A 57,671-nucleotide genomic window follows, 5' to 3' on the forward strand; every position below is an offset into this window, starting at 1 on the left:
CCTAGGCGAGGTGCCGAGTGGTGGGGCAAGAGCGTTTTGGTTACTTTTGCGCTTTTCAAAAGTGACCCGCTGTAAGAGCGGAACCCTAAGCCGCCGTTACCGAAGCAACGGATATACACACAGAAACCCGGCTAGAGCCTAGCCCCCCAGTTCCCTGTAAACTGCCCCTCTTTAAGCCGCCCCCAGAGGACCCGGAATGTCCGCATCGATCTTGTATATCCACGGTTTCAACAGCGCGCCCGCCTCCAACAAGGCCAGCCAACTGATCACCGTGATGGACAGCCTCGGTCTGGCCGACCAACTGCGCGTGCCGGCCCTGCATCACCATCCCCGCCAGGCGATCCCCCAGTTGGAGGCGGCGATCCGTGACCTCGGAAGGCCACTGCTGGTAGGCAGCTCACTCGGCGGCTACTATGCAACCCATCTTGCCGAACGCCATGGCCTCAACGCCTTGCTGGTCAACCCGGCGGTCAGCCCTCATCGGATGTTCGACGGTTACCTGGGCACCCAGAAGAACCTCTACACCGATGAGACCTGGGAATTGACCCACGACCACGTCGCGGCCCTGGCCGAGCTGGAAGTGCCGGCGCCCCAGGACGCCCAGCGTTATCAGGTGTGGTTGCAGACCGGTGACGAAACACTGGATTATCGGCTCGCCCAGCAGTATTACCGGGCCTGTGCCTTGCGCATCCAGGCCGGTGGCGACCATGGTTACCAGGGGTTCGCCCAACAGTTACCGGCGCTGTTGAGTTTTGCCGGCATTGGCGCAGATCAGTACCAATCCTTCGATTTCGCAGCATTGTGAAACCGCAGGTTACTTTTTAATCGAACGACTCACGACGAGACCCCATGGCCACTCCCAGCGCTAGCTCTTATAACGCCGACGCCATCGAAGTCCTCTCGGGCCTCGACCCGGTGCGCAAACGCCCCGGCATGTACACCGACACCAGTCGGCCGAACCACCTTGCCCAGGAAGTCATCGACAACAGCGTCGACGAAGCCTTGGCCGGGCACGCCAAGTCGGTACAAGTCATCCTTCACGCCGACCATTCCCTGGAAGTGTCCGACGACGGTCGCGGCATGCCGGTGGACATTCACCCGGAAGAGGGTGTGTCGGGCGTCGAGCTGATCCTCACCAAGCTGCACGCCGGCGGCAAGTTCTCCAACAAGAACTACCAGTTCTCCGGTGGCTTGCACGGTGTGGGTATTTCCGTGGTCAACGCCTTGTCGAACCACGTGCGGGTCAAGGTCAAGCGTGACGGCAACGAGTACCAGATGACCTTCGCCGATGGCTACAAGGCCACCGACCTGGAAGTGATCGGCACCGTCGGCAAGCGCAACACCGGTACCAGCGTGTATTTCGCGCCGGACCCGAAATATTTCGATTCACCCAAATTCTCCATCAGCCGCCTCAAGCACGTGCTCAAGGCCAAGGCTGTGCTGTGCCCAGGCCTGCTGGTCAGTTTTGAAGACAAAGGCACCGGCGAGAAGGTCGAGTGGCACTACGAAGACGGCCTGCGCTCCTACCTGGAAGACTCCGTCAGCGAATTCGAGCGCCTGCCCAACGATCCTTTCTGCGGCAGCCTGGCCGGGAATAAAGAAGCTGTGGACTGGGCCTTGCTGTGGTTGCCGGAAGGCGGCGACAGCGTTCAGGAAAGCTACGTCAACCTGATCCCGACCGCCCAGGGCGGCACCCACGTCAACGGTTTGCGCCAGGGCTTGCTGGATGCCATGCGCGAGTTCTGCGAATACCGCAGCCTGCTGCCGCGCGGCGTGAAGCTGGCGCCGGAAGACGTCTGGGAACGCATTGCTTTCGTCCTGTCGATGAAGATGCAGGAGCCGCAATTCTCCGGCCAGACCAAGGAGCGCCTGTCGTCCCGCGAGGCCGCTGCGTTTGTCTCCGGTGTGGTCAAGGATGCCTTCAGCCTGTGGCTCAACGAGCACCCTGAGTTGGGCCTGGCCCTGGCAGAGCTGGCAATCAATAACGCCGGCCGCCGCCTGAAGGCCAGCAAGAAAGTCGAGCGCAAGCGCATCACCCAGGGCCCGGCGCTGCCGGGCAAGCTGGCGGACTGCGCCGGGCAAGACCCGATGCGTTCCGAGCTGTTCCTGGTGGAAGGTGATTCCGCCGGCGGTTCCGCCAAGCAAGCGCGGGACAAGGAGTTCCAGGCGATCCTGCCGCTGCGCGGCAAGATCCTCAACACCTGGGAAGTCGACGGCAGCGAAGTGCTGGCGAGCCAGGAAGTGCACAACATTGCCGTGGCCATCGGTGTCGACCCGGGCGCGGCCGACATGAGCCAGCTGCGCTACGGCAAGATCTGCATCCTCGCCGACGCCGACTCCGACGGCTTGCACATTGCGACCTTGCTCTGCGCACTGTTCGTCCAGCACTTCCGCCCGTTGGTGGATGCCGGTCACGTCTACGTCGCCATGCCGCCGCTGTACCGTATCGACCTCGGCAAAGAGATTTTCTACGCCCTGGACGAAGCCGAGCGCGATGGCATTCTCGACCGCCTGGTGGCCGAGAAGAAACGCGGCAAGCCTCAGGTCACCCGATTCAAAGGCCTGGGTGAGATGAATCCGCCGCAGCTGCGGGAAACCACCATGGACCCGAACACCCGGCGCCTGGTGCAGTTGACCCTGGAAGATTTCGCCGCCACGTCGGAAATGATGGACATGTTGCTGGCGAAGAAGCGTGCGCCGGACCGCAAGAACTGGCTGGAGTCCAAGGGCAACCTGGCCGAGGTTCTGGGCTGATGCGCAGCGGTTTCGCCCTGGCGATTCTGTTGTTGAGCGGGTTGGCGGCCACCTCGGTGGTCGCGGCGCCTGCGGCTGAACTCAAATTGATCTCCGAACACCCGGTTGACGGCATGCGTGGCGGCAACCTGTCGGGCCTGGCCCTGTGTGGCAAGGAGTTGTGGGCGGTTTCCGATCGCGACGACGACCAGATCTATCGGCTCGATATCAGTGCCGATACCTGGCAGGCCGAAACGGTGAAGATCAATGTGCCGCCGGTGCCGGAGTCCGGGTTGCCCTTTGGTTTGCGTTCGCGCACCAAGGCGGCTTCGTTGATTCGGGGTGGTGACCTGGATTTTGAAGGCATCAGCTGCGACGCGGCGGGCAACCGCTACATCGTCAGTGAAGCCCACGCGGCGGTGCTGCAGGTGCCGGTGACCGGTGAGCCCGAGTGGTTGAAGATCGCCCCGGGCATGGTTCGTGAAGCCCGGGCCAGTGGCCTGCTGCTGCATTTCAATGCGTTGTTTGAAGGTTTGGCGGTGAACCCCGAGGGCAATCAGATCTGGCTGGCCGCCGAGCGTGAGCGGCGTGGGTTGATTTCCATCAAGCGCCCGCAAACCCTCTGGGATTGCGACGGTCCTTGTGTGTTGTTGAGCGAGGCGGGCACCGAGATGCAGCCGGCACAGATGCCCAAGGCCAAGGCGGTTTCGCGCAATTTCTCTGACGTCGCGCTGTTCGAGGGCAAGCTGTTTACCCTCGAAAGCAGCCAGTTTCAGTTGTGCCGTCGTGACCCCGTGACGGCGAAGGCCGAGCAATGCTGGTCCTACGCCGATGAAATGCTCGCGCCGCAACGCCAATACAACCAGCCCTACGGCCTGGCCGAAGCGTTGGTGGTGGACGCCGATGGTGCGTGGATCGGCCTGGACAATAACTTCGGCGCCCGCGCCGATGGCGAAAAACGGCCGATAGTCTATCGTTTCGCCGCCCCCGCGGGCGGCTGGAGTGCCAAGCCATGAGCAGCCAGGCACCCGGCAAGCGCGCCGGGCGTGTGTTGATGTTCGTGGCCTGGGGCGCCGGATTGTTTTTGGCAACACGGTTTTTCGGGCAGTGGGAAAAGCATCAGGAAAATCCCAATGCCGTGGTGACCTCGGAACAGCGCGAGGGTTATATCGAAGTAAAACTGCTGGGCAACGGCCAAGGGCATTTTGTAGCCACTGGCCAGATCAACGGTCAGCCGGTGGAGTTCATGCTCGACACCGGGGCCACCGACGTGGCGGTTCCGGCCGAATTGGCCGACCGCCTCGGGCTTAAACGCGGCATGCCGGTTGGCGTGAGTACGGCCAACGGGCGAACCCAGGGCTTTCGGACCGAACTGGGCCGCCTGCAACTGGGCGATATAGTCCTGCAGGACGTGCGTGCCCTGGTGGTGCCGGGGCTGGGCGATGACCAGGTATTGCTGGGCATGAGTGCATTGAAACAACTTGAATTTACCCAGCGCAGCGGCACCTTGCTGCTGCGCCAGACCAAACAATGATGAGGCCCGCATGAGTGACATCCTTGCAGACAGCTTAGACGGCGTTGAACGCCGGTCGCTGGCTGACTTCACCGAAAATGCCTACCTCAACTACTCCATGTACGTGATCATGGACCGTGCCTTGCCGCATATCGGCGACGGCCTGAAGCCCGTGCAGCGGCGCATTATCTATGCGATGAGTGAGTTGGGCCTGGACGCTGACTCCAAGCACAAGAAGTCGGCGCGTACCGTCGGTGACGTGCTCGGCAAGTTCCACCCCCACGGCGACTCTGCGTGCTACGAAGCGATGGTGCTGATGGCCCAGCCGTTCAGCTACCGCTACACGCTGGTGGACGGCCAGGGTAACTGGGGTGCGCCGGATGATCCCAAGTCCTTCGCCGCCATGCGTTACACCGAAGCGCGCCTGTCGCGGTATTCGGAAGTACTGCTCAGTGAGCTGGGCCAGGGCACGGCTAACTGGGGGCCGAACTTCGACGGCACCCTCGACGAACCGCTGGTGTTGCCAGCACGTTTGCCGAACATCCTGCTCAATGGCACCACCGGCATCGCCGTGGGCATGGCCACTGACGTACCACCCCACAACCTGCGGGAAGTGGCCACTGCGTGCGTACGTTTGCTGGACGAGCCGAAGGCGACGGTCGAGCAGCTGTGCGAGCATATCCAGGGCCCGGATTACCCGACCGAAGCGGAAATCATCACGCCTCGTGCCGACCTGCTGAAAATCTACCAGACCGGTAAAGGCTCGGTGCGCATGCGCGCCGTGTATCACATCGAAGACGGCGACATCATCGTCACCGCGCTGCCGCACCAGGTGTCCGGTGCCAAGGTGCTGGAGCAGATTGCCGCGCTGATGCAGGCCAAGCCGTCGAAGCTGCCGCAAGTGGCCGACCTGCGTGACGAGTCCGACCACGAGAACCCGTGCCGGATCGTGATCATTCCGTCCAACAGCCGGGTCGACCATGAAGTGCTGATGCAGCATTTGTTCGCCAGCACCGAGCTGGAATCCAGCTATCGGGTCAACATCAACATCATTGGCCTGGACGGCAAGCCGCAGTTGAAGAACCTGCGGGCATTGCTGGTGGAATGGCTGGAGTTCCGGGTGCAGACCGTGCGCCGCCGCCTGCAATTCCGCCTGGACAAGGTCGAGCGCCGCCTGCACCTGTTGGACGGTTTGCTGATTGCCTACCTCAACCTGGATGAAGTGATCCATATCATCCGTACCGCCGAGCACCCGAAGGCCGAGCTGATCGCGCGCTTTGAGCTCAGCGAAATCCAGGCTGACTACATCCTCGACACCCGTCTGCGTCAGTTGGCGCGACTGGAAGAAATGAAGCTGCGCGACGAACAGGACGCGCTGCTGAAAGAGCAAGCCAAGCTCCAGGCCCTGCTGGGCAGCGAGGCCAAGCTGAAGAAGCTGGTGCGCACCGAGCTGATCAAGGACGCCGAAACCTATGGCGACGACCGCCGCTCGCCCATTGTCGAGCGCGCCGAAGCCAAGGCCCTGACCGAAACCGAGCTGCTGCCCAACGAGAAAATTACCGTCGTTCTGTCGGAAAAGGGTTGGGTTCGCTCAGCCAAAGGGCATGATATTGACGCCACTGGCTTGTCGTACAAGGCCGGCGATGGTTTCAAAACCTCCGCGGCCGGGCGCTCCAACCAGTTTGCAGTGTTTATCGACTCCACCGGTCGCAGCTATTCGGTGCCTGCGCATACGTTGCCGTCGGCGCGGGGGCAGGGCGAGCCGTTGACCGGGCGCCTGACACCGCCACCGGGGGCGAATTTTGAATGCGTGCTGCTGCCGGACGATGATTCGCTGTACGTCATCGCCTCCGATGCCGGCTACGGGTTCGTGGTCAAGGGTGAAGACCTGCAGGCCAAGAACAAGGCGGGCAAGGCGTTGCTGAGCCTGCCGAACAACGCCAAGGTGATCCTGCCGCGTACGGTGGAAGACCGTGAAGGCAATTGGCTTGCATCGGTGACCACTGAAGGTCGCCTGTTGGTGTTCAAGATCAGTGACTTGCCTCAGTTGGGCAAAGGCAAGGGCAACAAGATTATTGGTATTCCCGGGGAGCGGGTGGCCAGTCGCGAAGAGTACGTGACCGACATCGCAGTGATCCCGGAAGGCTCGACCCTGGTGCTGCAGGCCGGCAAGCGCACGTTGTCGCTGCGCCCTGACGACCTCGAGCACTACAAGGGTGAGCGGGGTCGTCGCGGTAACAAACTGCCGCGCGGCTTCCAGCGAGTGGACGCATTACTGGTGGAAACGCCCGTTTAACGCGATATAGAGCGCCCGATCTACGATTTAACCCGTAGATCGACGCTTTCGCGCTGGAGTCACGGCGCATATTCACGGATGATATGGCCTTTCCAGCGCCGGCGTGGCTGAGCGCGTACAGGTTATTTTTGAGTATTACATTGTGGTTCGCCTTGTGGCAGCCACCTGGATGGGATGATGACTGCTCCGCGCCTTCCTTTATTTTTGTTGCTCGCTGGCCTTTTGGGCCTGGCGGGTTGCAGCACACATCAACCTGTGTCGCTGTATCAGCTGGACAGTGGAAGTCCGGCTCAGCCTGCACAAAGTGCCGGCATGGCCGTATTGCTTGGCCCGGTGGTGGTGGCCGACTACCTGCAACGCGAAACCCTGTTGCAACGTCAGAACGATGGCAGCCTGCAAGGTTCCACCGATGGTCGCTGGGCCGGTAGCCTGTCGTCCGACATCAATCAGTTGATGTTGCGCCAGGTGGCGGGCCATCTGGACAGCCAGCGGGTGGTACTGGCGCCGGCACCGACGGGGTTCACCCCGGACGTGCAGGTGTTGCTGACCATCACGCGGCTGGATTCCGGTGTTTCCCAGCCGGCGATCCTGGATGCCCAGTGGCGCCTGATCGACCGTCGCGGCCAGGTGCGGGATAACCGCATCGTGCATTTGCAGGAACAACACTCCGGTACCACGGCGTCCCAGGTTCAGGCCCAGGGCGTCTTGTTGCAGAACCTGGCACAACAGTTGTCCGTGGCCCTCAAGCCATTGGCCAATCAGCCGGCGGTTGCTGAGGCTCCACGTAAACAGGCTCCGGCCGCTGCCAAGCCGGCCGCACCGGAGAAGCCGAAGATGCCGATGGCCGTGCCGATTCGTACCGACATGGAAGTGTTCAGGTTCTGACCTGAATACAGCCCCACAAAAAAGGCCCGCTGATGAGCGGGCCTTTTGTTTGTGCGGGATTTGAGTCGTTGCCTAGATCAAATGTGGGAGCGGGGCAGCGTTGTTCTTTAGTTCTTTGCCCGCGTCTCATGCATCCGCGCGAGTTGGCGCTCCAGCATCGACGGATAAGGCTCCATCAACCGCTCTACACAGCACGCACCTTCAGGGCTGGCAATCGGGCGGATCCGCGCACGTTGGCGAATCAGCACGTCGTCACTGATCTTGCGTTCCACCAGCAGCAGGTTGCGGCTGTGTTGCGACAAGGCGAGGGCGTCCTGGGCAATCTCGGTCAGCAGCAGATCAATCTGGCTCATGCCATACAGATCGTCGCCCACCGTCAGGCCCAGTTGCAGTTGCAGCGTGATGCCACTGTCAGCCACTTCGATCTGCAGCGCATGGCCCAGGGCCCGCAGCAACTCACCGCAGCAGATGGCGTTGGTCAGGTAGTCTTCGCCGCTGTCTTCGCTGTGGAACAGCATCAACGTGCTGCCATCGTTCAGGGTGTGCAGTTCGCTCTGATAAAGCGAGGCCGCCTGGTCCAGGCAATCACGATAACGTTCCAGCAACTCGGTCAGGCGTGCGCGCGGCAAGCGGCGCAACTGATCCTGTGCGCCCAGCTGCACAGCCAATACGGCGCTGTGCTGGGGCTGGGTATTTCGCACTGGAGCCGGCTGCGGCGCAGCGGTAGCAGTTGGCGCGGAGTTGTCGCGAAGGTCGGCGAACGGGTCTTCTTCGTCCAGTTCGTCTTCTTCTGCCTTGATCACCTGCCGGGTGGCCGGCTTGAGACCTGCCACCGGCGCAGACTCATCGAAGCTCGGGTCGCGCAGGTTGCGCACTTCGAACTCGGGTTCGTCGTCTTCGTACTCGGTGTCGTCGAACTCGGGCTCGGGTTCAACCTCGGGCACCACGGGCTCCGGAGCGAAGCTGGTGTGCAACTGGCGGGCGAGGTCGCCGATCTCATCCTGGCGGTCGGTGGCCGGGGTGTGTTCGTCGATATCCCGCAGCCAGATGCGCAGTTGCATCAGTGGCGTGGAGATATGCCGACCCAGGCGCAGGCTCAAGGCCAGCGACAGCGCCAGCAGGATCGCACTCAGGATGCCCATGCTTTGCAGGCTGATGGTCATCGGCTGCTGGAACTGTTGCATGTCCAGGCTGATGCGCAGTTGGCCGGCTTTCACGTCCTGGAACGTGATATTGCTCTGGTACAGACCCTCGGCTTCACCCAGCAGGCCGTTTTTCGGGCGTTGCCCGGCTTCGGCCATGATCCGGTTGTCCACGCTATAGATAGCGGCGTGGGCCACCAGCGGGTTCTTGGTCAGGTTGTTGAGCAGCACGTTGAGGCTGAGGATGTCGTTGGACACCAACAACTCAGTCGCCGAGGTGGCGGTCTGGGTGGTCAGGCTCTCGCCCAGGGCGTCGGCTTGCTCGTGCATGGCCTGTTTGAACTGCAAACCCATCACGCAGGCATAGATGACCAGGGCCAGAGCGACCAGGATCACGTTATGGCTGGCGATGCGTAATGCGATCGGTACACGGCGGTGGCGCAGTGCCCGGAAGATCAGCAGGAAGAAGTTATCGGTTTTTACTGGCGTGGGCCGGTTCACTTAAGCTCGGCTCTTTAGTCCGTGAAGTTGACGCGCAGTATAGCGACAGGCCCAAGACCGGCAAAGCGCTGGCTGTGCCCGATGGTCACTGAAAGTGGGTAGAATGCGGTTTTTTTCCAGCTCGGGGGTGCGCTTTGCGCGAAATTGTCCTGATTAACATCACCGGTGAGGACCGTCCGGGCCTTACCGCAGCCATTACCGGTGTTCTGGCCCAGGGTGGTGTGAACATTCTCGACATCGGCCAGGCGGTGATTCACGACACGCTGTCGTTCGGCATCCTGGTGGAAATTCCAAGCACCGAGCAAGCCTCGTCCGTGCTCAAGGACATCCTGTTTACGGCGTATAAGCTGGATCAGCAGGTGCGTTTCACACCGGTGTCCGAAGAGGATTACCAGAGCTGGGTCGCCGGCCAGGGCAAAAAACGCCACATCGTGACGCTGTTGACCCGCAAGGTGACGGCGGAACAATTGCAGCGTGTCAGTTCGATTACCGCCCAGTACGGTTTGAATATCGACCATATTGACCGTCTGTCGGGTCGTATGCCGCTGGACACCCCGGCGGACAAGGGCAAGGGCTGCATCGAGTTCTCCGTGCGCGGTGAGCCAGCTGATCCCCAGGCGTTGCGCGCCGAATTCCTGAGCGTTGCCCAAGAGCTGAACGTCGATATCGCCTTCCAGGAAGATTCGCTGTTCCGCCGTAATCGCCGCCTGGCAGTGTTCGACATGGACTCGACGCTGATCGAGGCCGAAGTCATCGACGAATTGGCCAAGGCTGCCGGCGTAGGTGAGCAAGTCTCGGAAATCACCGAGCGGGCCATGGCGGGCGAGCTGGATTTCCGTGCGAGCTTCAAGGAGCGCCTGGCCTTGCTCAAAGGCCTGGATGTGAGCGTGCTGGACTCCATCGGCGCCTCGTTGCGCCTGACCGAAGGCGCCGAAACCCTGTTCGCCGAACTCAAGCGCCTGGGCTACAAAACCGCGATTCTGTCGGGTGGCTTCACCTACTTCGCCAAGCAATTGCAGGCCAAGCTGGGTATCGACTATGTGTTCGCCAATGAGCTGGAAGTGGTGGACGGCAAGGTGACGGGCGTGGCCGTGGAGCCGATTGTCGATGCGCAGCGTAAAGCTGATTTGCTGCGGGAATTGGCGCACAAGGAAGGGTTGCGTCTGGAGCAGACCATTGCGGTCGGCGACGGGGCGAATGACTTGCCGATGCTGGCGATTGCCGGGTTGGGTGTGGCGTTTCGCGCCAAGCCTCTGGTCAAGCAATCGGCCAAACAGGCGATTTCGACCCTGGGGCTGGATGGGGTGTTGTACCTGTTGGGCTTCCGCGACCGCGACGGTCAGCTCTAGTACACACACTTTGTAGGAGCCGGCTTGCCGGCGATGGCGTCCTCAGTCGCATCGCCGGCAAGCCGGCTCCTACAGAGGTCGACGTCAGGCTTTCGGTAAACCCATGCCCTGGCCCATCTGTACCGGCGTGCCCGCCAGCAGTTCTTCCGACCATTTCACCTGGTCCGGCCCAAACAGCACGATTGCCGTCGAACCCAGCTTGAAGCGCCCCAGCTCCGCGCCTTTTTCCAGGTGGATCGGACCACGGGCGGCTTCGTCGTAGCGGAAGGTTTTCAGCTCGCGCTTCGGCGGCGTTACCAGGCCAGCCCATACGGTCTCGATCGACGCCACGATCATCGCGCCCACCAATACCACGGCCATCGGACCGCGTTCGGTGTCGAAAATGCAGGCAACACGTTCGTTACGTGCAAACAGCTCCGGCACGTTTTCGGCTGTGGTCTGGTTCACCGAGAAAATGCGGCCCGGAATGTAGACCATTTCCCGCAGGGTACCGGCCAGTGGCATGTGCACCCGGTGGTAGTCCTTTGGCGACAGGTAGATGGTGGCGAAATCACCGCCCATGAACGGCGCAGCCACCGCCGAATCACCGCCGAGCAATTCCAGTACGCTGAAGCTGTGACCCTTGGCCTGGAACACCCGGCCGTGCTCAATCGGGCCCAATTGGCTGACGGCGCCATCGGCCGGGCTCAACACTGCACCCGGGGTCTGGTCCAGCGGTCGGGCACCGTCTTTCAGGGCACGGGTGAAGAAGGCGTTGAAGTGCTCGTAAGCCGTCACGTCTTCAACCAGGGCCTGGGACATGTCCACTTGATAACGCTTGGCGAACCAGGTGGTGAAGGCGTTCTTGAACCAGCGCACGCGGCATTCGGCAATGCAGCCGGCCAACCGCGACAGCAGGTGGTGGGGCAGCAAGTACTGGCTGAGGATGAACAACTGCTTTTTCATTAACTGTCCTTAAACCTTAAATCTCGACGGGGGTGTCGGGGTGGTTGCCCCATTCGCCCCAGGAACCGGCATAACCTTTGACTCGCGGATAACCGAGCGCCTTGGCCACCAGGTAGGTGAAGCCAGAACGGTGGTGAGTCTGGCAGTGGGTGATGATTTCTTTGTCGCGGGTCAGCCCCAGGTCTTCGAGGATCTTCGGCATGTCGCGGCGAATACGCAGTTGCCGTGCCTTGTCCATGCCGGCAGTCCATTCGAAGTTCACCGCGCCGGGGATGTGTCCACCCTTGGCCGCGAGGACTTTCTCCCCGGAGTATTCCAGCGGGCCGCGGGCGTCCCAGATACCCAGGTCGGCAGCGCGGAGGCGGCTTTGCAGGTACTCGCGGGTCGCGGTGGGTTCTTCATGCAGCGTCAGGCTGACCGGGCCGCCGGCGCTGGCCGGGACCTCGGTGGACACCGGGTGTTGTTCTTCCAGCCACGCCAGCAGGCCGCCGTCGAGGTAGTGGTATTTCTTGTGGCCGATCACATCAAGCATCCAGATGAATCGACCGGCCCAGCCACCGCCTTCGTCGTCGTACACCACGTAGGTGGCGTCCGGGGTGTGGCCCAGTTCGCCGAACAGCTTTTCAAGATCGGCTTTGTTCGGCAGCAGGCCCGGTGCCGGCGCCTGCCCCAGTTGGGTGCGCTTGGGGTCGACGAAACGTGCACCGGGGATATGCCCTTCGGCGTAACGCGCGGCGCTGGTGAGGTCCACCAGAATCAGATGTTCGGCATCGAGGCGACCGAGCAGGTCACTGGCCTCGATGACCAGCGGCAAGCCAGAGAAGTCAGGCATGTGAGGTCTCCTGGGCATAAAAGTTGGGCGCTAAAGGAGGGCGATTGTAGCGCAAGCATCAGGCGCTGCGGTTGGTAAAGCTGTGCAGGGCTTTTTCGATGCATTGAGCGGTTTTGCCGAAGGCCTGCACGGTGGTTTCCGAGAACGGCCCGCCGCCCTGGTCGGCCACCATCAGCATCACCACCCGGCCATTGCAACTCAGGGAGCGCAGAAGCAGGTGTTCGCCCTTGAACAGGCGGCGCAGTTCCGGTGGCAACAATGCCGAGAACTGGGCGTGGTTGTCGGGCGTGAGGCGTACCTGGGCAGACTTGGTCAGCAGGCGTTGCAGCAGCGTACTTTGCGTGGCGTCGAGGCTCAGGTGGTCGGCGTCCTTGGGCAGGCCGTCAACTTGATGCACGCGCAAGGTGCTCAGGGTTTTGTCCGCCATCAGCAACATCACCCGCTGCATGCCGCAGGCCACCAGGGCCTCCTTGGCGCAGGTGGTCAGGTGCATGGCGTTGGCAAAGCGGCTGGGCTCCACCAGCAATTCGGTGCAGCGCTTGCGCCAGATCGCCAGGGCTTCGGCGGTGGGCGGTGGTGCCGGCAGCAAGCCGTGATGCACCCGTTGTACGTCCCAGGGCCAGATCAGCGACAACGCCGGGTGCCACAGGTCACGCATCAGGGTATTGCGGGCGCTGATCGCCGCGTGTTGGTGAGACTGTTGTTGCACCTCGGCCAGCGGTTGTTGCAGGTAAAGCGCTGTCAGGTACTGCCAGCGCTGGGTGTGGGGGCAGGTCCAGGACTCCTGCGCCGCCAGTGCCAGGCCGTTGGCCAGCAACACGGTATTGGCCGGCTGGTTCAGCCAGCGGCGCAGGTTCGGGTCGGCATCCAGCAACTGCTGTTGGCGCAAGGGCTCGTCTTCACGGGCAATGCGCAGTGCCTTGACCAGCAAACGCTGCTCTGTCAGCAGCAAGGTATAACCCTGGGATACCCAGATCGGCAGGCGCCAGGCCTCGGTCAATCCCAGGCACAGGTCCAGCAGGCGCACACCGAACACTTCCTGCTCGACCGTATGCGCTGATTCGCCCTTGTGAATCACCCGCAGTTCCCATTCTTCCAGCAGCTTGGGATAGGCAATCGCCATCGGCCACAGCGGCGAGAGGAATAGCAGGCTGCCCCAGTGAATGTCCTGCCACAGCCGCGCCAGGCGGCTGGCGAACAGCCCGCTGGCCTGTTGCGACGCGTGCTGGCTGATCATCTGCAATTGGCGCAGGGCCACGGGGATTTCATTCAGTGGCACTGAAGGCAGGCGCGCCAGTAATTCCTCGGTGCGCTTGAGGCCGAGGCGATTGATCGCCACTTCGAGGTTTTCCGCGGGCTCTGCGAGGCTGCCGTGGGCCTGGTCGTTGGCCTCGCGCATCACGCTCAGCACCAATGCCGGGCTGTTCTGCATCAACTCTGCAATATCCCGCAACGAACTGCGGTTGTCGCTGATGGCCTTGCAGACCCGGTCGTGGCTCGCCTGTGGAACGGGCAATAGCACGTCGTCCAGACGCTTTATCCAGGCGGCCAGTGTGGTCGGTTTTTGAGTTGGGACTGTCGTTTCATTTGCCATGATTGGGGCGCGATCATCACTTGCGGTCAACACGCCCGGGACGGGCCGAACTGGTTTTTCGCCATAACGGGCTATAGTCTGGCGCAGATTTGCCGATAAGTAGAACAAGAGTTTTCAACTCTTGCGAATATGACCCTGAACCCGACGGCGCAAGTACCCATCCCCTATGGCTAAAATTATCGGCATCATCGTCGTCATCGCGAGCGTGCTCGGCGGATACGTCTTGTCCCACGGCAAGATTGCAGCGCTGATCCAGCCCTTCGAAGTGCTGATTATCGGCGGTGCGGCGTTCGGCGCATTCCTGCAAGCCAACCCTGGCTACATGACCATGCACGTGATCAAGAAGTCGCTGGGCATGTTCAGCTCGCGCTTCTCCCACACCTTCTATCTGGAAGTGCTGGGGCTGATCTACGAGATCCTCAACAAGAGCCGTCGCGAAGGCATGATGGCCATTGAAGGTGATATCGAGGACGCCGCGGCGAGCCCGATTTTCGCCAAGTACCCGGCGGTGCTCAAAGACGAACGCATGACCGCCTACATCTGCGATTACCTGCGCATCATGTCGTCCGGCAACATGGCACCCCATGAGCTGGAAGGCCTGTTCGACATGGAACTGTTCAGCCTCAAGGAAGAGCTGGAACACCCTTCTCACGCCGTGACCGGCATCGCCGACGGCATGCCCGGTTTCGGTATTGTGGCTGCGGTTCTCGGGATCGTGGTCACCATGGCTTCCCTCGGTGAAGGCGACCAAAAAGCCATCGGCATGCACGTAGGTGCGGCACTGGTAGGTACCTTCTTCGGTATTCTCGCGGCCTACGGTTTCTTTGGTCCGCTGGCCACCTCCCTGGCCCACGACGCCAAGGAAGAAGTGAATTTGTACGAAGCCATCAAGGCCTGCCTGGTGGCTTCGGCTTCCGGTATGCCGCCATCGCTGGCGGTGGAGTTCGGGCGCAAGGTTCTGTATCCGAAGCACCGTCCAAGCTTCGCTGAGCTGGAACAAGCGGTTCGCGGTCGCTAAGCCATGGAAAACAACCAGCCGATCATCATCAAGCGCGTCAAGCGCTTCGCTGCGGGGCACCATGGCGGCGCCTGGAAAATCGCCTTCGCCGACTTTGCGACGGCGATGATGGCGTTCTTCCTGGTGCTGTGGCTGATGTCCACCGCTACGCCGGAACAGAAGATCGCCATTGCCGGTTACTTCAAGGACCCCATCGGGTTTTCCGAGAGCGGTACGCCTTTTGTGATCGACCTCGGTGGTTCGCCGCAACTGGCGCCAGAGCGCACCATCAACCCGGAAATCAAGACCGACTCGCCCCAGGAAAAAATTCCGATCGAGCGCGATACCGTCGAGGCCATGGCTGAGCAGGTCGAGCAGGAGCGCCTGGAACTGTTGCTGCAGGAACTGCAAACCAAGGTTGAGGAAAACCCGCAACTGCTGAAGTTCAAGGATCAGATTTCCTTCGAGATCACCCCGGATGGCCTGCGCATTCAGATCACGGACGCGGCCAACCGGCCGATGTTCGACTCGGGCAGTGCGCGGTTGAAGCCATACTTTGAAGACATCCTGCTGGCCATGGCCGACACCATCAAGGCAGTGCCGAACAAGATCAGCATCAGCGGCCACACCGACGCCAAGCCGTATGCGGGCCAGGGCGATTTCGGCAACTGGGAACTCTCGGCCAACCGGGCCAATGCCGCGCGTCGTGCACTGGTCGCCGGCAGCTACCCGGACCCGCAAGTGGCGCGGGTGGTGGGGTTTGCTTCATCACAGCTGTTTGATCCCAAGGATCCGTTCAACCCGATCAACCGGCGTATCGATATTGTCGTGCTGACCAAAAAGGCCCAGCGTGCGATCGAAGGTGACCCGCCCGCAACGCCACCGGTACCAACCCAGGGTGAGGGCGCGCCGGGTGAAGTGCCGGCGGACCCGAATGCACTGCCGCCGGGGCAGGAGCCGTTGCCGGCTCACGAGCTACGGCAGAAGCTGAACTTGTTTGACGATGGCGGGGTGAAGGACCCGACTCAGCCCGCGACTGGCTCGTAAGTCAGGCAGACTCAAGCCGTTGCTTGGACGATTAAAAAATGCCCCGAACTCTCGGGGCATTTTTTTTGATTGATGTATCAGAGGGGGAGATAGGCTTTCACGCCATCAATCACGCCCCGCATATCCTCTGTGCCCAGGCGCGGCACGAAATACTCTCGCCCTGTGGTCCTGGTCTTTCTGTGCAGTTTATCCAGTCGCTCGAAACTGACGGTGTAGATCATGTCGCATTTCACCCATAGCGCTTTATAGCCATCGGTGTGCAGTGGGTTGGTCCGCAATAAATGGTGCCAATCGTGCTGAATATCAGGGGCAGTGGAGGAGATCGGGACCACTGTGCACAGTTTTCGATTGTGTGTGGCATTAGGTGATATGACGACGACTTTGCGGATCTTCAACATTTCAGGTGCCACAAAGCCCCGCGTGAAGTCGCATAGAAGTACATCGCCTTGTTTGGGATGGTAGTAGAGAGGCAATCGTCGATTCCCCGGAAAAAGCAAAGCCGCCCGAAGGCGGCTTCATTCGACACGCAGTGGAGCTTGCTTCGCCCCTTCTGCGCCGCTGGATCAACCCCGAAAAGGATCCAGACTCCTGCCAGCTTGCGCTGGTGACGGAGCGATTATGAGCATAGGGAAAATCGAATTCAAGCTGGCTTGCATCATGGGCCGCCCAGTTGCAGCGGATTCTTGATGGCTGACCCGATTTAATCAATGGGGTCGTGGGTTCCGTGCCCTGCCTTATGTGTTTCAAGGCATGGCACGGCACCGATTCGCTGCTTAGTAACTGGTCTCGGGCAAGCTGGCGATGATCGAGCGATAGCTGTTCATCCGCTGCTGCTGCACGCGGCCGTCTTCCAGGGCCTTTAGCAGGGCGCAACCCGGCTCGCGGTCATGTTTGCAGTCGCGGAAGCGGCAGGTGCCGATCAAGTCGTTGAACTCGATAAAGCCCGCTTCAACATCGGCGCGGCTCACGTGGCCCAGGCCGAATTCACGAATCCCGGGGGAGTCGATCAGTTCACCGCCGCCCGGGAAGTGGAACAACCGTGCGGTGGTGGTGGTGTGGGTGCCCTGGCCGGACAGCTCCGACAATGGCCCCACACGGGTTTCGACTTCCGGCAACAGGCTGTTGACCAGGGACGACTTGCCCACGCCCGACTGGCCGACGAACACGCTGATGCGTCCGTCGAGCTCGGTCTGCAACTGCTCCATGCCGTTGCCGTGATGTGCCGAGACTTCCAGCACCGGATAGCCGAGGGTGCGGTACACCGCCAGCAGCGCGTTGAGCGCCGGAGCGTTCTGCTCGTCGATCAGGTCGAATTTGTTCAGCAGCAACAGCGGGCGAATGCCGGCGTGCTCGGCCGCTACCAGGTAGCGGTCGATCAGGTTGGCATGGGGCTCGGGCAGCGGCGCGAAGACGATGACGATCATGTCGACGTTGGCTGCCACCGGCTTGAGCTGGCCACGGCTGTCGGGCCGCCGCAGTTCGGTGGTGCGCGGCAACTGGGCGACGATGACGCCGATGCCCTGGTTGCCGGCACGCCACACCACCTGGTCGCCGGTGACCAGCGCAGGCAGGTTGGCGCGCAAGTGGCAACGGAACACCTGGCCTGCGGAGTCGCCTTCTGTGGCCTCGACCTCGACCTGCACACCGAAGTGCGCGATCACCAGGCCGGTTTGCTCGGGGCCCAGGTCGCCGCCCTCAAGCGCTTCCACGGCGGAGGATTCACGTTTGGCGGCGCGGGCAGCGCGTTCACCCTGAATCTTTTCGATGCGCCAGTTTTGGCGACGGTTGAGCTGGCGTTTGGCCATTGGTGTTCCGTGTCGATAATGCAAAGGTTAGGTAAAACGGTCGCGAGTCTAGCACGCCCTGCCTGCTAAACTGCGCAGCTACGCCAAGGTGCCAAGGAACCACGACATGCAAAACCCACAGAACCTGATTTGGATCGATCTGGAAATGACCGGTCTGAACCCTGACACCGACGTCATCATCGAGATGGCCACCATTGTCACCGACAGCAACCTCAACACCTTGGCCGAAGGTCCGGTGATCGCCATTCACCACAGCGACGCGGTGCTGGCCACCATGGACGAGTGGAACACCCGCACCCACGGCAACTCGGGCCTGACCCAGCGCGTGCGTGACAGCCGCGTGAGCATGGCCGAGGCTGAAGCTGAAACCATCGCCTTCCTGGAAAAGTGGGTGCCCAAGGGCAAGTCGCCGATCTGCGGCAACAGCATTTGCCAGGACCGCCGCTTTCTTTATACCCACATGAAGGCGCTGGAAAGCTACTTCCACTACCGCAACCTGGATGTGTCGACCTTGAAAGAGCTGGCCGCACGCTGGGCGCCCGAAGTCAAAGACAGCTTCCACAAGGGCAGCACCCACCTGGCGCTGGACGATATTCGCGAATCGATCGCCGAGCTGCAGCATTACCGCAAGCATTTCATTAAGTTCTAAAACGGTAATGCCTTATCTGAGCGGGCTTGTGTGGCGAGGGGGCTTGTCTGTGGCGAGGGGGCTTGTCCCCCGTTGGGCTGCGAAGCGGCCCTGAAATCTGACATCCCGGTCTACCTGAAAAACTCCGTCGCCTTAAAAGGGGCTGCTTCGCAGCCCAACGGGGGGCAAGCCCCCTCACCACAGACAAGCCCCCTCGCCACAACTTTGCAAGGATCGCCATCATGCTGTTGATGCTCTACCTCATCGCCATCACCGCCGAAGCCATGACTGGCGCCTTGTCCGCCGGGCGGCGTGGGATGGATTGGTTTGGTGTGGTGCTGATCGCCTGCGTGACGGCGCTGGGCGGCGGTTCGGTGCGTGACGTGTTGCTCGGCCACTACCCGCTGACCTGGGTCAAGCACCCGGAATACCTGGTGCTGACCTCCATCGCGGCCCTGGTGACGATCTTCATCGCGCCATTGATGCGCCACCTGCGCTCGCTGTTCCTCGCGCTGGACGCCGTGGGCCTGGTGGCCTTTACCTTGATTGGTTGCATGACCGCCCTGGAAATGGGCCACGGCATGCTGGTGGCGTCGGTCAGTGGTGTGATCACCGGGGTGTTCGGCGGCATCCTGCGAGACATCTTCTGCAACGATATCCCGCTGATCTTCCGCCGCGAGCTGTACGCCAGCGTGTCGTTCCTCGCCGCCTGGTTCTACATGCTGTGCCTCTACCTTGAACTGCCCAGCGAGCAATCCATCCTGCTGACACTGTTCAGCGGCTTTCTACTGCGCCTGTTGGCGATCCGCTTTCACTGGGAAATGCCCAAGTTCGTCTACAACGACGACGTGCACTGACGCTCAGCGTGCTGGTTCAGAGCCCACTCCACGTGTTCGCGCACCAGCTCCGACGGATACTCCCGGCGCGCCTTCAACGCTTCCAGCACCGGAATGCTCGACGGCGCGTTGCCCAGGCCCACGGCCAGGTTGCGCAGCCAGCGCTCATAACCGGCGCGGCGTAGCGGCGAGCCTTCGGTGCTGCTGAGGAACTTGTCCTCGTCCCACATGAATAATTCGGCCAGCTCGGCGTTATCCAGATTGTGCCGGGGCTTGAAATCGCTTTCGGCGGTAGGCCGGGCGAAACGATTCCACGGGCAAACGATCTGACAGTCATCGCAGCCGAATACCCGGTTACCGATCAGTGGGCGCAGCTCCTCCGGAATCGCGCTTTTCAGTTCGATGGTCAGGTAGGAAATGCAGCGCCGGGCGTCCAGTACGTAAGGCCCTACGAAAGCGTTGGTAGGACAGCTGTCCAGGCAGGCGGTGCAGCGGCCACAGTGTTCGGTGGCGTGGGGTGGGTCGACCGGCAGCGGCAGGTCGACAAACAACTCGCTGAGGAAAAAGTAGCTGCCGGCCTTGCGATTGAGTACCAGGGTGTTCTTGCCGATCCAGCCCAGCCCGGCTTTTTCGGCGATGGCTTTTTCCAGCACTGGGGCGCTGTCGACAAAGGCACGAAAGCCGAACGGGCCGATCTGCGCCTGAATCCGGTCGGCCAGTTGCTGCACGCGTTTGCGGATCAGCTTGTGGTAGTCGCGGCCCAGGGCATAACGGGAGATGTAGGCTTTTTCGGGTTTGGCCAGCAGTTGGGCCATTTGTGTGTCGCCGGGCAGGTAATCCATGCGCAGGGACACCACGCGCAAGGTGCCGGGCACCAGCTCTTCCGGGTGTGAGCGCTTGCTGCCGTGGGCGCCCATGTAGTCCATTTCGCCGTGGTAGCCGGCGTCGAGCCAGCGTTGCAGGTGCTGTTCATGCTCGGCGAGGTCGAGGCCGCTGATGCCCACTTGTTGAAAGCCCAGCTCGCGGCCCCAGTCTTTGATCGATTGGGCGAGGGCGGGCAGGTCGTAGGTAATAGCAGGCATGAACAAGAGAAACCGCAGGTTAGATGCGTATAATTCTGCCAGACATCGGAGCTTGAAGACGCATGCCGCAGACAAAACACGAAATACCCGACGTTCAGCACCTGTTGCCCGGCCAATTGCCGCAACTCGCTGCGCGTTCCCCGGACGCCCATAAAGGCCAGTTCGGCCATGTATTGCTGATCGGTGGCGACCGGGGTTTTGGCGGCGCGGCCTTGCTCAGCGCCGAAAGCGCCCTGCGCAGTGGTGCCGGCATGGTTTCCCTGGCGACCCGCAGCGAGCACGTAGCGGCGGCGCTGGCCCGGTTGCCGGAGGTGATGACGCTAGGCGTGCACTCGGCCAATCAATTGATGGGCCTGCTGGAAAAGATTTCCGTGATCGTCATCGGTCCGGGCCTGGGCGAGGCTTCCTGGGGCAAAAGCCTGTTGTCGGTGGCGGCCAATGCCACGCAGCCGCAAGTCTGGGACGCCGATGCCTTGAACCTGCTGGCCGCGGGCAAGGTCAGCCTGCCCGACAATTGCGTGATCACCCCGCATCCTGGCGAAGCGGCTCGTTTGATGGGGATTTCGACAGCCGAGGTTCAGGCCGATCGCCTTAACGTGGCCCGCGCGTTGAGCCAGAAATTCAATGCGGTGGCGATCCTCAAGGGCGCCGGCAGTTTGATCGCCCGCCCGGACGGTCACGTTGCCCGCTGTGATCAGGGCCATCCGGCCATGGCAACCGCTGGCCTGGGTGACGTGTTGGCTGGCCTGGTCGGTGCTTTACTGGCCCAAGGCATGTCGGCATTTGATGCCGCCTGCCTGGCCGTCTGGTTACATGCCACTGCCGGCGACCGGCAGGGCACCTTCGGTCGCGGGCTGGCCGCCAGCGACCTGATTCCCGCCATTCGTCAGTTGCTGGAGGAGCAATCACCGTGTCTGAAGTAATTCTTTTCCTGGCCGATGAAGACGCCATGGTCGCGCTTGGCAATCGTATTGCCAAGGCGACGCAAGGCTCGGGCCTGATCTTTCTGGAGGGTGATTTGGGCGCCGGAAAAACCACCTTGTCCCGGGGCATCATTCGCGGGTTGGGGCATGAAGGTGCTGTGAAGAGTCCTACGTTTACCCTGGTGGAGCCCTACGAGATTGGCTCGGTGCGGGCCTTCCATTTCGATCTGTATCGGCTGGTGGACCCGGAAGAGTTGGAATACATGGGCATCCGCGATTACTTCGATGAAGACGCGTTGTGCCTGATCGAGTGGCCAGATAAAGGCACAGGCTTTTTGCCAAAGCCGGACCTGACCATTACCATTACCCCGCATAAGCAAGGACGTCAGCTGAAGTTGTTGTCCCAGAGCGCGCGCGGCGAGTCGTGGTGCGCCGCTTTGGCATTGGAATTCAAATAATTGATGGGGTTAGGTATGCGCTTTCGCGCGTTGGTTACTGTCGTAGGGGTGTTGCTTGCGGCAATGACTTTCAATGCACTGGCGGCCTCACAGGTGAAAAGTGTTCGCCTGTGGCGGGCACCGGATAACACGCGACTGGTATTCGACCTGTCTGGCCCGGTTCAGCACAGCGTCTTCACCCTCACGGCGCCCGATCGCCTGGTGATTGATATCAACGGTGCGACCCTCGCCGCGCCTTTGAAAGTCGCCATGGCCAATACCCCGATTACCGCGATGCGCTCGGCTCAACGTACGCCGACCGACCTGCGAGTGGTCATCGACCTGAAAAAGGCCGTAACCCCGAAAAGTTTTGTACTGGCGCCTAACGCGCAATATGGCAACCGGCTGGTGGTCGACCTGTTCGACAACGCCGCCGATGCTGCGCCGCCGCCTGCGCCAACCCCAAGCGTCGCGACGATACCGGCGGTGCCGGTCACCCAGTCGCAACCCCAGGTCAAATTGCCGCCGCCGCCACCTGCACCGGCGGGCAAACGCGACATTATCGTGGTTATCGATGCCGGTCACGGCGGGGAAGACCCGGGCGCCTCCGGTTCGCGCGGCCAGCATGAAAAAGACGTGGTACTGGCCATCGCCCGCGAACTGCAGCGCCAGATCAATGGCATGAAAGGCTATCGCGCGGAGTTGACCCGTACCGGTGACTACTTCATCCCGCTGCGTGGCCGTACCGAAATCGCCCGCAAGAAGGGCGCCGACCTGTTCGTCTCGATCCACGCCGACGCCGCGCCTTCGGCGGCTGCGTTTGGTGCCTCGGTGTTTGCCCTGTCTGACCGCGGCGCTACGTCCGAGACCGCCCGTTGGCTGGCGGACAGTGAAAACCGTTCCGACTTGATCGGCGGGGCCGGCAACGTGTCCCTTGATGACAAGGACAAGATGCTCGCTGGCGTATTGCTCGACCTGTCGATGACTGCCTCGCTGACCTCCAGCCTGAACGTCGGGCAGAAAGTCCTGAGCAACATTGGCCGTGTCACCTCGCTGCACAAACAGCGGGTGGAGCAGGCCGGGTTTATGGTGCTCAAGTCGCCGGATATTCCGTCGATCCTGGTGGAAACCGGGTTTATCTCCAACTCCAATGAAGCCTCGAAACTAGCCTCCGCCAGCCACCAGCAGGCGCTGGCGCGGTCCATCAGCGCCGGTGTTCGCCAGTTCTTCCAGCAGAACCCGCCGCCGGGCACTTATATCGCCTGGCTGCGTGACTCCGGCAAGATCGCCCAGGGCCCGCGTGACCATCGTGTCCAGCCCGGCGACACCCTGGCGATGCTGGCGGTGCGCTTCCAGGTGTCTGCGGCGACCTTGCGCAGTGCCAACAACCTGAAGACCGATGAACTGAAGGTCGGCCAGGTGTTGACCATCCCTGGCACTGAACTGGCGGCGCAATAATGAGCGAAACAGTCTTGAGCAACACCTCGCGCATTGAACTGCTAAGCCCGCGCCTGGCGAACCAGATTGCGGCGGGCGAGGTGGTCGAGCGGCCGGCTTCGGTGATCAAGGAGTTGCTGGAAAACAGCATCGACTCCGGCGCCAAGCGCATCGATGTCGATGTGGAGCAGGGCGGCGTCAAGCTGCTGCGGGTACGTGACGACGGCAGCGGGATCTCCTCCGACGATCTGCCGCTGGCCCTGGCCCGTCACGCCACCAGCAAGATTCGTGACCTGGAAGACCTGGAGCGGGTGATGAGCCTCGGGTTTCGCGGTGAGGCCCTGGCGTCCATCAGCTCCGTGGCCCGCCTGACCCTGACGTCTCGCACCCGCGACGCCGATCAGGCTTGGCAGGTGGAAACCGAAGGCCGCGACATGGCGCCCCGGGTCCAGCCGGCTGCGCACCCGGTAGGCACTTCGGTGGAAGTGCGCGACCTGTTCTTCAACACCCCGGCACGGCGTAAATTCCTCAAGGCCGAAAAAACCGAATTCGATCACCTGCAAGAAGTCATCAAGCGCCTGGCGCTGGCCCGCTTTGATGTGGCTTTTCATCTGCGTCACAACGGCAAGACCATCCTCAGCCTGCACGAGGCCCATGATGATGCGGCCCGTGCGCGGCGGGTCTCGGCTATCTGCGGCGGCGGGTTCCTGGAGCAGGCACTGCCGATCGAGATTGAGCGCAATGGCTTGCGCCTGTGGGGTTGGGTGGGGTTGCCGACTTTCTCCCGCAGCCAGGCTGACTTGCAGTATTTCTTTGTGAATGGCCGTGCGGTGCGCGACAAACTGGTGGCCCACGCGGTGCGCCAGGCGTATCGCGACGTGCTGTTCAACGGGCGACACCCGACATTTGTGCTGTTTTTTGAAGTCGACCCATCGGTGGTCGACGTCAACGTGCACCCGACCAAGCACGAAGTGCGCTTCCGTGACGGGCGCATGGTTCACGACTTCCTCTACGGCACCTTGCACCGCGCCTTGGGCGATGTGCGCCCGGATGATCAGCTGTCGGCGCCGATTGTCACGGCGATTGTCCGGCCTACGGGTCCGGAAGCCGGTGAGTTCGGGCCTCAGGGCGAAATGAGCCTGGCAGCCAACCTGCTGCAATCGCCGCAAGCCCAGCCGAGCTATACCGCACCTGGCTCAGGGGCTGGCGCCGGTTATCAGTACCAATACACACCGCGCCCGCAGTCGGCGGTGCCGGTGGCCGAGGCGCAGGCAGCCTATCGCGAGTTTTTTGCGCCGCTGCCCGGTGCCGAGTCGAGTGCTGCGGCCCTGCCGGAAGGCCAGGGCGATGTGCCGCCGTTGGGTTACGCATTGGCCCAGCTCAAGGGTATCTACATCCTTGCTGAAAATGCCCATGGCCTGGTGCTGGTGGACATGCATGCCGCTCACGAGCGGATCATGTACGAGCGCCTGAAGATCGCCATGGCCAGCGAAGGCTTGAGCGGCCAACCGCTGCTGGTGCCGGAATCCCTGGCGGTCAGCCAGCGCGAGGCGGATTGCGCCGAAGAGCACGTCAGCGTGTTCCAGAAACTGGGCTTTGAACTGCAACGCCTGGGCCCGGAAACCCTGGCTATCCGCCAGATTCCCGCCTTGCTCAAGCAGGCCGAGGCCAACCGGCTGGTGGCCGACGTGCTGGCGGACCTGATGGAATATGGCACCAGCGATCGCATCCAGGCGCACATCAACGAACTGCTCGGCACCATGGCCTGCCACGGCGCCATCCGCGCCAACCGCCGCCTGGCCCTGCCGGAAATGAATGGCCTGCTGCGGGACATGGAAAACACCGAACGCAGCGGCCAGTGCAACCATGGCCGACCGACCTGGACCCAAATGGGCCTGGACGACCTGGACAAACTGTTCTTGCGCGGCCGTTGATGAGTGCCTTGCCCCCCGCCATTTTCCTGATGGGCCCGACGGCCGCCGGCAAGACCGACCTGGCCATCGAGCTGACCAAGGTCTTGCCGTGCGAGCTGATCAGTGTCGACTCTGCACTGGTTTACCGGGACATGGACATCGGCACCGCCAAACCTTCAAAAGAGCTGTTGGCCCAGTATCCGCACCGGTTGATCGACATTATCGATCCCAGCGAGAGCTATTCGGCGGCGGATTTTCGCACCGATGCCCTGGCGGCCATGGCCGATATCACCGCGCGGGGCAAGATTCCGCTGCTGGTGGGCGGCACGATGCTCTACTACAAGGCGTTGCAGGAAGGCTTGGCCGACATGCCGCCGGCTGACCCGCAAGTGCGCGCCGAACTTGAAGAAGAGGCTGCACGCCTTGGCTGGCAAGCGTTGCACGACCAGCTGGCAGTTGTGGATCCAGTTTCCGCCGCGCGGATTCACCCCAATGACCCCCAGCGCCTGACACGGGCCCTGGAAGTCTGGCGGGTCAGTGGCCAGACCATGACTGAACACAGGCTGAAACAAACTGCGCAAAGTACTGAAGCAGGCGCTTCGGGACAGTCACAATTGCCCTATACTGTGGCGAATCTGGCCATCGCTCCGGCGGATCGCCAGGTGCTGCACGAACGAATTGCACAAAGATTCACAATTATGTTGGAACAGGGGTTTGTGGACGAGGTCGTAGCACTGCGTTCAAGAGGTGACCTGCATCCCGGGCTGCCTTCGATACGTGCTGTAGGCTACCGCCAAGTCTGGGATCATCTGGATGGCAAGCTGACGTCAGCCGAAATGCAGGAGCGCGGCATCATTGCCACGCGCCAATTGGCGAAGCGCCAGTTCACATGGCTGCGCAGCTGGACTGATTTGCACTGGCTGGACAGTCTGGATTGCGACAATCTGTCACGCGCCTTGAAATACTTGGGAACGGTCTCCATATTGAGCTGAGTCCTTGCAATTGCCGTCTATCCTTGGGGGTGTGACGGCCATAAGCTATCTATTTTCCGATTTTTTATTATTGATCCTTAAAGGAGTGCGGCACATGTCAAAAGGGCATTCGCTACAAGACCCTTACTTGAATACTTTACGTAAAGAGAAAGTTGGGGTTTCCATCTATCTGGTCAACGGTATCAAACTGCAAGGTACGATCGAGTCGTTCGACCAGTTCGTGATCCTGCTGAAAAACACCGTAAGCCAAATGGTTTACAAGCATGCTATCTCGACCGTAGTGCCGGTTCGTCCAATTCGTCTGCCTAGCGCAACCGAAGAACAGGGTGACGCCGAGCCTGCACCGGGTAACGCCTGATAGGAGTCTCCTTTGTTCTTTGAGCGCCACGGTGGTGGTGAGCGAGTAATCCTCGTTCACTTGGATGGACAGGACCCTGAGGCGCGCGAAGATCCGCAGGAGTTTCAGGAGTTGGCAAATTCGGCCGGCGCCGAGACCGTCGCGTTTTTTAACGTGCCGCGTCATCGGCCAACCGCCAAATTCCTGATTGGCAGCGGCAAGGTCGAGGAATTGCGCGACCTGGTTCATGCCGAGAAGGCCGATCTGGTGATTTTCAATCACATCCTCACGCCCAGTCAGGAACGTAACCTCGAACGTGTCTTCGAGTGTCGCGTGATCGACCGCACGGGTCTGATTCTCGATATTTTTGCCCAACGCGCCCGTACCCATGAAGGCAAGCTCCAGGTAGAACTGGCCCAGCTTGACCACATGAGCACCCGGCTGGTTCGTGGCTGGACTCACCTTGAGCGTCAGGGTGGCGGTATCGGCATGCGCGGCCCGGGTGAAACCCAGCTGGAAACCGACCGGCGTCTGCTGCGGGTGCGCCTGCGACAGATCAAGGGCCGCCTGGAAAAGGTGCGCAGCCAGCGCGAACAATCGCGCCGTGGCCGCATGCGTGCGGATATCCCTACCGTTTCCCTGGTGGGCTATACCAACGCCGGCAAATCCACGCTCTTCAACAACGTGACGAAATCGGACGTGTACGCGGCCGACCAACTGTTTGCGACCCTCGACCCGACCTTGCGCCGTCTGGAACTGGACGACCTGGGGCCGATTGTCCTGGCCGATACCGTGGGTTTCATTCGTCACCTGCCCCACAAGCTGGTCGAGGCATTTCGGTCTACGCTCGAAGAGTCGAGCAATTCCGACCTGCTGTTGCACGTGATCGATGCGGCCGAACCGGATCGCATGTTGCAGATTGAACAGGTCATGGTGGTGCTGGGCGAGATTGGTGCCCAGGACTTGCCGATCCTCGAGGTCTATAACAAACTCGATTTGCTTGAAGGCGTTGAGCCACAAATCCAGCGCGACGAGAACGGCAAGCCCCAGCGGGTCTGGCTGTCGGCGCGTGATGGCAGTGGCCTGGAATTGCTTGAACAGGCCATTGCCGAGTTGTTGGGCAGCGATTTGTTTGTCGGCACCTTGCGCTTGCCTCAGCGTTTTGCTCGACTGCGTGCACAGTTTTTCGAGCTGGGCGCGGTACAGAAAGAAGAACACGACGAAGAAGGCGTCAGCTTGCTGGCCGTTCGATTGCCGCGCTCGGAGCTGAATCGGCTGGTCAGCCGTGAAGGCGTTGTGCCAACGGAGTTCATCGAACAACACACTTTGCAATAAAAGCCTGAGAAAGCGGTTGTGCCGCTGTGACAGGCATTCTGTAGCATTGGTCGGCGCGCCGTGGGTGCGTCTTTGCTTTATCAGATGGAGAGCGCTATGGCTTGGAATGAGCCGGGTGGCAACTCGAATAATCAGGATCCTTGGGGTGGTAAACGCCGCAATAATGGCGACCGCAAGGGGCCACCAGATCTCGACGAGGCCTTCCGAAAGCTGCAGGAAAGCCTGAATGGGTTGTTCGGTGGTGGGAAAAAACGTGGTGGTGACGAAGGCGGTCGTACGAGCAAGGGCGGTGGTTACGGCCTGCTCGGCATCGGCCTCGTCGTGCTGGCGGCTGTTTGGCTGTACAGCGCGGTCTATGTCGTGGACGAGCAGGAGCAAGCCGTGGTGCTGCGCTTCGGCAAGTACTACGAGACCGTTGGCCCGGGCCTGAACATCTACTTCCCGCCGATCGATAAAAAGTACATGGAGAACGTCACGCGTGAGCGTGCCTACACCAAGCAGGGCCAGATGCTGACCGAAGACGAAAACATCGTCGAAGTGCCGCTGACCGTGCAGTACAAGATCAGCAACCTGCAGGACTTCGTGCTGAACGTCGATCAGCCGGAAATCAGCCTGCAACATGCGACTGAAAGCGCCCTGCGCCACGTGGTGGGTTCCACCGCAATGGACCAGGTGCTGACCGAAGGTCGTGAATTGATGGCCAGCGAAATCAAGGAGCGCCTGCAACGGTTCCTCGACACCTATCGCACCGGTATCACCGTGACCCAGGTCAACGTACAGAGCGCAGCGGCACCGCGTGAAGTGCAGGAAGCCTTCGATGACGTGATCCGCGCCCGTGAAGACGAGCAGCGTTCGCGCAACCAGGCTGAAACCTACGCCAACGGCGTCGTGCCGGAAGCCCGTGGTCAGGCCCAGCGCATCCTTGAAGATGCCAACGGTTACCGCGACGAAGTGGTTTCCCGCGCCAAGGGTGAGGCAGACCGCTTCACCAAGCTGGTGGCCGAGTACCGCAAGGCACCGGAAGTCACCCGTGAGCGTCTGTACCTGGACACCATGCAGGAAGTCTTCAGCAACACCAGCAAGGTTCTCGTGACCGGCAGCAAGGGCGGGCAGAACAATCTGCTGTACCTGCCGCTGGACAAGATGATCGAAGGTGGTCGTAGCGGCACCAGCGCACCGTCCACCGGTTCCAATGCTGCTGCCAATGAAGCCAGTGCCCGTGCGGCCGCTGACTTGCTGCAACAGCAAACACGTACCAGGGAGAGTCGTTGATGAGCAATAAATCGCTGACCGCCCTGATTGTGGGCGTCGTCGTGGTCATCGCTGCCTGGAACTGCTTCTATATCGTGTCTCAGACCGAGCGCGCGGTGTTGCTGCAATTCGGTCGCGTGGTTCAGGCGGATGTCCAGCCGGGCCTGCATGTGAAAGTCCCCTACGTCAACCAGGTGCGCAAGTTCGACGGCCGCCTGATGACCCTGGATGCACCGACACAACGCTTCCTGACCCTGGAAAAGAAAGCTGTGATGGTTGACGCCTACGCCAAGTGGCGCGTCAAGGATGCCGAGCGCTTCTACACCGCGACTTCCGGCCTCAAGCAGATTGCTGACGAGCGTTTGTCGCGCCGTCTGGAATCGGGCCTGCGTGACCAGTTTGGTAAGCGCACCCTGCACGAGGTGGTATCCGGTGAACGTGACGCGCTGATGGCTGACATCACGCGTTCGTTGAACGCGATGGCGGAAAAAGAGCTGGGCATCGAAGTCATCGATGTTCGGGTCAAGGCCATCGACCTTCCGAAGGAAGTGAACCGCAGCGTGTTCGAGCGTATGAGCACCGAGCGTGAGCGCGAGGCTCGTGAGCACCGCGCCAAGGGTAACGAGCTGGCAGAGGGGATCCGTGCGGATGCGGACCGTCAGCGTCGCGTACTGTTGGCTGAAGCCTATCGCGAGTCTGAAGAGGCCCGTGGTGATGGTGATGCTCAAGCCGCTTCGATCTACGCCAAGGCGTACGGCCAGGACCAGGAGTTCTACGCGTTCTACCGTAGCCTGCGTGCCTACCGTGAAAGCTTCGCGAACAAAACCGACGTCATGGTGCTGGACCCAAGTAGCGATTTCTTCCGCTACCTGGAAAAGTCCAAGTAACCCCCATGTAGTCTGATAATCACTCCGTCGGGCGGCTAAAATGCCGGGCGGGGTGATCCTTTCAGAAAACGGGTGTATGATGCGGCAGCCGGGAAATTCCCGGCTTTTTTGCGTCTGCATGTTTGATTGTGGTTTTGCGCCGCAGACGCCACAGGTTTTTCGAGGAAAGTGCCCGACGAGGCCGATTGTTGGTCGTTCGTCACGTCGCTCTTGCGCGTGGTTTATGCAGGGGCCGGGTATTTTCTGCTTCACTCAAGGCTCGCCCGAGGGCTGGCCGCCCGGATCATAGGGGAATGGCGTAATGGCAACGGTAGACCGCTGGCTGCTGCCAGATGGCATCGAAGAAGTACTGCCACCAGAAGCTGCGCGCATTGAAATCGCGCGCCGCCAGGTGTTGGATCTGTTCCAGAGCTGGGGTTACGAGTTTGTCGTGACCCCCCATATCGAGTACCTGGAATCCCTGCTGACCGGCGCGGGCCAGGACCTGGATCTGCGCACCTTCAAGGTCATCGACCCGCAATCGGGCCGGCAAATGGGCTTTCGTGCCGACATCACGCCGCAAGTGGCGCGCATTGATGCGCACACCCTGCGTCGCGAAGGGCCAAGCCGCCTGTGCTACGCCGGCAGCGTGCTGCATGCTCAACCGCGTGCCTTGTCGTCTTCCCGTAGCCCGATCCAGCTGGGCGCCGAGTTGTACGGCGATGCCAGCCCGAGCAGCGACGTGGAAGTCATCAGCCTGATGCTGGCCATGCTGCAACTGGCCGATGTGCCGGACGTGCACATGGACCTCGGGCATGTTGGCATCTACCGCGGCCTGGCCCGTGCGGCCGGCTTGTCGGGTGAAGTGGAGCAACAGTTGTTCGATGCCCTGCAACGCAAGGCCATCGATGAAGTGATCGCCCTGACGGCGGGCGTGCCTGCCGACCTGGCCGGCATGCTGCGTGCGCTGGTGGACCTGTGTGGCGGCCGTGAAGTATTGACCGCCGCCCGTGATCGCCTGGCGAATGCGCCGGCTGACGTTTTGGCAGCCCTGGACGACGTGCTGGCGATTGCCGAGCAGTTGTCGGCGCGGTTCCCGCAGTTGCCGTTGTATTTCGATTTGGGTGAGTTGCGCGGCTACCACTACCACACCGGTGTGGTGTTCGCGGTGTTTGTCCCGGGTGTTGGCCAGGCCATCGCCCAGGGCGGTCGTTATGACGACATCGGCGCCGACTTCGGTCGTGCCCGTCCGGCGACCGGTTTTTCCACCGATTTGAAAACCCTGGTGACCCTGGGGCGTGCTGAGGTCGAGCTGCCGTCTGGCGGTATCTGGATGCCCGACAGTACGGACGCAGCACTCTGGCAGCAGGTTTGCCAGTTGCGCAGTGAGGGTCAGCGTGTGGTCCAGGCCTTGCCTGGGCAGCCATTGGCCGCCGCCCGTGAAGCGGACTGCGACCGGCAATTGATTCTGCAGAACGGGCTTTGGCAAGTATCGCCACTGGCTTCTTGAGTTTTCCTGCCGGCCACTGCCGGCACCAAGTTTGCGCGAATGAGGACAAGTGTTATGGGTAAGAATGTCGTAGTCCTGGGCACCCAATGGGGTGATGAGGGCAAAGGCAAGATCGTTGATCTGCTGACCGAACATGCTGCCGCCGTAGTGCGCTACCAAGGTGGCCACAACGCTGGCCACACCCTGGTCATCGATGGCGAAAAAACCGTCTTGCACCTGATCCCGTCGGGTGTGTTGCGCGAAGGCGTACAGTGCCTGATCGGCAACGGCGTGGTGGTTGCACCTGACGCCCTGCTGCGCGAGATCACCAAGCTGGAAGAGAAAGGCGTACCTGTGCGTGAGCGCCTGCGTATCAGCCCTTCCTGCCCGCTGATCCTGTCCTTCCACGTTGAGCTGGACCAGGCCCGTGAAAAGGCCCGTGGCGAGCTGAAGATCGGTACGACCGGTCGTGGCATCGGCCCGGCCTACGAAGACAAGGTTGCACGTCGTGGCCTGCGTGTGGGCGACCTGCTCAACATGCCGCGCTTTGAAGACAAGCTGCGTGAGCTGGTGGATTACCACAACTTCATGCTGGTGGGTTACTACAAAGAGCCGGCCATCGAATTTGAAAAGACCCTGGCCGAGTGCAAGGAATACGCTGAGCTGCTCAAGCCGCTGATGCTGGACGTGACTGCCGAGCTGCACGACCTGCGTCGCGCTGGCAAAGACATCATGTTCGAAGGCGCCCAGGGTTCGTTGCTGGACATCGACCACGGCACTTACCCGTACGTCACCAGTTCCAACACCACCGCTGGCGGCGTTGCGACGGGTTCGGGCGTCGGCCCGATGTTCCTGGACTACATCCTCGGCATCACCAAGGCCTACACCACGCGCGTAGGTTCGGGTCCGTTCCCGACTGAGCTGTTCGACGACGTCGGTGCGCACCTGGCCAAACAAGGTCACGAGTTCGGCGCTACTACTGGTCGTGCCCGTCGTTGTGGCTGGTTTGACGCCGTTATCCTGCGTCGCGCTATCGATGTGAACAGCATCTCGGGCATCTGCCTGACCAAGCTGGACGTACTCGACGGCCTGGAAACCATCAACATCTGTATCGGCTACAAAGATGCACAAGGCAAGGACGTTGCCCCAACCGACGCGGACAGCTACGTGGGCCTGCAGCCTGTGTACGAAGAAGTGCCGGGCTGGACCGAGTCGACCGTGGGCGCCAAGACCCTGGAAGAGCTGCCGGCCAACGCCCGCGCTTACATCAAGCGTGTTGAAGAGTTGATCGGTGCGCCAATCGACATTATTTCGACGGGCCCGGACCGCAACGAGACCATCGTTCTGCGTCACCCGTTCGCTTAATAAGCTGTTGATGTAAAACACAAAGGGTCCCTTCGGGGGCCCTTTGTCGTTTCTGTTTGCTATACGGCACGACCCTTGCTGTGTTTCTCTCTTTCGTGGTGCTATCAATTTAATGGCACCCCAGGTGGAGGGATTCACGATGTCTGCCGTTCTCTCATTGTTACAAAGCCGACTGTTGCGGCCGGTGTTCGTTACCCTAGGTATCGCTCTTTTGGTGCAAGTGCTGGTGGCGGTCGCGCTGACTCGGAGCACGGTCACCGCGCTGGAAGCTGATTTAGGTAATCGGCTGGGTGTCGACAGTCAGAAACTCTCCGGCGAACTGGCCCAGGCTGGCAAGGAAGTCACCTCCAGTCTGGACAGCCTGTCTTCCAGCACCCGCCAGCGTCTGACGGCAGGGCTTTCCACGCGTCTGCAGGACGAGCAGAAGCAACTGCGTGCGACCCTGGAAAAAGACCTGAAGGACTCCGCCAATGATATGGCGCAGCTGCTGGCTTCCGTGGCGCCCCGCGCCATGTGGGACAGCGACGTGCCGACCCTGTCGGAATTCGCCCGGCGTGCCCAGCGCAATCCAAATGTGTTGTTCGTGGTCTACGACGACGCCACTGGCCAGCATCTCACCCGCTACCTGAACCGGGAAAACCCGATTAATGCGGCGCTGCTGGAGAAAGGGCAGGGCGAGCGTGCTCTGGACAAGGTGCTGGATGCGGCGAAAAACGATCCGTCGGTTTACTACCTTGAGGCGTCTATCAGCCCCAACGGCGTGGAGATCGGCAAGGTCATCATGGGGGTTTCAACTGCTTCGGTGGACGTCGACCTGGCCGCACTGGATAAGCGTTTTGCCGCGCTGATTGCCAGCAGTGATCAACTGGTGGGCGACAGCCTCAAGGGGGCTGCAGCTGACAGCGCTTCGGCCATGGGCGCGCGCTTGCAGTCGGCGCAAGCCACTGCCACCCAGATGACCGCCAATACCACCCATGCCGTGCAAGAAGCGGCGGGCACGTTGCGCTGGCGCATCGGCATGGGCCTGGCGGTGGTCGGTTTTGGCGTGCTGCTGCTGATTGCCGTGGTGCTTGGGCGTCGCGTGGTCAATCGCCTGAAGCTGTTGATTGCAGCGATGGACGATCTGGCCGCGGGAGAGGGCGACCTGACCAAGCGCGTGCAGATCAACAGCCAGGACGAAATCGGCGACATGGCCTCGGCGGTCAATCGCTTTGTGGATAAGTTGCAGCCGATCGTGCGTGAGGCGGGCGATGTAGCCCAGCGTACCGGCGTGGAAATCGGTGCGATGACCTTGCGCAATGCCGGTGCCGACGCGGCCGCCGGCTTACAGCGTGATGAAGTTGCCGAGAGCCTGCGGGCGCTGTCGCAAATGGCGGATGAGGCCCAGGCGGAAAGCCATGCGATGCAGGCGGCGCTGCAGCAGGTAGTGGATATTCGCCAGGCGACTGATGAGAACTCACGTACTTCTGCCGAAGTCGGCAGCCTGATCGAGGCGTTGGCGGGGCAGGTGCAGGCCGGGTCCAGGGTGATCGAGCGGCTGGCTCAGCAGAGCGAGCAGATCGAGGTGGTCCTGACGGTGATCCACGGGATTGCCGAGCAAACCAACCTGCTGGCGCTCAATGCGGCGATTGAAGCGGCCCGGGCTGGTGAGACCGGTCGCGGTTTTGCGGTGGTGGCGGACGAGGTACGTGCCCTGGCCAGTAAAACCCAGAGTTCTACCGGTGACATCCAGGCCCACATCGTGGCGTTGCAGCAAGGCGCCCGTGAGGCGGTGGAGACCATCGGAAAGGCCGGGCGTCAGGCCAGCGAAGGTTTGCTGGTGTTGCGCGACAGCGTGCGCCTGCAACAGTCGGTGCAGGCCTCGGTAGAGCAGGTGCATGCGGCGATTGGCCTGGCGACCCGTGCGGCTGAGCATCAGGCGCAAGGCGCGCATGCGGTGCGTGGGCGGGTGGAAATCATCCATGCCCAGGCAGAGCGGGCCGCTCAGGCGGTGGTGGAGACTACCGCCAGTGGCAAGGTACTGGATGGGCTGGCGGCGCAGTTGAAGGCGAGCCTGGGGCAGTTTCGGGCTTGATGTCGCCTGTTTCGGCCTCATCGCAGGCAAGCCAGCTCCCACGCTCGATCGAGTTCCAGTTTTGGAATACGGTCAAGTGTGGGAGCTGGCTTGCCTGCGATGGCGGCTTCAGCGACTCAGATACATCCGCGTCGTAAGCAAATACACCGGCAGCCCCGACACCAAAATCAACAATGCTGCATAGGGCGCCGCTGCCGCGAATTCCACATTCGAGGTATGCGCCCACACGGCAGTCGCCAAGGTGTTCAGCCCGGTAGGACTGAGCAGCAACGTCGCCGTCAATTCCTTCATCGCATCCAGGAACACCAGCGCAAACGCCGCGCCCAACGCCGGGAAAATAATCGGCAACGTCACCCGGCAAAACGCACTGAACGACGACGCGCCCAGGGTCCTCGCCGCCTCTTCCAGCTGCGGTGCCGCCTTGTTCAGCGCCGTGCGGATCGGCGCCTGGGCCAGCGGCAAAAACAGCAACGCATAAGCAATCAGCAGCAACGCCGACGTCTGATACAGCGCCGGCACGTAATGCAGCGCGAAATACACCAGCGTCAGCGCAATCACCAGGCCGGGCAGGGCGTGCAGCAAGTACGGCAGGCGTTCGGCCCACAGGGCGAGCCGGCCCTTGTAGCGCACCACCAGCAGGCCCACCGGTACTGCAAACAACAGGCACAGCGCGGCGCCACCTAGGGAGAGTGCCAATGAGGAAAGCAGTGCCTCGCTGATCTCGGCGACCGGAAATGCCGCTGAGCTGCCCACGGCCAGCCAATAACCGAGCATGCCCAGTGGAATGCCGCTCCCAATAATCGCCAGGAGCAGGCAATACAGCTGCCCCAGAGGCGCCCATTTACCGAGTCGAACCTGTTCAGCGTGTCGTGCCGCGCCCTGCCCGGTGCGCACATGCCGGCCTTTGCCGCGCACCCGCAGTTCCAGCCAAAGCAGCGTCAGGCACATCACCAGCAGAACGGCCGACAGCATCGCCGCATTGGCATTGCTGAACTCCAGCTCGAATTGCTGATAGATCGCGGTGGTAAATGTCTGCAAGCCGATGATCGACAGTGCGCCGAACTCCACCAGCATATGCAGGGCAATCAACAGTGCCCCGGCCAGCAGTGATGGCCACAGTAAAGGCAAGGTGATGCGAAAGAACACACCCCAGCGATTCAGGCCAAGGGTGCGGGCCGATTCTTCCAGGGATGGATCAAGATTGCGCAGAGTTGCCGCCACCGGCAGAAACACCAGTGGGTATTTAGAAAGGGTCATCACCAGGATCGCTCCGCCCAACCCTTCAAAGTTGGCGCTTAACGAAACCCAGGTAAAGCTGCTGACAAACGCCGGCACCGCAAATGGCAGGCACAGAATCACTCCCCAGATACGCCGGCCCGGCAGGCTGCTGCGTTCCAGCAGCCAGGCCAGCGACAGGCCGATCACGCCGCAGGCCACGGTCACGCCGACCATCAGCGCCAAGGTGTTGCGCAGCAATCCGAACACATAAGGTCGCCACAGCAAGTGCACGGCCTCGGCCCAGCCCGCCTGCCAGGCCTTGAGGCCGACATACACCAGCGGCAACAGGCTCAGCCCCACCAGCAGCAGGACCGGCAGCAGCAACCCGATCGAAGGGCGCTTGCGTCTTGGCGTAAAACCCCCGCGCAAAGCGGGGGTGGGGAGCGATGGGTTCATCAGTTCAAGCCAACGTCACGTTCCATTTCCAGGGCTTCTTCGGCGTTGCCCAGGTCGGCAGGGGTGACTTTCGGCGGTTGCAGCTCGCTGAAAGGCTTGAGGCCACGGTTGGATTCCATGCCCTTGCGCAGCGGGTATTCGGCGGAGGTGTTGGTGATGACCCGTTGGCCTTCTTCGCTGGCCATGAAAGCCAACAGTTGCTGGGCTTCTTTTGGATGCTTGCTGGATTTCAGCGCAGCCGCGGCAGACACGGTAATCAGGCCGCCCGCATCACCGTTGGTGAAGTAGTGCAGTTGGGAGTCCAGATTGGTTTTTTCTTTCTTCAGGGCGAACCAGTAGTAGTTGTTCACCAGTACGGTAGCGACTTCGCCATTTTCCACGGCTTTGAGCGCAACCATGTTGTTGCTGTAGACCTTGCCGAACGCGCGCAGGCCGGTCAGCCATTCTTCAGCCGCTTCGCGACCGTGCAGCTTGATGATCGCTACGGCCTGCTCCTGGAACGCGCCGCTGGTCGGTACGAAACCGACCTTGCCTTGCCATTCAGGACCGGCGAAATCCAGTACCGACTTCGGCAGGTCTTTTTCGGCGATCAGTTTCGGGTTGAACGCCACGACGCGGGTGCGTGCGGTCACGCCCATCCAGGCGCCGTTGGCGGCTACATATTCCTTGGGCAAAACGTCGAGGGTGCTGGCGTCGATGGTCGCGAGCAGGCCTTGTTCGCCGAGTTTATTCAGCGGCGGCGATTCTTCGGTGTAGATCACGTCGGCAGGGGAGCGGTCGCCTTCTTCGACGACCTGGCTGGCCAGCTGGTTGCTGCTGCCTTTGCGCACATTGACATGGATGCCGGTCTTGGCTTCGAAAGCCTTGGCAAGTTCATCGCCGACCTCCTTGTGTTGGCCGTTGTACAGGGTCAGGGCGACCTTGTCGGCAGAATAGGCGGCGGGCGAGAGCAGGGTCAGGCCGAGCAGAGTGATGGTCAGGCCACGCAGAAGGGATGTCTTGAGACGGGTATCGCGGATCATCATCCGGGGTTTTCCTCACTTGAGTGCAACAAATCCTTACAAGGATAAACGATAAAACTTCTCAAGTGCGGGCGAGGGGGGAAATCAGCGGGCAGGTTTTCAAACCCCGGAAACGAAAAAACCCGCTTTCGCGGGTTTGATCTGAATTTGGTGCCCAGGAGAAGACTCGAACTTCCACGACCTTGCGATCACCAGCACCTGAAGCTGGCGTGTCTACCAATTTCACCACCTGGGCATTATCAACGCTTGCGCTGTTGATGGAGCGAACTATACGGAGGGCTTTTTGATCTGTAAACCCCTGATTCAAAAATATAAATCAAGATTCTCGTTAAAAATCAAAGGCCTGAAACGCAAAAACCCGCTTTCGCGGGTTTTTGGAGACTCGAGGAAGAACCTTGAGTTTGAAATTGGTGCCCAGGAGAAGACTCGAACTTCCACGACCTTGCGATCACCAGCACCTGAAGCTGGCGTGTCTACCAATTTCACCACCTGGGCAGCATCAACAACGTTGCCGTCGTCGATGGCGCGCACTATACGGAGGCTATTTTCTGCTGTAAAGCCCTGCCATGAAAAAAGTCTGGAATATTTCGTGGGCGGTCGCGCAAGGTGCATTCCAAGGGCTACAAAGTGCTTTTACGGGCTTGTTGACACCTGAAATTTCCCGTTTCAATACGCGTATGCCAAACTAACCCGCATATAGACAAGGTGAAAACTCTCTAATGGCCGATTGGCAGTCCCTCGATCCCGAGGCCGCTCGTGAAGCGGAAAAATATGAAAACCCTATTCCTAGCCGCGAACTGATCCTGGCGCACCTCGCCGATCGGGGTTCGCCTGCTAGCCGCGAGCAGCTGGTTGAAGAATTCGGTCTGACCACCGAAGACCAACTCGAAGCCCTGCGTCGCCGCCTGCGCGCCATGGAGCGCGATGCCCAGTTGATCTACACCCGCCGTGGCACGTACGCGCCTGTGGACAAGCTCGACCTGATCCTCGGCCGCATCGCCGGCCACCGTGACGGTTTCGGCTTCCTGATCCCCGACGATGGCAGCGACGACCTGTTCATGAGCCCGGCGCAAATGCGCCTGGTGTTCGATGGCGATCGTGCCCTGGCGCGCGTTTCCGGTCTCGACCGTCGCGGTCGCCGCGAAGGCGTGATCGTCGAAGTGGTGTCCCGTGCCCACGAGTCCATCGTTGGTCGTTACTTCGAAGAAGGCGGCATCGGCTTTGTCGTGCCGGATAACCCGAAGGTCCAGCAGGAAGTGCTGATCACCCCGGGCCGCAATGGCGCCGCCAAGGTCGGTCAGTTCGTCGAGGTGAAAATCACCCACTGGCCAACTGCGCGCTTCCAGCCACAGGGCGATATCGTCGAAGTGGTCGGCAACTACATGGCGCCGGGCATGGAAATCGATGTTGCGCTGCGCACCTACGATATCCCCCACGTCTGGCCTGAGGCGGTGCTGAAAGAAGCCTCCAAGCTCAAGCCTGAAGTTGAAGAAAAAGACAAAGAGAAACGCATCGACCTGCGCCATCTGCCGTTCGTCACCATTGACGGCGAAGATGCCCGCGACTTCGACGATGCGGTCTACTGCGAAGCCAAGCCCGGCAAACTGCGCCTGTTCTCCGGCGGCTGGAAGTTGTTCGTCGCGATTGCCGATGTGTCCAGCTACGTGAAGATCGGTTCGGCCCTGGACAACGAAGCCCAGGTGCGCGGCAACTCGGTGTACTTCCCCGAGCGCGTGATCCCGATGCTGCCTGAGCAGCTGTCGAACGGTTTGTGCTCCCTGAACCCGAAAGTCGACCGTTTGGCCATGGTGTGCGAGATGACCATCTCGAAAACCGGCGAAATGACCGACTACCAGTTCTATGAAGCGGTGATCCACTCCCAGGCCCGCCTGACCTACAACAAGGTCAGCACCATCCTGGAGCAGCCGAAAACCAGCGAAGCCAAAGCCTTGCGCGGTGAGTACGGCCATGTCGTGCCGCACCTCAAGCAGCTCTATGCGCTGTACAAGGTGCTGCTGGGCGCTCGTCACGTGCGTGGCGCGATCGACTTCGAAACCCAGGAAACCCGGATTGTCTTCGGTTCCGAGCGCAAGATCGCCGCGATCACTCCGACCACGCGTAACGATGCTCACAAGCTGATCGAGGAATGCATGCTGGCCGCCAACGTGGCCACCGCAGAATTCCTGAAGAAGCACGAGATTCCTGCGTTGTACCGGGTGCACGACGGCCCGCCGCCGGAGCGTCTGGAGAAGCTGCGCGCGTTCCTCGGTGAGCTCGGCCTGTCCCTGCACAAAGGCAAGGACGGCCCGACGCCAAAGGACTACCAGGCTCTGCTCGCGAGCATCAAGGATCGTCTGGATTATCACGTGATCCAGACCGTCATGCTGCGCTCGCTGAGCCAGGCGGTGTACAGCGCTGATAACCAAGGCCACTTCGGCCTGAATTATGAGGCGTACACCCACTTCACCTCGCCGATTCGCCGTTACCCGGACTTGCTCACGCACCGGGCGATCCGCAGTGTGATCCATTCCAAGCAGAACACCCCGCACGTCAAGCGCGCCGGTGCCATGACCATTCCGAAGGCACGGATCTATCCGTACGACGAAGCGGCCCTGGAGCAGCTGGGCGAGCAGTGCTCCATGAGCGAACGCCGTGCCGACGAAGCCACCCGCGACGTGGTGAACTGGCTCAAGTGCGAGTTCATGAAAGACCGCGTGGGCGAGTCGTTCCCGGGTGTGATCACCGCCGTGACCGGTTTTGGCCTGTTCGTCGAGCTGACTGATATCTACGTCGAGGGCCTGGTGCACGTCACCGCCTTGCCGGGTGACTACTACCACTTCGACCCTGTGCATCACCGCCTGGCGGGCGAGCGCACCGGTCGCAGCTTCCGTTTGGGCGACACCGTGGAAGTGCAGGTCATGCGCGTCGACCTCGACGAGCGCAAGATCGACTTCGGCATGCCAGACAAGCCTGTTGAGCCGACTGGCCGTAAAAAACGTGGCAACGAAACTGCAGCGCCGGCCGCCAAAGGCAAAGGGGCTCCTGCGAAAGCAGCAGTCGCCGAGCCAGCACCTGCCAAGCCTGCTCGTCGTTCGTCTGCCAAGGACAAGGCCCCCGAAGCCTACCGCCCTAGCGATGCCGCGGCGAAAAACGCCGAGCTGCGCAAGAGCCGCGAGTTGAAGCAGCAGTTGCTCAACGAAGCCAAAAGCGGTGGTAAAGCGGCGTCTGGGGGAAAGTCCCGCGAGGCGGAAAAACCGTCGAGCAAGCCGAGTAAACACCGTAAAGGCCCGCCAAAAGCGGGTTCGGCCCCCGCGAAAAGCGGCGGGTCGCGCAAACCTAAGGCCAAGTCATGAGTCTGGAAAAAATCTACGGCGTTCACGCCGTAGAAGCGTTGCTGCGTCACCACCCGAAGCGTGTCAAACAGGTGTGGTTGGCAGAAGGCCGTAGTGAGCCGCGTGTACAAGCGCTGGTCGAGTTGGCCAATCAAAACAAGGTTGCTATCGGCCAGGCCGAGCGTCGTGAAATGGACGTCTGGGTCGAAGGCGTTCACCAGGGTGTGGTCGCGGACGTAAGCCCGAGCCAGGTCTGGGGCGAGGCGATGCTCGACGAGTTGCTCGATCGCACCGAAGGCGCGCCGCTGCTGCTGGTGCTCGACGGCGTGACCGATCCGCACAACCTGGGTGCCTGCCTGCGTTCGGCCGATGCTGCCGGCGCACTGGCGGTGATCGTGCCTAAAGACAAGTCGGCCACCTTGACGCCTGTGGTGCGTAAAGTCGCCTGCGGTGCGGCAGAAGTGATTCCGCTGGTGGCGGTGACCAACCTGGCGCGTACCCTGGAGAAACTCCAGCAGCGCGGCTTGTGGGTCGTGGGTACGGCGGGAGAGGCCGAGGTCAGCATTTATGACCAGGACCTCACCGGCCCGACCATCCTGATCATGGGTGCCGAAGGCAAAGGCATGCGTCGCCTGACCCGTGAACATTGCGACTACCTGGTGCACCTGCCGATGGCCGGTAGCGTCAGCAGCCTCAACGTTTCAGTCGCAACGGGCGTCTGCCTGTTCGAAGCCCAGCGCCAGCGTGGCGCCAAGGCCAAAGCCAAGAAATAAGGCTTAAGAGCGACGCAAGACCCTGTGGGAGCCGGGCTTGCCCGCGATGGCGGTGTGTCAGTCAGCAGAGATGTTGCCTGTGCCATTGTCATCGCAGGCAAGCCAGCTCCCACATTTGTTTTGTGTTTGCCTTGAATCTGCGTTGTTCAAATAATCACCAATCACCTTGCGCCCTTTCTCCCCCTTCTCTACAATTGCGCCCCTTGCCTTCATGGCAGGCACGCATGTGCCTCCCTTCGGCAAGATCCATAAGTGTCATTCACTCCTTGTCTGACCGTTTTTGAGCGGCAGGCTACAACCCGTAAGGAGCATTCATGCGTCATTACGAAATCATCTTTTTGGTCCACCCGGATCAAAGCGAGCAAGTCGGCGGCATGGTAGAGCGTTACACCAAGCTGATCGAAGAAGACGGCGGCAAAATCCACCGTCTGGAAGATTGGGGCCGTCGTCAACTGGCCTACGCAATCAACAATGTTCACAAGGCTCACTACGTGATGCTGAACGTTGAGTGCACTGGCAAGGCCCTGGCCGAGCTGGAAGACAACTTCCGCTACAACGATGCAGTGATCCGTAACCTGGTCATCCGTCGCGAAGAAGCCGTTACCGGCCAATCCGAGATGCTCAAGGCTGAAGAAAACCGCAGTGAGCGCCGTGAGCGTCGCGACCGTCCTGAGCACGAAGGCGCTGAAAGCGCTGACAGTGATGACAGCGACAACAGCGATAACGCTGACGAGTAATCCACGGACCTTTTAAGGAGCCTATCAAATGGCACGTTTCTTCCGTCGTCGTAAATTCTGCCGCTTCACCGCTGAAGACGTGAAGGAGATCGATTACAAAGATCTCAACACTCTGAAAGCCTACGTATCCGAGACCGGCAAAATTGTTCCAAGCCGCATCACCGGTACCAAAGCTCGTTATCAGCGTCAGCTGGCCACCGCTATCAAGCGCGCCCGCTTCCTGGCCCTGCTGGCCTACACCGACAGCCACGGCCGCTGAGACCGGGCAGTCGACAAGTAGTAAGGGATTGAATGCATGCGCGCCTTAGCTGAGTTCATCATGCGCGGTCGTGTGCAGGCCACTCTGGTAGTGGCTGGATGTGCAGCATTGCCGTTGTTGTATTGGTTGGGTGCTGCTGCAGGTTGCCTTGTGCTCCTGCGGCGCGGTTTGAAGGACGCCCTTGGCGTTCTTGCCCTGGGAATACTGCCGGCCTTGGTCTGGTGGTTGAAATTCGATGATCCACGGGTACTTCTGGTACTGCTCGGTTCATCGACCCTTGCGTTGGTTTTACGCGCAAGTGAGTCCTGGGTCCGTACGCTGCTGGTCAGCGTGGCATTGGGGTTGGTGTATTCACTGGCGCTTGGCGCGGCTTTCCGCCCGCAAATCGAGGCGCTGGCGCAGGAGATCATAAAGATCCTGCCGCTGGCCCTCGGGGATCTCTACCAGCAGTTATCGGTAGAGGAGCGAGCGCGTCTCGCGTCAGTGATTGCACCGATGCTTACCGGCCTGATTGCGGCCTTGTTGCAGATCGTCAGCGTGCTGAGCCTGATTCTTGGGCGTTACTGGCAGGCGTTGTTGTATAACCCGGGCGGTTTTGGTCGCGAATTTCGCAGTATCAGAATCCCCGCAGGACCCGCGATGTTGCTGCTGGCGTTCATGGTGGTCGGGCCGACGTTTGGCCTGGCGCTGTTGGTGCCGTTGTGCAGCGTACCGCTGGTATTCGCCGGCCTGTCCCTGATTCATGGGCTGGTGGCGCAAAAGCGACTGGGCAGATTCTGGCTGGTGGGGTTGTACGTAACGCTGTTGCTGTTCATGCAGCTGATCTATCCGTTACTCGTGGTCTTGGCCATTGTCGACGGCCTGATTGATTTTCGCGGTCGTCTGGCGCCGAAAGACGCCGATAACGCGAACGGTGAAGGTTAAAAGTTAGAGGATTTTCACATGCAACTGATCCTTCTGGAAAAAGTCGCCAACCTGGGCAACCTGGGCGACAAAGTGAACGTTAAGGCCGGCTACGGTCGTAACTACCTGCTGCCATACGGCAAAGCCACCGCTGCAACCGCTGCCAACCTGGCTGCGTTTGAAGAGCGTCGTGCCGAGCTGGAAAAAGCAGCAGCAGACAAAAAAGCTTCGGCCGAAACTCGCGCTGCCCAACTGGCTGAGCTGGAAGTGACTATCACTGCCACCGCCGGTGACGAAGGCAAGCTGTTCGGTTCGATCGGCACCCACGACATCGCTGATGCACTGACCGCCTCCGGCGTTGAAGTGCAGAAGAGCGAAGTTCGTCTGCCGAACGGCACCATCCGCAACGTTGGCGAATTCGATGTAGCCGTGCACCTGCACGCTGAAGTCGAAGCAACCGTACGCGTTGTTGTGGTAGCTGCTTAAGCAGTACCTAACTGACTGGCACCTCGCGTGCCGGGCGGTTAACATCGGGCACGATCCTGTTTACAGGTCGTGCCTTTTGTTTTTCTGTAGCCCCTGATTCTCCAACTATTCCAAGTGGCCATGAACGATATCTCCGCTCCTGAGCAATATGATCTGCAAACCGCTGCCCTGAAGGTGCCGCCGCATTCCATCGAGGCCGAACAGGCCGTGCTCGGTGGTTTGATGCTGGACAACAACGCCTGGGAGCGCGTGCTGGATCAAGTCTCGGACGGCGATTTCTACCGTCATGACCACCGCCTGATCTTCCGCGCCATTGCCAAGCTGGCTGACCAGAACTCACCGATCGACGTGGTGACCCTGGCCGAGCAACTGGACAAGGAAGGCCAGACGTCCCAAGTGGGCGGCCTGGGTTACCTGGGCGAACTGGCGAAGAACACGCCATCGGTCGCCAACATCAAGGCCTATGCGCAGATCGTCCGTGCGCGGGCCACGTTGCGCCAGTTGATCGGCATTGCCACCGAGATCGCCGACAGCGCCTTCAACCCCGAAGGCCGTACCGCCGAAGAGATCCTCGACGAGGCCGAACGGCAGATCTTCCAGATCGCCGAAGCGCGGCCGAAAACCGGCGGCCCGGTCAGCGTCAACGACCTGCTGACCAAGGCCATCGACCGTATCGATACCCTGTTCAACACCGACAACGCCATCACCGGCCTGTCCACCGGCTACACCGACCTGGATGGCATGACCAGCGGCTTGCAGCCCGCGGACTTGATCATCGTCGCCGGTCGTCCGTCCATGGGTAAAACCACCTTCGCCATGAACCTGGTGGAAAACGCCGTGTTGCGCAGCGACAAGGCCGTACTGGTTTATTCCCTGGAGATGCCAGGTGAATCGCTGATCATGCGTATGTTGTCGTCCCTGGGCCGCATCGACCAGACCAAGGTGCGTGCCGGTCGCCTGGAAGACGACGATTGGCCGCGCCTGACCTCGGCGGTCAACCTGCTCAACGACCGCAAGCTGTTCATCGATGACACTGCGGGCATCAGCCCGTCGGAAATGCGCGCACGTACCCGACGCCTGGTGCGTGAGCACGGCGACATCGCCCTGATCATGATCGACTACCTGCAGCTGATGCAGATCCCGGGCTCAAGCGGTGACAGCCGGACCAACGAGATTTCCGAGATTTCCCGCTCGTTGAAAGCCCTGGCCAAGGAATTCAACTGCCCGGTGGTTGCCCTGTCGCAGCTCAACCGGTCCCTGGAGCAACGTCCCAACAAGCGCCCGATCAACTCCGACTTGCGGGAATCCGGAGCGATCGAGCAGGATGCTGACGTGATCATGTTCGTTTACCGGGACGAGGTGTATCACCCGGAAACCGAGCATAAAGGCATCGCCGAAATCATTATCGGCAAGCAGCGTAACGGCCCGATCGGCACCACGCGCCTGGCCTTTATCGGTAAATACACCCGCTTCGAAAACCTGGCGCCGGGCAGCTATAACTTCGAAGACGAGTAAATAGTCGTCCCACCAATTCCGACTGCAAAGGTCGGAATTGGTCAAATTTTGTGCTATATTCCGCGCCCGCGATTTTTCATCTCAACACCGGTCACCGTCATGCAAACAGCCAAGCCGTTATTTGACTATCCCAAGTACTGGGCCGAATGTTTCGGTCCTGCGCCATTCCTGCCGATGAGCAGGGAGGAGATGGATCAGCTTGGCTGGGATTCATGCGACATCATCATCGTCACCGGTGACGCGTACGTGGACCATCCGTCGTTCGGCATGGCAATCATCGGCCGGCTGCTGGAGTCCCAGGGCTTTCGCGTCGGGATCATTGCCCAGCCCAACTGGCAGTCCAAAGACGACTTCATGAAGCTCGGCGAGCCGAACCTGTTCTTCGGCGTCGCGGCCGGCAACATGGACTCGATGATCAACCGCTACACCGCCGACAAGAAAATCCGTTCCGATGACGCCTACACCCCAGGTGGCATGGCCGGCAAACGTCCGGACCGCGCCAGCCTGGTCTACAGCCAGCGCTGCAAGGAAGCCTACAAGCATGTGCCGATCGTACTCGGCGGCATCGAGGCCTCCCTGCGCCGCATCGCCCACTACGACTACTGGCAGGACCGGGTGCGCAACTCGATCCTGATCGACGCCTGCGCCGACATCCTGCTGTACGGCAACGCCGAGCGGGCCATCGTCGAAGTTGCCCAGCGCCTGTCGTGGGGCCACAAGATTGAAGACATCACCGACGTGCGCGGCACCGCGTTCATTCGACGTGACACGCCTGAAGGCTGGTACGAAGTGGACTCCACCCGTATCGACCGCCCGGGCAAGATCGACAAGATCATCAACCCGTACGTGAACACCCAGGACACCCAGGCCTGCGCCATCGAGCAGGAAAAGGGCCCGGTGGAAGACCCGGAAGAAGCCAAGGTCGTACAGATCCTGGCCAGCCCGCGTATGACCCGCGACAAGACGGTTATCCGTCTGCCGTCCGTGGAAAAAGTCCGTGGCGACTCGGTCCTGTACGCCCACGCCAACCGCGTGTTGCACCTGGAAACCAACCCGGGCAACGCCCGCGCCCTGGTGCAGAAGCATGGTGAAGTGGACGTGTGGTTCAACCCGCCGCCCATTCCCATGACCACCGAAGAAATGGACTACGTGTTTGGCATGCCTTACGCCCGTATTCCGCACCCGGCGTACGGCAAGGAAAAGATCCCGGCCTACGACATGATCCGTTTCTCGGTGAACATCATGCGTGGCTGCTTCGGCGGCTGCACCTTCTGCTCGATCACCGAGCATGAAGGCCGGATCATCCAGAACCGTTCCGAAGAGTCGATCATTCGCGAAATCGAAGAGATCCGCGACAAGGTGCCCGGCTTCACCGGCGTCATCTCCGACCTCGGCGGCCCGACCGCGAACATGTACCGCATTGCCTGCAAGAGCCCGGAAATCGAATCCGCGTGCCGCAAGCCATCCTGCGTGTTCCCGGGTATCTGCCCGAACCTGAACACCGACCACTCGTCGCTGATTCAGCTGTACCGCAGCGCCCGTGCGTTGCCGGGCGTGAAGAAGATTCTGATCGCTTCCGGCTTGCGCTACGACCTCGCGGTCGAGTCGCCGGAGTACGTCAAAGAGCTGGTGACCCACCACGTCGGTGGCTACCTGAAGATCGCCCCGGAACACACCGAGGAAGGTCCGCTCAACCAGATGATGAAACCGGGCATTGGCAGCTATGACAAGTTCAAGCGCATGTTCGAGAAGTACACCAAGGAAGCGGGCAAGGAGCAGTACCTGATTCCTTATTTCATCGCCGCCCACCCGGGCACCACCGATGAAGACATGATGAACCTGGCCCTGTGGCTCAAGGGCAACGGCTTCCGCGCCGACCAGGTGCAGGCGTTCTACCCCTCGCCAATGGCCACCGCCACGGCGATGTACCACTCGGGCAAGAACCCGCTGCGCAAGGTCACCTACAAGAGCGACGCGGTGACCATCGTCAAGAGCGAAGAACAGCGCCGCCTGCACAAGGCCTTCCTGCGCTACCACGACCCGAAAGGCTGGCCGATGCTGCGTGAAGCCTTGACCCGCATGGGCCGGGCCGACCTGATCGGGCCGGGCAAGGAGCAACTGATTCCGTTGCACCAGCCGTCCACCGACAGCTACCAGAGCGCCCGTCGCAAGAACTCGACGCCGGCTGGCAGCCACAAGGTGGCGAAGGAAACCACCACCAGGATCCTCACCCAGCACACCGGCTTGCCGCCGCGTGGCAGTGACGGCAGCAACCCGTGGGACAAGCGCGAACAAGCCAAGGCCGCGGCCATGGCGCGCAACAAGCAGGCCGCCAAGGAACGCACCGACGCGGCCAAGGGCAAAGGCAAGAAGCCAGCCCGCAAGCCGGTTGTGCCGCGTTGATCGCCGCCTGAATCGCAAAACGCCAGCCTCGTGCTGGCGTTTTGCTTTCTAGCGGGTGGGTAGCCTGTTTGTTAAGGTGGCGCCCATCAAATCGCCATCGCGGGCAAGCCCGGCTCCCACAGGAGAATGCATTCCAAATGTGGGAGTCGGGCTTGCCCGCGATGGGGTCAGTCAGCTCAGCATCATTTCAAGGAAGAACACCCCATGAGCAGCCCCCTGCTTGGCATTGGCATGGATTCCAACCGCTCCCAGTTCATGGCGCGCCAGCGCATCGAAAGTGAAATCAACCTGCCCCGGATATTTGCCGCCATTGACGCCGACCCTGGCATTGTTGGCGCGGGCGTGGTGTATATCGACGCGGATTTCAACATCATCACCCTGCGTGAATTCAAGCCGATCTGCAGCATCCAACCTAAGCGGATTATCGTGCGCGAGGCGCAGCGATACATCGCCCCGGCCCAGTTCGCCGATCAGGTCATAAACAACCCGCGAGAAGGGCGACTGATTGGCGAAGCCATCAACACCACCCTGTCCTGTGGTGGCGCGATCATTGGCTGGCTGGTGGTATTGAGCGGCACCATTGCCGTGCCGTTTACTGCGGGTGCGAGTTCGGTCATGACCGTCATCGGCTATGCCAGCGCCACTGCCAGTACCGCATCCTGCCTGGTAGGCGCGTTTCGTACCCGCAATGAAATCGTCAACCCGGGCATGAATGACTATCTGGATAACGAAGAGTGGTACCAGTACGCCACAAAAATCATGGATGGCGCCGCATTGGTGGGCGTGGGGGCATCGACCCTGACCACTGTAAAACTGATCAATGTCACCCGTGCAGCCACCGGCAAAAGCCTGCGCCAGGTGCTTAAAGGTCTCAATGGTCATGAGCGGGAAAAGTTGACCAAAGAACTGCTGAAAATCGCCGACCCGCAAATGTCGACCAAGATGCGCAAGCTCTTGCAACTGAGTGGTGAGTTGCCCAAGCGCTTCCCTCCGACCCAGCTCAAGCACGCCACCATCGTTCAGATCGGCGATGCTTTCAGTGCCGGGTTAGGCGTTTGGGGGCTGAAGCGCTCAGACAACTACAAGCAGGCCAAAACTTTTGCGATTGGCTTGTACGAGGAAACCGAGTGATGAGTGGCGTCCCATCGTTAAAGCCGTTTTTGCTTGAACATTTCCCGTCGTTCATCGGTGTGATTCTCGCCGGCTGCCTCGGCGGTTCCGGCGCAATTTCCCTGGCGGCGAGTACCTATTTTGCCGACGTCCCCATGGCCACCAATGCAACCGTGTCCTGGTTCGTGGTGATGTTCGCCGCGCTGTTCGTGACCAACAGCAACTTCCTGGTTGTGCGCGGGCACACGTGGGCCGTGTGGGGCATGGTGGTGTTTTTTGTGGTGTGCCTGCTGGTGGTATTGCCGACGCTGCAATACCGTCCGCACTGGTTTATCTACAGCGAATGCCTGTTCTGGCCATTGCTCGGGTTGTTGCTGATCAACAGCAAGGGCTATCGGTCGATGGTGAAGAAACTGGCTGAAGTGCGGCGGCTGCGTGAGGCGGCTAAAGCGGCCTGACTGGGTAGATTCACCACCGATCCTCACACTCCCGCCACAAATATGTGCAACCCTCGCACCACGACGGCGGCTACCGCGCCGTTTTGGTGCTGTACTGCACCGGGTCTCACGATAAAGCGCAATGACCGCTGCTCTGGCATAAGTCTTGCGCGCTTTGTTTCCATGCCCTGGCTCGCAGGAGGCCGCCGTGTCGATTCATGTCGCGTTGCACCACGTTACGCATTACCGCTACGACCGCGCGGTCGAACTCGGCCCACAGATTGTTCGTCTGCGTCCGGCGGCCCATAGCCGCACGCGGATTTTGTCCTACGCGCTGAAAGTGCTGCCGGAGCAGCACTTCATCAATTGGCAGCAAGACCCCCAGGGCAATTACCTGGCGCGTCTGGTATTCCCGGAAAAGACCGACGAGTTGCGCATCGAGGTCGATCTGGTCGCCGAGATGGCGGTGTTCAACCCGTTCGACTTTTTCCTTGAGCCCTACGCCGAAAAAATCCCCTTCAGCTATGCCGCCGATGAGCAGCGCGAGCTGGCGCCGTACCTGGAAACCTTGCCGCTGACCCCGAGATTTGCCGCGTATCTGGCGGGTATCGACCGTACGCCATTGCCGGCGGTGGATTTCCTCGTAGGGCTCAATCAGCGTCTGGCGGCGGATATCGGCTACCTGATCCGCATGGAACCGGGCGTGCAAACCCCGGAATTCACCCTGGAAAATGCCTCTGGCTCCTGCCGCGACTCGGCGTGGCTGCTGGTGCAACTGCTGCGTAACCTGGGGCTGGCGGCGCGGTTTGTGTCCGGCTATCTGATCCAGCTGACCGCCGACGTCAAAGCCCTCGACGGCCCGTCCGGCACCGAAGTGGACTTCACCGACCTGCACGCCTGGTGCGAAGTGTATTTGCCCGGCGCTGGCTGGATCGGCCTCGATGCCACCTCCGGCTTGTTCGCCGGTGAAGGCCATATCCCGTTGGCCTGCAGTCCTGATCCGTCTTCCGCGGCGCCCATCAGTGGTCTGGTGGAGCCGTGCGAGTGCGAATTTACCCACGAGATGTCCGTGGAGCGGATTTGGGAAGCCCCACGGGTTACCAAGCCCTACACCGAAGAGCAGTGGCTGGCGATCCAGGCCCTGGGCCGGCAGATTGATGGCGACCTGCTCAAGGACGACGTACGCCTGACCATGGGCGGCGAACCGACCTTTGTCTCCATCGACGACCCCGACGGCGCAGAATGGAACACCGCCGCCCTGGGCCCGGACAAACGCCGACTGTCCGCCGAGCTGTTCCAGCGCATGCGCAAGCACTACGCGCCCAAGGGGCTGGTGCACTTCGGCCAGGGCAAGTGGTACCCGGGCGAGCAACTGCCGCGCTGGTCCCTCAACTGCTACTGGCGCCGCGACGGCGTGCCGATCTGGCACAACAGCGCGCTGATCGCCGATGAGCAGGAAAGCTACGGCGCCGACGGCGTGATGGCCGGGCGGTTTCTGGCCAGCGTCGCCGAACGCCTGAAGCTGCCTGCGCATTTTGTATTCCCGGCCTACGAAGACAATTTCTATTACCTGTGGCGCGAAGGCGCCTTGCCGCAAAACGTCAGCGCCGAAGATCCGCGTCTGGACGACAAACTTGAGCGCGACCGCCTGCGCAAAGTCTTCAGTCAGGGCCTGGATAAAATCATCGGGCAGGTGCTGCCGTTGGCACGCACGGCGGCCAATGACCGCTGGCAGAGCGGGCGCTGGTACCTGCGGGACAACCACTGCCGCCTGGTGCCGGGTGATTCACCCCTGGGTTATCGCCTGCCACTCGCCTCCCAGCCGTGGGTGACGGCGGCGGATTATCCGTTCGTGCATCCTGTTGATCCCAACCAGGATTTGGCTGAGCTGCCGAGCACCTCACAACTGCAAAGCCATGGCGAGGCGGCCACTCGCCCAGACCGGATCCCGAAGATCGACGAGTCTGCCGACTGGCTGACCCGCACCGCCCTGTGCGCCGAAGCGCGGGAAGGCCGGTTGTACCTGTTCATGCCGCCGCTGGAACGGGTCGAGGATTATCTGGAACTGGTGGCCGCCATCGAAGCCACCGCCGGAGAGCTGCATTGCCCGGTGCTGCTGGAAGGCTACGAGCCGCCGAGCGACCCGCGCCTGAGCAACTTCCGGGTGACGCCGGACCCGGGTGTGATCGAGGTCAACGTGCAGCCGTCCGCCACCTGGGACGAGTTGGTGGAGCGCACTGAGTTTCTCTACGAAGAAGCCCGGCAAACCCGCCTCACCACTGAAAAATTCATGATCGACGGCCGCCACACCGGCACCGGCGGCGGTAACCACTTTGTGCTCGGTGGTGCTACGCCCAAGGACTCGCCGTTCCTGCGGCGCCCCGATCTGCTGCGCAGCCTGATCAGCTACTGGCATAACCACCCGTCGCTGTCCTACCTGTTTTCCGGCCTGTTCATCGGCCCGACTTCCCAGGCGCCACGGGTCGACGAAGCGCGCAACGATGCGTTGTACGAACTGGAAATCGCCTTCGCCCAGATGCCCGACGTGGGCGAGGAATGCCCGCCATGGTTGGTCGACCGCCTGCTGCGCAACCTGCTGATCGACGTCACCGGTAACACCCACCGCGCCGAGTTCTGCATCGACAAGCTCTACTCGCCGGACGGTGCCACCGGGCGCCTCGGCCTGCTGGAATTGCGCGCCTTTGAGATGCCTCCCCACGCGCGCATGAGCCTGACCCAGCAACTGCTGCTGCGGGCGCTGGTGGCGCGTTTCTGGCGTGAACCCTATGCGCCGCCGAAGCTGGCGCGCTGGGGCACGGAACTGCACGACCGCTTCCTGCTGCCGCACTTTATCGAGCAGGATTTTGCCGACGTGATCGTCGAGTTGAACGCTGCCGGCTATCCGCTGCGGGCCGAATGGTTTGCCGCGCACTTGGAATTCCGTTTTCCCAAGGTCGGCGACTACACCGTCAGCGGTATCGAACTGGAACTGCGCCAGGCCCTGGAGCCCTGGCATGTACTGGGTGAGGAGGGCGCCGTGGGCGGCACGGTGCGCTACGTGGATTCGTCCCTGGAGCGCTTGCAGGTCAAGTTGAGCGGCCTGCCGCCCCAGCGTTACCTGCTGACCTGCAACGGCATCCCGGTGCCGCTGCAACCCACCGGACGCGTCGGCGAGTTTGTCGCCGGTGTGCGCTATCGCGCCTGGCAACCGGCCAACTGTTTGCAGCCGACCATCCCGGTGCATGCGCCGCTGGTATTTGATCTTTTGGACACGTGGATGCAGCGCTCGCTGGGTGGTTGCCAGTACCATGTCGCCCATCCGGGCGGGCGTAATTACGACAGCCTGCCGGTGAATGCCAACGAAGCAGAAAGCCGGCGGATGGCGCGGTTTTTCCGCCTGGGGCACAGCCCGGGGAAATTGCCGGTGCCGAGCGTGGTGATCAATGATGAATTGCCGATGACCCTGGATTTGCGGCGCTTTGCAAAAAAAACAGAGGATTGAATGTACATAATCCCGAAAGCGAAAAATCTCTAATGTGGGAGCTGGCTTGCCTGCGATAGCATCACCTCGGTACACCAGATGCACCGAGGTGCCTGCATCGCGGGCAAGCCCGGCTCTTACATACTGACTTCCCTTGCCTCTGCCGAGCGTTCCATGCCCGACTTGCTCGACCGTTACCCGCTGACCGCGGGCACTTATCACGAACTGCTGGACGACAGCGGCGCGGTTCGCGCACATTGGCAGCGCCTGCTCGATCATCTGCAACGCAGTACCCCGGCGCAACTGGCCCAGCGCCAGGCCTTGCTGACCCGGCAGATCCAGGAAAACGGCGTGACCTATAACGTCTACGCCGACCCCAAGGGCGCCGATCGCCCGTGGGAGCTGGACCTGTTGCCCCACGTGTTGGCCGCCGATGAATGGAAGCAGCTTTCCGCCGGCATCGCCCAGCGTGCGCGCCTGCTGAATGCGGTACTGGCCGACCTCTACGGCCCGCAGCGCTTGATTGCCGAAGGCTTGCTGCCAGCAGAGCTGGTGTTTGGCCATAACAATTTCCTGTGGCCGTGCCAGGGCATCCAGCCGCCCGACGGCGCCTTTTTGCACCTGTACGCGGTGGACCTGGCGCGCACGCCGGATGGCCGCTGGTGGGTGACCGCCGACCGGACCCAGGCTCCGTCCGGTGCCGGTTATGCCCTGGAAAATCGCACCATCGTGTCCCGTGCATTCCCGGACCTGTACCGCGACTTGCAGGTGCAGCACCTCACCGGATTCTTCCGCACCTTGCAGGAAACCCTGGCCCGCCAGGCGCCGAGCGACGACCAGCCGCCGCTGATCGTGCTGCTGACCCCGGGCCGTTTCAACGAAAGCTATTTTGAGCACCTGTACCTCGCCCGCCAGCTCGGCTACCCGCTGGTGGAGGGCGGCGACCTGACCGTGCGCGACGCCACGGTGTACCTCAAAACCCTCAGCGGGCTGCGCCGGGTGCACGCGATCATGCGCCGCCTGGACGATGACTTCTGCGACCCGCTGGAGCTGCGTACCGACTCGGCCCTGGGCGTGCCCGGCCTGCTGGACGCCGTACGCCAGGGCAATGTGCTGGTGGCCAACGCCTTGGGCAGTGGCGTGCTGGAATCCCCGGGTTTGCTGGGCTTTTTGCCGAAGATCAATCAATTCCTGTTTGGCGAAGAACTGATCCTGCCGTCCATCGCCACCTGGTGGTGCGGTGAGGCGCCGGTGCTGGCCGAAGCCCTGGAAAAACTCCCGGAGCTGCTGATCAAGCCGGCCTTTCCGTCGCAAAGCTTCACCCCGGTGTTTGGCCGCGATTTGAACGACGAGCAACGACAGGCCCTGGCCGAGCGCATGCAGGCGAGACCCTACGCCTACGTCGCCCAGGAACTCGCGCAGTTGTCCCAGGCGCCGGTCTGGCACACGGTGGACGATCACCTGCAACACCGTGCCATCGGCATGCGCGTTTACGCTGTGGCCAGCGCCGACGGTTACCGGGTACTGCCCGGCGGCCTGACCCGCGTGGCCGCCGAAGCCGATGCCGAAGTGGTGTCGATGCAGCGCGGCGGTGCGAGCAAGGACACCTGGGTGCTCGGCGAGCGTGCCCACGGCACCGAACAGTGGCGCGCCCAACGGGCAATCGGCGCCCACGACCTGGTGCGGCGTGACCCGTACCTGCCGTCGCGGGTGGTGGAGAACCTGTTCTGGTTTGGCCGTTATTGCGAGCGCTGTGATGACAGTGCGCGCTGGCTGCGGATCGTCCTCGCCCGCTATGTCGATGGAGACGACCCCCTGGCGTTGCAGGCGGCGGTCGAGCTGGGCGAGAACCTGCGACTGTTGCCGGAGGAGGGCGAATTGCCTGAGCGGCTTCAGGCGGCCTTGCTCGGTGATGACTGGCCGTCGAGCCTGCGGGCCAACCTGCAGCGTTTGCAGTGGGCGGCGTCCCAGGTGCGCGGCAAGCTATCCCGTGAAAACTGGCAGGCGCTGGTGGAATTGCAACGCGAAGCCCTGGAGCTGGAAAGCGAAGAGCCGGACTTTGGCGAGCTGCTGGACTTCCTCAACCGCCTGGTGATGTCCCTGGCGGCGCTGTCGGGTTTTGCCCTCGACGACATGACCCGCGACGAAGGCTGGCGCTTCCTGATGATGGGCCGGCGCATTGAGCGCCTGCAGTTTCTCAGCAGCAGCCTGGCGGCCTTCCTGCGGGGCGTGGCGGTGTTCGATCAGGCCGGGCTGGAGTGGTTGCTGGAACTGGGCAACAGCAGCATCACCTATCGCTCGCGCTACCTCGCGGTGCCGCAATTGATCCCGGTGCTGGACCTGTTGCTGCTGGATGAGCAAAACCCCCACGCGGTGCTGTTCCAGCTGAAACTGGTGAGCCGCACCCTGCGTCGCCTGAATGATGATTTTGGCGTGCCCCGGGAAACCGGTCTCGCGCCGTTGGTAGAGCGCCTGGCGCGCTTTGACCTGGGTTGCCTGGAGAACCCGCTGTTCGGCGAGTCCAGCGTGCGTGCCGCGCTGGACGGCCTGGCCGACCTGCTGCAAGCGGTGGCCGATGAAAGCGGGCAAGTCTCCGACCGCCTGGCCTTGCGCCATTTTGCCCATGTGGACGATGTCAGCCAGCAAACGGTGTCTGTGTGATGAGTGCCCGCTACCAGATTTTCCACGATACCCACTACCACTACGACAGCCCGGTGTCCCTGGCCCAGCAACTGGCGCACCTGTGGCCGCGGCCGTGTGCCTGGCAGCGCTGCAGCTCGCAGCAACTGGAGATCAGCCCCGAGCCGACCTCGCGCCGGGACGAGCTTGATGTGTTTGGTAACCCGATCACCCGGCTGGCGTTCGAGCGGCCCCACGACGAGCTGCTGGTGAACGCCGGGCTGACGGTGGAAGTGCTGGCGCGCCCGGTGCTGGATTTCAGCCTGTCGCCGGCCTGGGACCAGACCCGCAACGGCCTGACCTACAGCAGCCAGCCGTTATCCGCCGAGGTGATCGAGGCGTGTCGCTATCGGTTTGAATCGCCCTATGTGCATTTGAAGAAAAGCTTCGTCGAGTTCTCTGAAGACTGTTTCCCGGCCGGTCGTCCATTGCTGTTGGGTGTGCAGGCGCTGATGCAAAAGATCTTCAGCGAGTTCACCTTCGATGCCGAAGCCACCCAGGTTGCCACGCCGCTGGTGGAAGTGCTGGAGCGCCGGCGCGGCGTGTGCCAGGACTTCGCCCATCTGATGCTCGCATGCCTGCGCTCCCGGGGCCTGGCGGCGCGCTATATCAGCGGTTACCTGCTGACCCAGCCACCGCCCGGCCAGCCACGGTTGATCGGCGCGGATGCGTCCCACGCGTGGGTGTCGGTGTTTTGCCCGGTGTCGGGTTGGGTGGATTTTGATCCGACCAACAATGTGCAGCCGGCGCTGGAACACATCACCCTGGCCTGGGGCCGGGATTTTTCCGATGTTTCGCCGTTGCGGGGGGTGATTCTGGGGGGAGGGAGCCATGACCCGGAAGTGCGGGTGACGGTGATGCCGCTGGAATAGCGCAGATCCACTGTAGGAGCCGGCTTGCCGGCGATGGCGACCTTGAGATCTCTGGTGATCATTCGGCCCGATCGCCGGCAAGCCGGCTCCTACATAAATCCAGTGGTTCTCAGGCGTCCGGCGCCTGATCTTTCGGTGCTTCGGTTTCGTCTGTAGCCACTGTACCTTCAGCATCCGGGTTCAGTGCACCGGCTTCTTCGTCGGCTGCCAATTTCTTGCGCTGCAGCTTTTCCTCTTTCTTCTGCTCTTTGGCCAAGTCTCTCTGACGTTTGGCGAAGGAGTAATTAGGTTTTGCCATGGGCGATCCTCTGGGGTCGAAGGTGAGGTTGAGCGGCGCGTATTCTGCCTTTAATCGCGTCCCAAGGGTTAATCGGGTTTTTGATCCACCCATTTGGGCAGGACCAGCGGTTGCCAGGCATCCAATGCGTCAAGCAGCTCAGCCGGCGATTCGCTCATTTGCAGCATGGCACGATGCGGTGCGCGGACGAAACCTTCGCCGACGATATGATCAAGAAAATCGGTCAACTTGCGGTAAAAACCGTTCACTTCGAGCAAACCCAGCGGTTTGCCGTGGTAGCCGAGCTGGCCCCAGGTCCAGACTTCGAACAGTTCTTCCAGGGTGCCCAGGCCGCCCGGCAGCGCAATGAACGCGTCGCTCAGCTCGGCCATGCGCGCCTTGCGAGCGTGCATGCCGTCGACCACTTCCAGGCGGGTCAGGCCTTTGTGACCGATTTCCAGGACTTTCAGGCTTTCGGGAATAATCCCGATCACCTCGCCACCGGCTTCCAGGGCCGCATCCGCGACGATACCCATCAGGCCCACGGCGCCGCCGCCATACACCAGGGTGAGCTTGCGCTCGGCCAGCGCACGCCCGAGGGCAACGGCCGCTTCGCGGTAGGCCGGGTTGGTGCCGCTGCTGGCACCGCAAAATACACAAACAGACTTCAAGGACATACCTGACTCCACTCAGTTGTGGCTAAAGAGTAAAGGCTGGCTTGCGTCTCTCAAAGGATTAAACCTCGCGTTGAGGTGTTTCGTAGGTGCCGCTGGCGCCACAGGCATAGGCTGCAAGCAGGCTGCGGAACAGGCTATTGAGGTGCATGGCTCGGACTCCAGAAGGAAGATGAGCCGATCATAGGCCGGCGGTGCGAGTTTGGCCGGTAGATTGTGTCGATGAGTCTGATAGCCTAAAGTTGTATACAATCTGTTGATACAGATCATATGAAGTCCTGCCTGACTCAGGCACCCTTGTCGCAATATGCGTTTTTTAAACCCTGCCCTGGAGATTCACATGTTTGCCAAACTCGTTGCTGTTTCCCTGCTGACTCTGGCTAGCGGCCAGTTGCTTGCTGCAGAGTGCAAGGTCACTGTCGACTCCACTGAC

48 protein-coding genes and 2 tRNA genes (1 of these 50 running past the window's edge) are annotated in these 57,671 nt (G+C 61.2%); 37 read left to right on the forward strand and 13 right to left on the reverse strand.

The features are described 5' to 3' along the window. Positions 1-196 precede the first annotated feature (196 nt). The 6 genes from MUM_RS0121100 (at position 197) to MUM_RS0121125 (ending at position 7,427) form a co-directional block, all read left to right on the forward strand. Positions 197-805 (forward strand): YqiA/YcfP family alpha/beta fold hydrolase, encoded by a 609-nt coding sequence (locus tag MUM_RS0121100; protein ID WP_010173754.1) that lies wholly within the window; start codon positions 197-199, stop codon positions 803-805. Between the two features lie 44 nt (positions 806-849). Beyond that, positions 850-2,754: a DNA topoisomerase IV subunit B gene (gene parE, locus MUM_RS0121105; RefSeq protein WP_010173756.1), complete on the forward strand. Its 1,905-nt coding sequence runs from the start codon at positions 850-852 to the stop codon at positions 2,752-2,754. After that, positions 2,754-3,749: an esterase-like activity of phytase family protein gene (locus MUM_RS0121110; RefSeq protein ID WP_010173758.1), complete on the forward strand. Its 996-nt coding sequence runs from the start codon at positions 2,754-2,756 to the stop codon at positions 3,747-3,749. The genes parE and MUM_RS0121110 overlap by 1 nt, the downstream gene beginning before the upstream one ends. Beyond that, complete coding sequence (locus MUM_RS0121115; protein WP_010173760.1) at positions 3,746-4,267, forward strand: retropepsin-like aspartic protease family protein; 522 nt, start codon at positions 3,746-3,748, stop codon at positions 4,265-4,267. The genes MUM_RS0121110 and MUM_RS0121115 overlap by 4 nt, the downstream gene beginning before the upstream one ends. Before the next feature lie 10 nt (positions 4,268-4,277). Next, the gene (gene parC / locus MUM_RS0121120) at positions 4,278-6,542 is read left to right on the forward strand and encodes a DNA topoisomerase IV subunit A (protein ID WP_010173762.1); all 2,265 of its coding nucleotides are present in this window, start codon (positions 4,278-4,280) and stop codon (positions 6,540-6,542) included. Between the two features lie 177 nt (positions 6,543-6,719). Further along, entirely contained in the window at positions 6,720-7,427 is a 708-nt protein-coding gene (locus tag MUM_RS0121125; RefSeq protein ID WP_029616037.1) for a PqiC family protein, read from the forward strand. 107 nt (positions 7,428-7,534) lie between these two features. Here MUM_RS0121125 and MUM_RS0121130 read toward each other — a convergent pair whose 3' ends face one another. Beyond that, a complete protein-coding gene (locus MUM_RS0121130; RefSeq protein WP_010173767.1) occupies positions 7,535-9,070 on the reverse strand; it encodes an AhpA/YtjB family protein in 1,536 nt (511 codons plus the stop codon). Positions 9,071-9,204: 134 nt separating this feature from the next. Here MUM_RS0121130 and serB point away from each other — a divergent pair, with 134 nt between their 5' ends. Beyond that, positions 9,205-10,419: a phosphoserine phosphatase SerB gene (serB, locus tag MUM_RS0121135; protein ID WP_003217536.1), complete on the forward strand. Its 1,215-nt coding sequence runs from the start codon at positions 9,205-9,207 to the stop codon at positions 10,417-10,419. 84 nt (positions 10,420-10,503) lie between these two features. Here the strand turns inward: serB and asd are convergent, their stop codons facing one another. Genes asd through MUM_RS0121150 form a run of 3 tightly spaced genes read right to left on the reverse strand, consistent with a single transcriptional unit; the run spans position 10,504 to position 13,790 of the window. Next, a complete protein-coding gene (gene asd / locus MUM_RS0121140; protein WP_010173770.1) occupies positions 10,504-11,364 on the reverse strand; it encodes an archaetidylserine decarboxylase in 861 nt (286 codons plus the stop codon). Between the two features lie 16 nt (positions 11,365-11,380). Then, on the reverse strand, positions 11,381-12,196 hold the full coding sequence (locus MUM_RS0121145; RefSeq protein ID WP_010173772.1) for a rhodanese-like domain-containing protein: 816 nt from the start codon (positions 12,194-12,196) through the stop codon (positions 11,381-11,383). A 58-nt stretch (positions 12,197-12,254) separates the two neighbouring features. Continuing rightward, positions 12,255-13,790, reverse strand: coding sequence for an HDOD domain-containing protein (locus tag MUM_RS0121150; RefSeq protein ID WP_010173774.1), 1,536 nt, complete (start codon positions 13,788-13,790; stop codon positions 12,255-12,257). A gap of 166 nt (positions 13,791-13,956) precedes the next feature. Between MUM_RS0121150 and motA the strand changes: the two genes are divergently transcribed. Beyond that, positions 13,957-14,808 (forward strand): flagellar motor stator protein MotA, encoded by an 852-nt coding sequence (gene motA / locus MUM_RS0121155; RefSeq protein WP_003217532.1) that lies wholly within the window; start codon positions 13,957-13,959, stop codon positions 14,806-14,808. 3 nt (positions 14,809-14,811) lie between these two features. Continuing rightward, positions 14,812-15,834, forward strand: a complete 1,023-nt coding sequence (gene motB / locus MUM_RS0121160) for a flagellar motor protein MotB (protein ID WP_010173776.1) — start codon at positions 14,812-14,814, stop codon at positions 15,832-15,834. A 77-nt stretch (positions 15,835-15,911) separates the two neighbouring features. Here motB and MUM_RS0121165 read toward each other — a convergent pair whose 3' ends face one another. Together MUM_RS0121165 and rsgA are read right to left on the reverse strand one after the other, a co-directional pair. Further along, complete coding sequence (locus tag MUM_RS0121165; RefSeq protein WP_010173779.1) at positions 15,912-16,307, reverse strand: type II toxin-antitoxin system PemK/MazF family toxin; 396 nt, start codon at positions 16,305-16,307, stop codon at positions 15,912-15,914. A 300-nt stretch (positions 16,308-16,607) separates the two neighbouring features. After that, complete coding sequence (rsgA, locus tag MUM_RS0121170; protein ID WP_010173781.1) at positions 16,608-17,639, reverse strand: small ribosomal subunit biogenesis GTPase RsgA; 1,032 nt, start codon at positions 17,637-17,639, stop codon at positions 16,608-16,610. A gap of 106 nt (positions 17,640-17,745) precedes the next feature. On the opposite strand from rsgA, the gene orn reads away from it, so the two are divergent. Beyond that, a complete protein-coding gene (gene orn / locus MUM_RS0121175) occupies positions 17,746-18,288 on the forward strand; it encodes an oligoribonuclease (RefSeq protein WP_003217529.1) in 543 nt (180 codons plus the stop codon). A gap of 218 nt (positions 18,289-18,506) precedes the next feature. Further along, entirely contained in the window at positions 18,507-19,124 is a 618-nt protein-coding gene (locus MUM_RS0121180) for a trimeric intracellular cation channel family protein (RefSeq protein WP_176159752.1), read from the forward strand. Here the strand turns inward: MUM_RS0121180 and queG are convergent. Further along, positions 19,103-20,185 (reverse strand): tRNA epoxyqueuosine(34) reductase QueG, encoded by a 1,083-nt coding sequence (queG, locus tag MUM_RS0121185; RefSeq protein WP_010173786.1) that lies wholly within the window; start codon positions 20,183-20,185, stop codon positions 19,103-19,105. The genes MUM_RS0121180 and queG overlap by 22 nt on opposite strands. Before the next feature lie 62 nt (positions 20,186-20,247). Between queG and MUM_RS0121190 the strand changes: the two genes are divergently transcribed. The 12 genes from MUM_RS0121190 (at position 20,248) to MUM_RS0121245 (ending at position 34,604) form a co-directional block, all read left to right on the forward strand. After that, positions 20,248-21,108 (forward strand): NAD(P)H-hydrate dehydratase, encoded by an 861-nt coding sequence (locus MUM_RS0121190; protein ID WP_010173788.1) that lies wholly within the window; start codon positions 20,248-20,250, stop codon positions 21,106-21,108. After that, a complete protein-coding gene (tsaE, locus tag MUM_RS0121195) occupies positions 21,096-21,566 on the forward strand; it encodes a tRNA (adenosine(37)-N6)-threonylcarbamoyltransferase complex ATPase subunit type 1 TsaE (protein ID WP_010173790.1) in 471 nt (156 codons plus the stop codon). Before MUM_RS0121190 ends, tsaE begins: the two co-directional genes overlap by 13 nt. A 3-nt stretch (positions 21,567-21,569) precedes the next feature. Next, positions 21,570-23,003, forward strand: a complete 1,434-nt coding sequence (locus MUM_RS0121200) for an N-acetylmuramoyl-L-alanine amidase (protein WP_201126014.1) — start codon at positions 21,570-21,572, stop codon at positions 23,001-23,003. A 14-nt stretch (positions 23,004-23,017) separates the two neighbouring features. Continuing rightward, on the forward strand, positions 23,018-24,916 hold the full coding sequence (gene mutL / locus MUM_RS0121205) for a DNA mismatch repair endonuclease MutL (RefSeq protein WP_010173794.1): 1,899 nt from the start codon (positions 23,018-23,020) through the stop codon (positions 24,914-24,916). Continuing rightward, positions 24,916-25,887 carry a tRNA (adenosine(37)-N6)-dimethylallyltransferase MiaA gene (gene miaA / locus MUM_RS0121210; protein WP_010173796.1) on the forward strand — a complete coding sequence of 324 codons (972 nt, stop codon included), beginning with the start codon at positions 24,916-24,918 and terminating at the stop codon, positions 25,885-25,887. Before mutL ends, miaA begins: the two co-directional genes overlap by 1 nt. A gap of 94 nt (positions 25,888-25,981) precedes the next feature. Further along, the gene (gene hfq / locus MUM_RS0121215; protein ID WP_003217515.1) at positions 25,982-26,245 is read left to right on the forward strand and encodes an RNA chaperone Hfq; all 264 of its coding nucleotides are present in this window, start codon (positions 25,982-25,984) and stop codon (positions 26,243-26,245) included. Between the two features lie 12 nt (positions 26,246-26,257). Next, positions 26,258-27,559 carry a ribosome rescue GTPase HflX gene (gene hflX / locus MUM_RS0121220; protein WP_003217514.1) on the forward strand — a complete coding sequence of 434 codons (1,302 nt, stop codon included), beginning with the start codon at positions 26,258-26,260 and terminating at the stop codon, positions 27,557-27,559. A gap of 96 nt (positions 27,560-27,655) precedes the next feature. Beyond that, the gene (gene hflK, locus MUM_RS0121225) at positions 27,656-28,831 is read left to right on the forward strand and encodes an FtsH protease activity modulator HflK (RefSeq protein WP_010173799.1); all 1,176 of its coding nucleotides are present in this window, start codon (positions 27,656-27,658) and stop codon (positions 28,829-28,831) included. Beyond that, positions 28,831-29,697 carry a protease modulator HflC gene (gene hflC, locus MUM_RS0121230; RefSeq protein ID WP_003217510.1) on the forward strand — a complete coding sequence of 289 codons (867 nt, stop codon included), beginning with the start codon at positions 28,831-28,833 and terminating at the stop codon, positions 29,695-29,697. The genes hflK and hflC overlap by 1 nt, the downstream gene beginning before the upstream one ends. Before the next feature lie 301 nt (positions 29,698-29,998). Further along, the gene (locus tag MUM_RS0121235; protein WP_010173801.1) at positions 29,999-31,186 is read left to right on the forward strand and encodes an ATP phosphoribosyltransferase regulatory subunit; all 1,188 of its coding nucleotides are present in this window, start codon (positions 29,999-30,001) and stop codon (positions 31,184-31,186) included. Positions 31,187-31,240: 54 nt separating this feature from the next. Further along, positions 31,241-32,530: an adenylosuccinate synthase gene (locus tag MUM_RS0121240; RefSeq protein WP_010173802.1), complete on the forward strand. Its 1,290-nt coding sequence runs from the start codon at positions 31,241-31,243 to the stop codon at positions 32,528-32,530. 139 nt (positions 32,531-32,669) lie between these two features. Then, positions 32,670-34,604, forward strand: a complete 1,935-nt coding sequence (locus tag MUM_RS0121245; RefSeq protein ID WP_010173803.1) for a methyl-accepting chemotaxis protein — start codon at positions 32,670-32,672, stop codon at positions 34,602-34,604. 108 nt (positions 34,605-34,712) lie between these two features. Here MUM_RS0121245 and MUM_RS0121250 read toward each other — a convergent pair whose 3' ends face one another. From MUM_RS0121250 to MUM_RS0121265, 4 genes are all read right to left on the reverse strand, one after another. Next, positions 34,713-36,278, reverse strand: coding sequence for an ABC transporter permease (locus MUM_RS0121250; protein ID WP_029616038.1), 1,566 nt, complete (start codon positions 36,276-36,278; stop codon positions 34,713-34,715). After that, entirely contained in the window at positions 36,278-37,303 is a 1,026-nt protein-coding gene (locus MUM_RS0121255) for an extracellular solute-binding protein (protein ID WP_010173805.1), read from the reverse strand. The genes MUM_RS0121250 and MUM_RS0121255 overlap by 1 nt, the downstream gene beginning before the upstream one ends. A 145-nt stretch (positions 37,304-37,448) precedes the next feature. Continuing rightward, positions 37,449-37,535 (reverse strand) — tRNA-Leu (locus MUM_RS0121260). A gap of 173 nt (positions 37,536-37,708) precedes the next feature. Next, a tRNA-Leu gene (locus MUM_RS0121265) sits at positions 37,709-37,795 on the reverse strand. Positions 37,796-38,019: 224 nt separating this feature from the next. Between MUM_RS0121265 and rnr the strand changes: the two genes are divergently transcribed. From rnr to MUM_RS0121330, 13 genes are all read left to right on the forward strand, one after another. Continuing rightward, entirely contained in the window at positions 38,020-40,653 is a 2,634-nt protein-coding gene (gene rnr / locus MUM_RS0121270; protein WP_010173806.1) for a ribonuclease R, read from the forward strand. Beyond that, positions 40,650-41,405: a 23S rRNA (guanosine(2251)-2'-O)-methyltransferase RlmB gene (gene rlmB, locus MUM_RS0121275; protein WP_003217493.1), complete on the forward strand. Its 756-nt coding sequence runs from the start codon at positions 40,650-40,652 to the stop codon at positions 41,403-41,405. Before rnr ends, rlmB begins: the two co-directional genes overlap by 4 nt. Before the next feature lie 314 nt (positions 41,406-41,719). Continuing rightward, a complete protein-coding gene (gene rpsF / locus MUM_RS0121280; RefSeq protein ID WP_003217491.1) occupies positions 41,720-42,142 on the forward strand; it encodes a 30S ribosomal protein S6 in 423 nt (140 codons plus the stop codon). A gap of 28 nt (positions 42,143-42,170) precedes the next feature. Then, positions 42,171-42,401, forward strand: a complete 231-nt coding sequence (rpsR, locus tag MUM_RS0121285; RefSeq protein WP_002551829.1) for a 30S ribosomal protein S18 — start codon at positions 42,171-42,173, stop codon at positions 42,399-42,401. 36 nt (positions 42,402-42,437) lie between these two features. Beyond that, positions 42,438-43,325 (forward strand): hypothetical protein, encoded by an 888-nt coding sequence (locus MUM_RS0121290; RefSeq protein WP_010173874.1) that lies wholly within the window; start codon positions 42,438-42,440, stop codon positions 43,323-43,325. Between the two features lie 18 nt (positions 43,326-43,343). Further along, positions 43,344-43,790 carry a 50S ribosomal protein L9 gene (rplI, locus tag MUM_RS0121295; RefSeq protein WP_003171376.1) on the forward strand — a complete coding sequence of 149 codons (447 nt, stop codon included), beginning with the start codon at positions 43,344-43,346 and terminating at the stop codon, positions 43,788-43,790. A 120-nt stretch (positions 43,791-43,910) separates the two neighbouring features. Then, positions 43,911-45,305, forward strand: a complete 1,395-nt coding sequence (gene dnaB, locus MUM_RS0121300; protein ID WP_003217484.1) for a replicative DNA helicase — start codon at positions 43,911-43,913, stop codon at positions 45,303-45,305. A gap of 99 nt (positions 45,306-45,404) precedes the next feature. Next, positions 45,405-47,708, forward strand: coding sequence for a YgiQ family radical SAM protein (locus MUM_RS0121305; RefSeq protein WP_010173875.1), 2,304 nt, complete (start codon positions 45,405-45,407; stop codon positions 47,706-47,708). 204 nt (positions 47,709-47,912) lie between these two features. Continuing rightward, positions 47,913-48,839, forward strand: a complete 927-nt coding sequence (locus MUM_RS0121310) for a hypothetical protein (protein ID WP_010173876.1) — start codon at positions 47,913-47,915, stop codon at positions 48,837-48,839. Next, entirely contained in the window at positions 48,839-49,276 is a 438-nt protein-coding gene (locus MUM_RS0121315) for a hypothetical protein (RefSeq protein ID WP_010173878.1), read from the forward strand. Before MUM_RS0121310 ends, MUM_RS0121315 begins: the two co-directional genes overlap by 1 nt. A 187-nt stretch (positions 49,277-49,463) precedes the next feature. Next, positions 49,464-52,757: a transglutaminase family protein gene (locus MUM_RS0121320; protein WP_010173880.1), complete on the forward strand. Its 3,294-nt coding sequence runs from the start codon at positions 49,464-49,466 to the stop codon at positions 52,755-52,757. A gap of 153 nt (positions 52,758-52,910) precedes the next feature. Then, on the forward strand, positions 52,911-55,397 hold the full coding sequence (locus MUM_RS0121325; RefSeq protein WP_010173882.1) for a circularly permuted type 2 ATP-grasp protein: 2,487 nt from the start codon (positions 52,911-52,913) through the stop codon (positions 55,395-55,397). Then, a complete protein-coding gene (locus MUM_RS0121330; RefSeq protein ID WP_010173884.1) occupies positions 55,397-56,287 on the forward strand; it encodes a transglutaminase family protein in 891 nt (296 codons plus the stop codon). Before MUM_RS0121325 ends, MUM_RS0121330 begins: the two co-directional genes overlap by 1 nt. 109 nt (positions 56,288-56,396) lie before the next feature. On the opposite strand, the gene MUM_RS0121335 is transcribed toward MUM_RS0121330, so the two are convergent. Beyond that, positions 56,397-56,585: a hypothetical protein gene (locus MUM_RS0121335; RefSeq protein ID WP_010173886.1), complete on the reverse strand. Its 189-nt coding sequence runs from the start codon at positions 56,583-56,585 to the stop codon at positions 56,397-56,399. Between the two features lie 68 nt (positions 56,586-56,653). Further along, positions 56,654-57,241, reverse strand: a complete 588-nt coding sequence (locus MUM_RS0121340) for a TIGR00730 family Rossman fold protein (protein ID WP_010173888.1) — start codon at positions 57,239-57,241, stop codon at positions 56,654-56,656. 337 nt (positions 57,242-57,578) lie between these two features. On the opposite strand from MUM_RS0121340, the gene azu reads away from it, so the two are divergent. Then, positions 57,579-57,671, forward strand: partial view of an azurin gene (gene azu / locus MUM_RS0121350; protein ID WP_010173890.1) — the 5' end (the start) only. Its footprint extends 354 nt past the window's final position; only the first 93 of its 447 coding nucleotides appear in the window; it begins with the start codon at positions 57,579-57,581; its stop codon lies off the right edge, out of view.

This window comes from Pseudomonas sp. PAMC 25886, assembly GCF_000242655.1.
Lineage (GTDB): Bacteria > Pseudomonadota > Gammaproteobacteria > Pseudomonadales > Pseudomonadaceae > Aquipseudomonas.

Coding starts and splice junctions, on each gene's coding strand:
- motA (WP_003217532.1), top strand. CDS start 13,957: ATGGCTAAAATTATCGGCATCATCGTCGTCATCGCGAGCGTGCTCGGC.
- MUM_RS0121240 (WP_010173802.1), top strand. CDS start 31,241: ATGGGTAAGAATGTCGTAGTCCTGGGCACCCAATGGGGTGATGAGGGC.
- MUM_RS0121290 (WP_010173874.1), top strand. CDS start 42,438: ATGCGCGCCTTAGCTGAGTTCATCATGCGCGGTCGTGTGCAGGCCACT.
- MUM_RS0121145 (WP_010173772.1), bottom strand. CDS start 12,196: ATGCCTGACTTCTCTGGCTTGCCGCTGGTCATCGAGGCCAGTGACCTG.
- MUM_RS0121305 (WP_010173875.1), top strand. CDS start 45,405: ATGCAAACAGCCAAGCCGTTATTTGACTATCCCAAGTACTGGGCCGAA.
- hfq (WP_003217515.1), top strand. CDS start 25,982: ATGTCAAAAGGGCATTCGCTACAAGACCCTTACTTGAATACTTTACGT.
- MUM_RS0121315 (WP_010173878.1), top strand. CDS start 48,839: ATGAGTGGCGTCCCATCGTTAAAGCCGTTTTTGCTTGAACATTTCCCG.
- parE (WP_010173756.1), top strand. CDS start 850: ATGGCCACTCCCAGCGCTAGCTCTTATAACGCCGACGCCATCGAAGTC.
- miaA (WP_010173796.1), top strand. CDS start 24,916: ATGAGTGCCTTGCCCCCCGCCATTTTCCTGATGGGCCCGACGGCCGCC.
- asd (WP_010173770.1), bottom strand. CDS start 11,364: ATGAAAAAGCAGTTGTTCATCCTCAGCCAGTACTTGCTGCCCCACCAC.
- dnaB (WP_003217484.1), top strand. CDS start 43,911: ATGAACGATATCTCCGCTCCTGAGCAATATGATCTGCAAACCGCTGCC.
- MUM_RS0121330 (WP_010173884.1), top strand. CDS start 55,397: ATGAGTGCCCGCTACCAGATTTTCCACGATACCCACTACCACTACGAC.
- rpsR (WP_002551829.1), top strand. CDS start 42,171: ATGGCACGTTTCTTCCGTCGTCGTAAATTCTGCCGCTTCACCGCTGAA.
- rplI (WP_003171376.1), top strand. CDS start 43,344: ATGCAACTGATCCTTCTGGAAAAAGTCGCCAACCTGGGCAACCTGGGC.
- MUM_RS0121340 (WP_010173888.1), bottom strand. CDS start 57,241: ATGTCCTTGAAGTCTGTTTGTGTATTTTGCGGTGCCAGCAGCGGCACC.
- MUM_RS0121250 (WP_029616038.1), bottom strand. CDS start 36,278: ATGAACCCATCGCTCCCCACCCCCGCTTTGCGCGGGGGTTTTACGCCA.
- parC (WP_010173762.1), top strand. CDS start 4,278: ATGAGTGACATCCTTGCAGACAGCTTAGACGGCGTTGAACGCCGGTCG.
- MUM_RS0121245 (WP_010173803.1), top strand. CDS start 32,670: ATGTCTGCCGTTCTCTCATTGTTACAAAGCCGACTGTTGCGGCCGGTG.
- motB (WP_010173776.1), top strand. CDS start 14,812: ATGGAAAACAACCAGCCGATCATCATCAAGCGCGTCAAGCGCTTCGCT.
- MUM_RS0121310 (WP_010173876.1), top strand. CDS start 47,913: ATGAGCAGCCCCCTGCTTGGCATTGGCATGGATTCCAACCGCTCCCAG.
- rsgA (WP_010173781.1), bottom strand. CDS start 17,639: ATGGCCAAACGCCAGCTCAACCGTCGCCAAAACTGGCGCATCGAAAAG.
- MUM_RS0121115 (WP_010173760.1), top strand. CDS start 3,746: ATGAGCAGCCAGGCACCCGGCAAGCGCGCCGGGCGTGTGTTGATGTTC.
- MUM_RS0121335 (WP_010173886.1), bottom strand. CDS start 56,585: ATGGCAAAACCTAATTACTCCTTCGCCAAACGTCAGAGAGACTTGGCC.
- queG (WP_010173786.1), bottom strand. CDS start 20,185: ATGCCTGCTATTACCTACGACCTGCCCGCCCTCGCCCAATCGATCAAA.
- rpsF (WP_003217491.1), top strand. CDS start 41,720: ATGCGTCATTACGAAATCATCTTTTTGGTCCACCCGGATCAAAGCGAG.
- orn (WP_003217529.1), top strand. CDS start 17,746: ATGCAAAACCCACAGAACCTGATTTGGATCGATCTGGAAATGACCGGT.
- MUM_RS0121125 (WP_029616037.1), top strand. CDS start 6,720: ATGACTGCTCCGCGCCTTCCTTTATTTTTGTTGCTCGCTGGCCTTTTG.
- MUM_RS0121190 (WP_010173788.1), top strand. CDS start 20,248: ATGCCGCAGACAAAACACGAAATACCCGACGTTCAGCACCTGTTGCCC.
- MUM_RS0121235 (WP_010173801.1), top strand. CDS start 29,999: ATGGCAACGGTAGACCGCTGGCTGCTGCCAGATGGCATCGAAGAAGTA.
- MUM_RS0121150 (WP_010173774.1), bottom strand. CDS start 13,790: ATGGCAAATGAAACGACAGTCCCAACTCAAAAACCGACCACACTGGCC.
- hflK (WP_010173799.1), top strand. CDS start 27,656: ATGGCTTGGAATGAGCCGGGTGGCAACTCGAATAATCAGGATCCTTGG.
- MUM_RS0121325 (WP_010173882.1), top strand. CDS start 52,911: ATGCCCGACTTGCTCGACCGTTACCCGCTGACCGCGGGCACTTATCAC.
- hflC (WP_003217510.1), top strand. CDS start 28,831: ATGAGCAATAAATCGCTGACCGCCCTGATTGTGGGCGTCGTCGTGGTC.
- rnr (WP_010173806.1), top strand. CDS start 38,020: ATGGCCGATTGGCAGTCCCTCGATCCCGAGGCCGCTCGTGAAGCGGAA.
- rlmB (WP_003217493.1), top strand. CDS start 40,650: ATGAGTCTGGAAAAAATCTACGGCGTTCACGCCGTAGAAGCGTTGCTG.
- MUM_RS0121200 (WP_201126014.1), top strand. CDS start 21,570: ATGGGGTTAGGTATGCGCTTTCGCGCGTTGGTTACTGTCGTAGGGGTG.
- MUM_RS0121110 (WP_010173758.1), top strand. CDS start 2,754: ATGCGCAGCGGTTTCGCCCTGGCGATTCTGTTGTTGAGCGGGTTGGCG.
- MUM_RS0121100 (WP_010173754.1), top strand. CDS start 197: ATGTCCGCATCGATCTTGTATATCCACGGTTTCAACAGCGCGCCCGCC.
- MUM_RS0121255 (WP_010173805.1), bottom strand. CDS start 37,303: ATGATGATCCGCGATACCCGTCTCAAGACATCCCTTCTGCGTGGCCTG.